Origin of the sequence: Achromobacter sp. ACM04 (genome assembly GCF_014851465.1) — a bacterium.
In the GTDB taxonomy this organism is placed as follows: domain Bacteria; phylum Pseudomonadota; class Gammaproteobacteria; order Burkholderiales; family Burkholderiaceae_B; genus Achromobacter; species Achromobacter aegrifaciens.
The window spans coordinates 167,552-223,975 of the sequence record NZ_JACUZS010000004.1; the positions used below are offsets into that span (position 1 = coordinate 167,552).

54 protein-coding genes (1 of these 54 running past the window's edge) are annotated in these 56,424 nt (G+C 67.1%); 32 read left to right on the forward strand and 22 right to left on the reverse strand.

The genetic code is table 11. The features are described 5' to 3' along the window. Positions 1-830 precede the first annotated feature (830 nt). Both IB259_RS22685 and IB259_RS22690 read right to left on the reverse strand, forming a co-directional pair. Positions 831-1,376, reverse strand: coding sequence for a hypothetical protein (locus IB259_RS22685; protein WP_175213176.1), 546 nt, complete (start codon positions 1,374-1,376; stop codon positions 831-833). Continuing rightward, on the reverse strand, positions 1,376-2,311 hold the full coding sequence (locus tag IB259_RS22690; protein WP_054458988.1) for a LysR substrate-binding domain-containing protein: 936 nt from the start codon (positions 2,309-2,311) through the stop codon (positions 1,376-1,378). Before IB259_RS22690 ends, IB259_RS22685 begins: the two co-directional genes overlap by 1 nt. A gap of 167 nt (positions 2,312-2,478) precedes the next feature. On the opposite strand from IB259_RS22690, the gene gtdA reads away from it, so the two are divergent. The 12 genes from gtdA (at position 2,479) to IB259_RS22750 (ending at position 13,554) form a co-directional block, all read left to right on the forward strand. Further along, positions 2,479-3,531 carry a gentisate 1,2-dioxygenase gene (gene gtdA / locus IB259_RS22695; protein WP_192330161.1) on the forward strand — a complete coding sequence of 351 codons (1,053 nt, stop codon included), beginning with the start codon at positions 2,479-2,481 and terminating at the stop codon, positions 3,529-3,531. A 78-nt stretch (positions 3,532-3,609) separates the two neighbouring features. Continuing rightward, a complete protein-coding gene (locus IB259_RS22700; protein WP_192330163.1) occupies positions 3,610-4,308 on the forward strand; it encodes a fumarylacetoacetate hydrolase family protein in 699 nt (232 codons plus the stop codon). A 17-nt stretch (positions 4,309-4,325) separates the two neighbouring features. After that, a complete protein-coding gene (gene maiA, locus IB259_RS22705; protein WP_054458981.1) occupies positions 4,326-4,964 on the forward strand; it encodes a maleylacetoacetate isomerase in 639 nt (212 codons plus the stop codon). Beyond that, positions 4,961-5,344, forward strand: a complete 384-nt coding sequence (locus tag IB259_RS22710) for a chorismate mutase (protein WP_054458979.1) — start codon at positions 4,961-4,963, stop codon at positions 5,342-5,344. Before maiA ends, IB259_RS22710 begins: the two co-directional genes overlap by 4 nt. Beyond that, complete coding sequence (locus tag IB259_RS22715) at positions 5,337-6,326, forward strand: tripartite tricarboxylate transporter substrate binding protein (RefSeq protein ID WP_192330164.1); 990 nt, start codon at positions 5,337-5,339, stop codon at positions 6,324-6,326. The genes IB259_RS22710 and IB259_RS22715 overlap by 8 nt, the downstream gene beginning before the upstream one ends. A gap of 46 nt (positions 6,327-6,372) precedes the next feature. Continuing rightward, positions 6,373-7,725 carry an FAD-dependent oxidoreductase gene (locus IB259_RS22720; protein WP_054458974.1) on the forward strand — a complete coding sequence of 451 codons (1,353 nt, stop codon included), beginning with the start codon at positions 6,373-6,375 and terminating at the stop codon, positions 7,723-7,725. 18 nt (positions 7,726-7,743) lie between these two features. After that, on the forward strand, positions 7,744-8,955 hold the full coding sequence (locus IB259_RS22725; protein WP_192330165.1) for a 3-hydroxybenzoate 6-monooxygenase: 1,212 nt from the start codon (positions 7,744-7,746) through the stop codon (positions 8,953-8,955). Positions 8,956-8,984: 29 nt separating this feature from the next. Then, positions 8,985-10,160: an ABC transporter substrate-binding protein gene (locus IB259_RS22730; protein ID WP_054458970.1), complete on the forward strand. Its 1,176-nt coding sequence runs from the start codon at positions 8,985-8,987 to the stop codon at positions 10,158-10,160. A 62-nt stretch (positions 10,161-10,222) separates the two neighbouring features. Next, positions 10,223-11,137, forward strand: coding sequence for a branched-chain amino acid ABC transporter permease (locus tag IB259_RS22735; protein ID WP_082401347.1), 915 nt, complete (start codon positions 10,223-10,225; stop codon positions 11,135-11,137). 11 nt (positions 11,138-11,148) lie between these two features. Beyond that, entirely contained in the window at positions 11,149-12,117 is a 969-nt protein-coding gene (locus tag IB259_RS22740; RefSeq protein WP_054458968.1) for a branched-chain amino acid ABC transporter permease, read from the forward strand. Further along, entirely contained in the window at positions 12,110-12,862 is a 753-nt protein-coding gene (locus tag IB259_RS22745; RefSeq protein ID WP_119450289.1) for an ABC transporter ATP-binding protein, read from the forward strand. Before IB259_RS22740 ends, IB259_RS22745 begins: the two co-directional genes overlap by 8 nt. Further along, a complete protein-coding gene (locus tag IB259_RS22750) occupies positions 12,862-13,554 on the forward strand; it encodes an ABC transporter ATP-binding protein (RefSeq protein ID WP_054458964.1) in 693 nt (230 codons plus the stop codon). Before IB259_RS22745 ends, IB259_RS22750 begins: the two co-directional genes overlap by 1 nt. Here IB259_RS22750 and IB259_RS22755 read toward each other — a convergent pair. From IB259_RS22755 to IB259_RS22780, 6 genes are all read right to left on the reverse strand, one after another. Then, entirely contained in the window at positions 13,551-13,913 is a 363-nt protein-coding gene (locus tag IB259_RS22755) for a glyoxalase superfamily protein (protein WP_192330166.1), read from the reverse strand. The genes IB259_RS22750 and IB259_RS22755 overlap by 4 nt on opposite strands. Positions 13,914-14,347: 434 nt before the next feature. After that, on the reverse strand, positions 14,348-15,364 hold the full coding sequence (locus tag IB259_RS22760; RefSeq protein ID WP_054458959.1) for a tripartite tricarboxylate transporter substrate binding protein: 1,017 nt from the start codon (positions 15,362-15,364) through the stop codon (positions 14,348-14,350). Between the two features lie 166 nt (positions 15,365-15,530). Beyond that, the gene (locus tag IB259_RS22765) at positions 15,531-16,271 is read right to left on the reverse strand and encodes an amino acid ABC transporter ATP-binding protein (protein WP_042795434.1); all 741 of its coding nucleotides are present in this window, start codon (positions 16,269-16,271) and stop codon (positions 15,531-15,533) included. Positions 16,272-16,331: 60 nt separating this feature from the next. After that, a complete protein-coding gene (locus IB259_RS22770; protein WP_054458957.1) occupies positions 16,332-17,432 on the reverse strand; it encodes an amino acid ABC transporter permease in 1,101 nt (366 codons plus the stop codon). 1 nt (position 17,433) lies between these two features. Beyond that, positions 17,434-18,624, reverse strand: a complete 1,191-nt coding sequence (locus IB259_RS22775) for an amino acid ABC transporter permease (RefSeq protein WP_054458955.1) — start codon at positions 18,622-18,624, stop codon at positions 17,434-17,436. Positions 18,625-18,754: 130 nt separating this feature from the next. Continuing rightward, complete coding sequence (locus tag IB259_RS22780) at positions 18,755-19,771, reverse strand: amino acid ABC transporter substrate-binding protein (RefSeq protein ID WP_054458953.1); 1,017 nt, start codon at positions 19,769-19,771, stop codon at positions 18,755-18,757. A 291-nt stretch (positions 19,772-20,062) separates the two neighbouring features. Here IB259_RS22780 and IB259_RS22785 point away from each other — a divergent pair, with 291 nt between their 5' ends. From IB259_RS22785 to IB259_RS22810, 6 genes are all read left to right on the forward strand, one after another. Beyond that, the gene (locus IB259_RS22785) at positions 20,063-20,821 is read left to right on the forward strand and encodes a cell division ATP-binding protein FtsE (RefSeq protein WP_054458951.1); all 759 of its coding nucleotides are present in this window, start codon (positions 20,063-20,065) and stop codon (positions 20,819-20,821) included. Further along, entirely contained in the window at positions 20,818-21,726 is a 909-nt protein-coding gene (locus IB259_RS22790; protein ID WP_054458949.1) for an ABC transporter permease, read from the forward strand. Before IB259_RS22785 ends, IB259_RS22790 begins: the two co-directional genes overlap by 4 nt. A 287-nt stretch (positions 21,727-22,013) precedes the next feature. Further along, positions 22,014-22,793, forward strand: coding sequence for a chemoreceptor glutamine deamidase CheD (gene cheD / locus IB259_RS22795; protein ID WP_119450287.1), 780 nt, complete (start codon positions 22,014-22,016; stop codon positions 22,791-22,793). Between the two features lie 26 nt (positions 22,794-22,819). Further along, positions 22,820-23,371 carry an RNA 2',3'-cyclic phosphodiesterase gene (gene thpR / locus IB259_RS22800; protein ID WP_225590533.1) on the forward strand — a complete coding sequence of 184 codons (552 nt, stop codon included), beginning with the start codon at positions 22,820-22,822 and terminating at the stop codon, positions 23,369-23,371. Between the two features lie 47 nt (positions 23,372-23,418). Beyond that, entirely contained in the window at positions 23,419-23,979 is a 561-nt protein-coding gene (locus tag IB259_RS22805; RefSeq protein WP_192330167.1) for a 5'-3'-deoxyribonucleotidase, read from the forward strand. A 71-nt stretch (positions 23,980-24,050) separates the two neighbouring features. Continuing rightward, positions 24,051-25,388 (forward strand): NAD(P)H-dependent oxidoreductase, encoded by a 1,338-nt coding sequence (locus IB259_RS22810; protein WP_054458944.1) that lies wholly within the window; start codon positions 24,051-24,053, stop codon positions 25,386-25,388. Between the two features lie 33 nt (positions 25,389-25,421). Here the strand turns inward: IB259_RS22810 and IB259_RS22815 are convergent, their stop codons facing one another. Continuing rightward, complete coding sequence (locus IB259_RS22815) at positions 25,422-26,168, reverse strand: FadR/GntR family transcriptional regulator (RefSeq protein ID WP_054458942.1); 747 nt, start codon at positions 26,166-26,168, stop codon at positions 25,422-25,424. A 107-nt stretch (positions 26,169-26,275) separates the two neighbouring features. After that, complete coding sequence (locus IB259_RS22820; RefSeq protein WP_013396517.1) at positions 26,276-27,013, reverse strand: SDR family NAD(P)-dependent oxidoreductase; 738 nt, start codon at positions 27,011-27,013, stop codon at positions 26,276-26,278. Positions 27,014-27,253: 240 nt separating this feature from the next. Here IB259_RS22820 and IB259_RS22825 point away from each other — a divergent pair, with 240 nt between their 5' ends. The 11 genes from IB259_RS22825 (at position 27,254) to lpdA (ending at position 39,389) form a co-directional block, all read left to right on the forward strand. Then, positions 27,254-28,072 (forward strand): shikimate dehydrogenase, encoded by an 819-nt coding sequence (locus IB259_RS22825; RefSeq protein WP_119450286.1) that lies wholly within the window; start codon positions 27,254-27,256, stop codon positions 28,070-28,072. Between the two features lie 42 nt (positions 28,073-28,114). Further along, positions 28,115-29,350, forward strand: coding sequence for a branched-chain amino acid ABC transporter substrate-binding protein (locus IB259_RS22830; protein ID WP_054458939.1), 1,236 nt, complete (start codon positions 28,115-28,117; stop codon positions 29,348-29,350). Between the two features lie 167 nt (positions 29,351-29,517). Continuing rightward, complete coding sequence (locus IB259_RS22835; RefSeq protein ID WP_192330168.1) at positions 29,518-30,459, forward strand: branched-chain amino acid ABC transporter permease; 942 nt, start codon at positions 29,518-29,520, stop codon at positions 30,457-30,459. Continuing rightward, a complete protein-coding gene (locus IB259_RS22840) occupies positions 30,456-31,724 on the forward strand; it encodes a branched-chain amino acid ABC transporter permease (protein WP_119450283.1) in 1,269 nt (422 codons plus the stop codon). The genes IB259_RS22835 and IB259_RS22840 overlap by 4 nt, the downstream gene beginning before the upstream one ends. Continuing rightward, positions 31,721-32,473, forward strand: coding sequence for an ABC transporter ATP-binding protein (locus IB259_RS22845; RefSeq protein WP_054458933.1), 753 nt, complete (start codon positions 31,721-31,723; stop codon positions 32,471-32,473). Before IB259_RS22840 ends, IB259_RS22845 begins: the two co-directional genes overlap by 4 nt. After that, the gene (locus tag IB259_RS22850; RefSeq protein WP_054458931.1) at positions 32,470-33,189 is read left to right on the forward strand and encodes an ABC transporter ATP-binding protein; all 720 of its coding nucleotides are present in this window, start codon (positions 32,470-32,472) and stop codon (positions 33,187-33,189) included. Before IB259_RS22845 ends, IB259_RS22850 begins: the two co-directional genes overlap by 4 nt. 34 nt (positions 33,190-33,223) lie before the next feature. Next, on the forward strand, positions 33,224-34,012 hold the full coding sequence (locus IB259_RS22855) for an SDR family NAD(P)-dependent oxidoreductase (protein ID WP_192330169.1): 789 nt from the start codon (positions 33,224-33,226) through the stop codon (positions 34,010-34,012). 38 nt (positions 34,013-34,050) lie between these two features. Continuing rightward, entirely contained in the window at positions 34,051-36,234 is a 2,184-nt protein-coding gene (locus tag IB259_RS22860; RefSeq protein ID WP_192330170.1) for a thiamine pyrophosphate-dependent enzyme, read from the forward strand. Further along, positions 36,231-36,722, forward strand: a complete 492-nt coding sequence (locus tag IB259_RS22865; RefSeq protein ID WP_119450281.1) for a VOC family protein — start codon at positions 36,231-36,233, stop codon at positions 36,720-36,722. The genes IB259_RS22860 and IB259_RS22865 overlap by 4 nt, the downstream gene beginning before the upstream one ends. Before the next feature lie 10 nt (positions 36,723-36,732). Further along, the gene (locus tag IB259_RS22870; protein ID WP_192330172.1) at positions 36,733-37,983 is read left to right on the forward strand and encodes a pyruvate dehydrogenase complex dihydrolipoamide acetyltransferase; all 1,251 of its coding nucleotides are present in this window, start codon (positions 36,733-36,735) and stop codon (positions 37,981-37,983) included. An 8-nt stretch (positions 37,984-37,991) separates the two neighbouring features. Further along, positions 37,992-39,389 carry a dihydrolipoyl dehydrogenase gene (lpdA, locus tag IB259_RS22875; RefSeq protein ID WP_192330174.1) on the forward strand — a complete coding sequence of 466 codons (1,398 nt, stop codon included), beginning with the start codon at positions 37,992-37,994 and terminating at the stop codon, positions 39,387-39,389. A 25-nt stretch (positions 39,390-39,414) separates the two neighbouring features. Here the strand turns inward: lpdA and IB259_RS22880 are convergent, their stop codons facing one another. The 11 genes from IB259_RS22880 to IB259_RS22930 form a co-directional block, all read right to left on the reverse strand. Further along, a complete protein-coding gene (locus IB259_RS22880; RefSeq protein WP_175160912.1) occupies positions 39,415-40,296 on the reverse strand; it encodes a LysR family transcriptional regulator in 882 nt (293 codons plus the stop codon). A gap of 117 nt (positions 40,297-40,413) precedes the next feature. Continuing rightward, positions 40,414-40,821 carry a RidA family protein gene (locus IB259_RS22885; protein ID WP_042796274.1) on the reverse strand — a complete coding sequence of 136 codons (408 nt, stop codon included), beginning with the start codon at positions 40,819-40,821 and terminating at the stop codon, positions 40,414-40,416. Positions 40,822-40,863: 42 nt separating this feature from the next. Continuing rightward, positions 40,864-41,289 (reverse strand): thioesterase family protein, encoded by a 426-nt coding sequence (locus IB259_RS22890; RefSeq protein WP_013391343.1) that lies wholly within the window; start codon positions 41,287-41,289, stop codon positions 40,864-40,866. Positions 41,290-41,309: 20 nt separating this feature from the next. Further along, positions 41,310-42,950, reverse strand: coding sequence for an AMP-binding protein (locus IB259_RS22895; protein WP_192330176.1), 1,641 nt, complete (start codon positions 42,948-42,950; stop codon positions 41,310-41,312). A 62-nt stretch (positions 42,951-43,012) separates the two neighbouring features. Continuing rightward, positions 43,013-44,182 carry an acyl-CoA dehydrogenase family protein gene (locus IB259_RS22900; RefSeq protein ID WP_054458917.1) on the reverse strand — a complete coding sequence of 390 codons (1,170 nt, stop codon included), beginning with the start codon at positions 44,180-44,182 and terminating at the stop codon, positions 43,013-43,015. 2 nt (positions 44,183-44,184) lie between these two features. Then, positions 44,185-45,042, reverse strand: coding sequence for an enoyl-CoA hydratase family protein (locus IB259_RS22905; protein ID WP_042796271.1), 858 nt, complete (start codon positions 45,040-45,042; stop codon positions 44,185-44,187). Positions 45,043-45,083: 41 nt separating this feature from the next. Continuing rightward, positions 45,084-45,875 (reverse strand): SDR family NAD(P)-dependent oxidoreductase, encoded by a 792-nt coding sequence (locus tag IB259_RS22910; RefSeq protein WP_054458915.1) that lies wholly within the window; start codon positions 45,873-45,875, stop codon positions 45,084-45,086. Then, positions 45,872-48,223 (reverse strand): bifunctional salicylyl-CoA 5-hydroxylase/oxidoreductase, encoded by a 2,352-nt coding sequence (locus IB259_RS22915; protein ID WP_054458914.1) that lies wholly within the window; start codon positions 48,221-48,223, stop codon positions 45,872-45,874. The genes IB259_RS22910 and IB259_RS22915 overlap by 4 nt, the downstream gene beginning before the upstream one ends. A gap of 636 nt (positions 48,224-48,859) precedes the next feature. Continuing rightward, positions 48,860-50,728 (reverse strand): dihydroxy-acid dehydratase, encoded by a 1,869-nt coding sequence (ilvD, locus tag IB259_RS22920; RefSeq protein ID WP_054459450.1) that lies wholly within the window; start codon positions 50,726-50,728, stop codon positions 48,860-48,862. Positions 50,729-50,835: 107 nt separating this feature from the next. Further along, the gene (locus IB259_RS22925) at positions 50,836-51,651 is read right to left on the reverse strand and encodes a helix-turn-helix domain-containing protein (protein WP_175160906.1); all 816 of its coding nucleotides are present in this window, start codon (positions 51,649-51,651) and stop codon (positions 50,836-50,838) included. A gap of 64 nt (positions 51,652-51,715) precedes the next feature. Then, positions 51,716-52,606, reverse strand: coding sequence for a LysR family transcriptional regulator (locus tag IB259_RS22930; RefSeq protein WP_125470455.1), 891 nt, complete (start codon positions 52,604-52,606; stop codon positions 51,716-51,718). Positions 52,607-52,719: 113 nt separating this feature from the next. Between IB259_RS22930 and IB259_RS22935 the strand changes: the two genes are divergently transcribed. Together IB259_RS22935 and IB259_RS22940 are read left to right on the forward strand one after the other, a co-directional pair. After that, positions 52,720-53,265 carry a GNAT family N-acetyltransferase gene (locus IB259_RS22935; RefSeq protein ID WP_054459444.1) on the forward strand — a complete coding sequence of 182 codons (546 nt, stop codon included), beginning with the start codon at positions 52,720-52,722 and terminating at the stop codon, positions 53,263-53,265. Beyond that, positions 53,262-54,452 carry an MFS transporter gene (locus IB259_RS22940; protein ID WP_119450274.1) on the forward strand — a complete coding sequence of 397 codons (1,191 nt, stop codon included), beginning with the start codon at positions 53,262-53,264 and terminating at the stop codon, positions 54,450-54,452. Before IB259_RS22935 ends, IB259_RS22940 begins: the two co-directional genes overlap by 4 nt. A gap of 33 nt (positions 54,453-54,485) precedes the next feature. Here the strand turns inward: IB259_RS22940 and queC are convergent, their stop codons facing one another. Continuing rightward, positions 54,486-55,205: a 7-cyano-7-deazaguanine synthase QueC gene (gene queC, locus IB259_RS22945; RefSeq protein ID WP_054459441.1), complete on the reverse strand. Its 720-nt coding sequence runs from the start codon at positions 55,203-55,205 to the stop codon at positions 54,486-54,488. Positions 55,206-55,427: 222 nt separating this feature from the next. On the opposite strand from queC, the gene ppc reads away from it, so the two are divergent. Beyond that, a protein-coding gene (gene ppc, locus IB259_RS22950) for a phosphoenolpyruvate carboxylase (RefSeq protein ID WP_054459439.1) crosses the window boundary here: on the forward strand, positions 55,428-56,424 show its 5' end (the start). It continues 1,853 nt past the right edge of the window; only the first 997 of its 2,850 coding nucleotides appear in the window; its start codon is at positions 55,428-55,430; its stop codon lies off the right edge, out of view.

Below are 56,424 nucleotides of genomic sequence, written 5' to 3' on the forward strand. Positions count from 1 at the left end.
CGTCATCTTCGTCCAGGCCTTCGGCCTTCCCTTCAGATTCCCTCGGGCGCATCGAGGTTGCCCGCCACTCAGGCGCCCGCGCCGATGGGCTACTTGAATCTTGGACTGATGCGCTGCTAGAGCTGTGGTCAGGGACGATTCTTGGGCTGCCCGTCATTCTCGGCCGCGCGGGCGGCCGTGAATGACATACGTGATTTCTTGAATTTCGATTGTGTTCGCTTGCGCGAATGCGGCGAGTGGTTTGCTAATGGTCGCCAGCTCATGGGGAATGGGCGGTGATGGATGGCGCGCGGTGGCGAATTACTTGCGCATGCTGACCGTCACGCGCGCCACCCATCCGGCACTGACGTTGAAAGACGATTGTTGGCAAACCGACGCGCTTCAACTCCCCGCATACCCAAATTCACCAACCACCAGCGCGCAGCGCCAACACGCGACGCAAAACGCCGCGTAAGCCCCAAAAGGCCGCCCGCGCGGCCGGCCTGGGGCGGGCCCCGCAAGACACGCCCCAACCCACTAGCCGTGGCGAGAATGCCAAACACACCGACCGCCCCAGCGCCCGTGAAGATTCATACATCGGAGCCTGTCGCGTCGGCGGCCTGCGGGGCGCGGGGCGTCGATAAGCCCGAGGGAATCTGAAGGGAAGGCCGAAGGCCTGGACGAAGATGACGACGGGGGGGCCGCCGAGGCAAGTCCGGAGCGAATGCTCCGGACCGCAATCGTTGCCCCGCGCCCCGCAGGCCGCCGACGCGACGGGCGCCTTAAGAACCTACAGCCTCTTCAAGAACCCACAGCCTCCTCAAGAACCCACAGCCTCAAAAACCAAACCATCACCCCCGCCGCTCCATATACCTCCGCGCCATCTGATACCCCGCAAACACATAAAACCCATTGCTATTGAGCACCAGCCAAGCCCCCAACCCGCCAAGCAAAGCCACCACCGGCCCCACCGCCCGAACATCTCCCTGCGTCCACGCGATCACGCCCAGGAAGCCGACAGCAATCAAGCCCAAGGCCAGCCGCTTCAGCACCACCAGGCCGAATGCATGCCCGCCCATGAAGGCCACCACGCCAATGGCCAACGCCAGGGCCGTCGCCGCACAGACCAGCACCAGCGCGAACGCCGCCAACGCCGGCCCCGCGCCGCGCAGCAGCAGGCTCAGCAGACCTATCCCCACGCCCAGCCCGCCTGTCATCACCAACACCGCCAACACCAGCGGCGACCACATCCCCGGCGGCGCGCGACGCGCATCCATCTCCGCCACGAAGCGATGCATCGCCGCCGACGCAGCCGGTTGGTCCTGATCCGGCAGCGCCGCCTCCAGCTTGCGGCACTGCGCGATCAACGCGTTCAGGCCCGCCCGCGGCGCCTCCATCATGCCCTCGCCGCGCCCGGCGCATGTTCCGCCACCGTGCTGCGCAAGGCCGCCATTGCCTCCTGCACCGCGATCGGACGGAACGCATCCTCGCGCCAGTACATCGCCACCGACCCGAAGCCCGACAGACGCACCGGAATGATCCGCATCGCCCGCATCTGCGAAAACCGCAGCGCCGCCCGGTGCGAAGCCACCCCGATCATGTCGCTGTTATTGATCAACGTGAGATTGATGGTCACCGAATTCGATTCGACGTGGTCCGGCGGCGGCGCCTGGCCCGCCGCCGCCAGCGCCGCGTCCACCGCATTGCGGATAGGCGTGCCTTTTGGCCACAGGATCCAGCGGTAAGACAGCAGGTCTGGCCAAGAGGGCTGCTCGATCGCGAACAGCGGATGGCGCGGCCGCGCAACCAGGTGGATGGGTTCCAGGTACAGGGCCTCGAAGCGGATCGCCGGGTCGTGATGCTCCGGCGCCGAACGCCCCACCACGATGTCCAGGTCGCCCTGCGCCAACTGCGCCAGCAGCTGGTCGGTCGTACCCTCCACCAGCTTCACGCGGGCCTGCGGCATGCGCTCGAGCAGCTTCATCACCGCCAGCGGCACGGTGTCCGACGCCGACGCGCCCGACGCGCCTATCACCACCCGGCCGCCGCCGCCCTCGCGCAATGCCGCCATGTCCGCGCTGGCGCGATCCAGTTGCGCCTCCACCCGCTGGGCATGCGCGATCAGCACGTCGCCGTGCGGCGTGGGCCGCAGGCCGCGCGCGTGCCGTTCGAACAGCGGCAGCCCGATGTCGTCTTCCAGATCCTTCAGCCACTTGGACAAGCCCGGCTGCGTCGTATTGAGCATCGCCGCCGAATGGCTGATGTTGCGGGTCTGGGCCAGGCTGAGCAGCATTTTCAGATTGCGCAGGCGCAACCGGTGGGTCCAGTCCATGCAGGCCCTCGTCTCGTCTATGTATATTCTTATTGGTATGGATAATAAGATAAATTCATTTCAAAACACATAGCTCCTTACGCATAATCGTCTCCATATCAGGACCAGCCGCGAGCCACGCGGCGGCCACGCGAAGCCGGCGCCAGCCGGACATTCCGGAGACAAGCATGCCCGACGGTCACACCCCCGGCGCGGACCGCGCCGCCTATTACGCACGCATCGCCAGAAAACACATGGCTCCCTTGTGGGAGTCGCTGCACAACCTGGTGCCGCGCGAACCCGCGCCGCGTTGCGTCCCCGCCATCTGGAAGTACGAAGACGTGCGCGACGACGTCATGGCGTCCGGCTCGCTCATCACGGCGGAAGAAGCCGTGCGGCGCGTGCTCATCCTGGAGAATCCCGGCCTGCCCGGCCAGGCCAGCATCACGCAGAGCCTGTATGCGGGCCTGCAGCTGATCCTGCCTGGCGAAATCGCGCCCAGCCACCGCCATACGCAGTCGGCGCTGCGCTTCATCGTCGAAGGCCGCGGCGCCTACACCGCGGTCAACGGCGAACGCACCACCATGCACCCCGGCGACTTCATCATCACACCGTCATGGACCTGGCATGACCATGGCAACGCCGAAGCCGCCGAAGGCGGCGAGCCAGTGGTCTGGCTGGACGGCCTGGACATTCCGCTGCTGCGCTTCCTGGACGCGGGTTTCGCCGAAAACTATCCCTCGGCCACACAACCCGTGACCCGCCCCGAGGGCGACAGCATGGCGCGCTACGGCCACAACATGGCGCCCGTGCGCCACCAGACCTCCAGCGGCACATCGCCCATCTTCAACTACCCCTATGAACGCAGCCGCGAAGCCCTGGACCAGCTCTACCGCCACGGCGAACTGGACCCCTGGGACGGCGTGAAGCTGCGCTACCTGAATCCGGCCACCGGCGGCTACCCCATGCCGACCATGGCGACCTTCATGCAGTTCCTGCCCGCCGGATTCCAGGGCAAGACCTACCGCAGCACCGACTCCACGGTCTACAGCGTGGTCGAAGGCCGCGGCACCGCGCGCATCGGCGACCAGGAATTCCACTTCGGCCCGCGCGACGTCTTCGTCGCGCCGTCCTGGCAGCCCGTGCAGCTGGCCGCGCTGGACGACGCCACCCTGTTCAGCTATTCCGACCGCCCGGTGCAGGACGCGCTGGGCGTGTGGCGCGAAGCGCGCGTCGGCTAAAGGCCGGCGCGCTCCCTCCACTTCCGTATCAGGCCGGGGCCGCGCCAGGCCCCGCCCCGCATTCCTCAAAGGTGACCCATGTCTTTCGTCTTCGACCCCGCCGCTCCCATCGCCGTGCCCGTTGCCGGCAGCCAGGACAGCTTCCCCGTGCGCCGCGTCTATTGCGTCGGCCGCAACTATGCCGCCCATGCCCGCGAAATGGGCTTCGACCCCGACCGCGAACCGCCGTTCTTCTTCTGCAAACCGGCCGACGCCGTGGTGCCGGTGGCTGAAGGCAGCACCCTGTCGCTGCCCTATCCTTCCGAGACCGCCAATCTGCACTATGAGATCGAACTGGTGGCGGCCATTGGCAAGGGCGGCGCCAACATCGCCGTCGACGACGCGCTGCAGCACGTCTGGGGCTATGCCGTGGGCCTGGACATGACCCGCCGCGACCTGCAGATGAAGATGCGCGAAGCCGGTCGGCCCTGGGAACTGGGCAAGGCCTTCGACCTGAGCGCGCCCATCGGCCCCCTGCATCCTGCCGGCGCGGTCAAGAACATCGGCCAGGCCGCCATCTGGCTGCAGGTCAACGGCGCCGACAAGCAAAGAAGCGACATCGGCAAGCTGATCTGGTCCGTCGCCGAAACCGTCGCCTACCTGTCCAAGTACTTCCGCCTGGAAGCCGGCGACCTGATCTACACCGGCACCCCCGAAGGCGTGGGTCCGGTGGTGCGCGGCGACAAGATGGTCGGCGGCGTGGACGGCCTGGGCACGCTCAGCGTGCAGATGGTGTGAACCTTCCAGGAACCCGCATGCAACTGCACAGCTTCTTCAATAGTTCCACCTCCTATCGCGTGCGCATCGCGCTGGCGCTCAAGGGTTTGCCGTACGAGTACCTGCCTGTGAACCTGCGCAAGCAGGAGCAGCGCGCGGCGGATTACGTGGCCAAGAATCCTTCCGCGGGCGTGCCGCTGCTGATCGATGGCGACACCCAGCTGTCGCAGTCGCTGGCCATCGTCGACTACCTGGACGCCACCCATCCCGAGCCGCGCCTGATCCCGGCCGGCACGCTGGAGCGCGCCCGCGTGCTGGAGCTTTCCGACGCCATCTCCTGCGACATCCACCCCGTCAACAACATGCGCATCCTGCGCTATCTGCAGGACGTGCTGGGCGCCAGCGAAGAACAGAAGAACGCCTGGTATCACCACTGGATCCGCGAGGGCATGACGGCTGTGGAAGCGCTGCTGGCGCGCCACGGCCATGGCGCCTACTGCTACGGCGACGCGCCCACCCTGGCGGACTGCTGCCTGGTGCCGCAGATGGCGAACGCCCAGCGCATGGGCTGCGACCTGTCGGCCTATCCGCGCGCCATGCGCGTCTATGAACACTGCAATGCGCAGCCCGCCTTCCAGCAGGCGGCTCCCACCCAGCAACCGGACTACACCAAGTGAGCAACCAGGAACCCGACACCCAGGGCGCGCCGCTGCGCGAATACACCGATCCCGCCTACCGCCCGCTATGCGCCAACCTGGCGGAAGTGCGCGCCAACATCGACAGGCTGGACGATGAGATCGTGCGCCTGATCGCCGAACGCGCCATGTATGTGAAGGACGCCGCGCGCTTCAAGCGCGACGCCTTCCAGGTCAGCGCCCCGGCCCGCCAGGCCCAGGTCTTCGAAAAGGCGCGCCTGCTGGCCGAACGCCACAACCAGGGTTTCGCCAACCTGGACCAGGTGGTGGACGCCACCTATCGCGCCATGGTCGCGGCCTTCATCGCCAACGAACAAACCTACTTCAACACCATGAAGGATCTCGGAGACACCCATGCATAAGCCCTACGCGCGCCGTATCGCCGCCCATGCCCTGATCCTGGGACTGGCCGCGCTTGCGCCGCTGGCCGCCGCGCAGGCGCAGGCCTGGCCGGCCCAGCCGCTCAAGGCCATTGTGCCCTTCGGCCCGGGCTCCAGCCCCGACCAGGTGGCGCGCATCGTTGGCGAAAAGGCGGGCGCCATCCTGGGCCAGAGCATCGTCATCGAGAACAAGCCGGGCGCCAGCGGCAACATCGGCACCTATGCCATCGCCAACGCCAAGCCCGACGGCTATACCTTCGGCGTGTCCATTACCGGCCCGCTGGTCAACAATACTCTGCTGTTCGACAAGCTGCCCTATGCGCCGGCAACCGACCTGGCGCCGCTGACGCTGGCGGTGCACCAGCCCAATGTGCTGGTCGTGCCCCTCTCGGCCGGCATCGACAACATCGGCCAGTTGCTGGAAGCGCTGAAGAAGAATTCGGACAAATACAACTTCCCTTCCACGGGCGCCGGCACGGTGTCGCACCTGGCCGTGGAACTGATGCTGCAGCAGACCGGCGCGCGCGCCACCCACGTGCCCTATCCCTCGTCGCCCGCGGCGCTGACCTCGCTGCTGTCCGGCGACACGCAGTTCGCCGCGCTGCCGCCCATCGCCGTCATGCCCATGGTGAAGGATGGACGCCTGAAGGCCCTGGCCGTCACCTCCTCCAAGCGCTCCGCCCTGCTGCCCGACATCCCGACGCTGGCCGAAGTCGGCGTGCCGGGCATCGAGGGCTCGGCGTGGATCGGCTTCGTGATCTCGTCCAAGGTTCCCGCCGACATCCAGAAGAAGCTGTCCGACGCGCTGATCCAGGCCATCCGTGATCCCGAGGTCACCAAGCGCCTGCAGGCCCAGTTCATGGATCCCGCCGGCACCACACCCGCCGAGTTCCGCGCCTACATGGACGACGAACTCAAGCGCTGGGAGCCGCTCATCAAGAAGCTGGGCATCAAGGGCCAGTAAACCGGCGCCCGGCCACGCCGCGCAACCCAAACAAGGAGAACACGGGATGCTCATCACCGAACCCGCCCGCCAGGTTCCGCTCTACGGCGAATATGAGGTCGTCGTGCTGGGCGGCGGCCCCGCCGGCCTGTTGGCCGCCGCCAGCGCCGCGCGCAACGGCGCCAGCGTGCTGCTGGTGGAACGCTACGGATTCCTGGGAGGGATGGGCACGGCGGCCGGCGTATCCAACTTCTGCGGCCTGCACGCGAACATCCGGGGCGACATCCGCCAGGTGGTCCACGGCATGACGGACGACCTGCTGGACCGCATGCGCGCCATGGACGGGCTCAACGAGCCTCACCTGATCCTGGGCAAGATCCACGCCCAGGCTTATGACATCTCGGCCTTCAAGTGCGCCGCCGACGGGCTGGTCCAGGCCAGCGGCGCACAGGTGCTGTTCCATGCGCTGGCCACCGGCCTGGCGCGCGGCGCCGACGGCAACGTGGATGCGCTCTTCCTGGAAACCAAGTCCGGCCGCTGCGCCGTGCGCGCCAAGGTCTATATCGATTGCTCGGGCGACGCCGATATCGCCCAATGGGGCGGCCTGCCCTTCGAGAAGGGCGACGAGCACGGCGGCATGCTCTATCCCACGCTGATGTTCAAGGTCGGCAATGTCGACGGCGCCCGCGCGCAGGAAGCCTGGAAGACCATCCCCCAGCTGATGGACCAGGCTGCGGCCAGCGGCGAATTCACCTTCCCGCGCCGCGGCGCCATCGTGCGCCCGCAAAAACACGACTACGAGTGGCGGGTCAACGTGACCCAGCTGGCCAACGCCGACGGCAGCGCGGCCGACGGCACCGACGCCGATTCCCTGTCGGCCGGCGAACTCGAAGGCCGCCGCCAGATCGTGCAATACCTCGCCTTCCTGCGCGCCAAGGTGCCGGGCTTCGAGAACGCCTATGTGCTGGACATCGCGCCGCAGCTGGGCATCCGCGAGACCCGCCGCATCGTGGGCGAGGCCGTTCTGAGCAAGGAAGACGTGTTGGGCTGCGCCGACTTTCCGGACAGCATCGGCGTCAATGGCTGGCCGCTGGAAATGCACACGGCCGGCGACGTGCAATGGCTCTGGCCGCCGATCCCCGAGTCCCGCGGCTATAACCAGCTGCCATTCCGCATGATGGTGCCCAAACGCGCCCCGGGCGTGGCGGGCAATGTGCTGGTGGCCGGGCGCTGCGCCTCGATGACGCACGAAGGCCAGTCGGCGGCGCGCGTAAGCGGCAGCTGCTTCGTCATGGGCGAGGCCGCGGGCACGGCGGCTGCCATGGCGCTGCGCGCCGGCATCGCCCCCGGTGACGTGCCCATTTCCGCCTTGCAGGCGCAGCTGGTGAAACAAGGCGTGTTCCTGGGCGGCCAGGACTGAACGGCGCGGAGGCCATACATGAACGCAACGCAAACCGATAAATCCGTGATCGTGGTGGGCGGCGGCATCGGCGGCCTGGCCGCGGCGCTGGCGCTGACCCGGCAAGGCATCGCCGTGCAGCTGCTGGAGCAGGCCGCGCACATCGGCGAAATCGGCGCCGGCATCCAGCTCGGTCCCAACGCCTTCGCGGCGCTGGACGCCCTGGGCGTGGGCCAGACCGCGCGCGCCCGCGCCGTGTTTACCGACGACATCATCATGATGGACGCGGTGGACGCCCGCGAAGTGGTGCGCATCGATACCGGCGAGGCCTTCCGCGAGCGCTTCGGCGGCCCCTATGCCGTGATCCATCGCGCCGACATTCACTTGTCCATCCTGGAGGCCGTGCAGCAGAATCCGCTGATCAGCTTTCGCACCTCCACCCAGATTGCCTCCATGTCGCAGGACGACAAGGGCGTGGAAGTCGTGGACACCCAGGGCAACCGCTATCGCGCCGACGCCGTAGTAGGCGCGGACGGCGTGAAGTCCGTGATCCGCGAACGCATGGTGGGCGACCCGGCGCGCGTGACCGGCCACGTGGTCTACCGCGCCGTGGTCGAACGCGAGAACATGCCCGAGGAGCTGCGCATCAACGCCCCCGTGCTGTGGGCTGGCCCGCACTGCCATCTGGTGCACTACCCCTTGCGCGGCGGCCAGCAATACAACCTGGTGGTGACTTTCCACAGCCGCGAACAGGAAGAATGGGGCGTGCGCGAGGGCAGCAAGGAAGAAGTGCTGTCCTACTTCCAGGGCATCCACCCGCGTCCGCACCAGATGCTGGACCGCCCCACGTCCTGGAAGCGCTGGGCCACCGCCGACCGCGAGCCCGTGGAACGCTGGGGCCAGGGGCGCGTGACCATTCTGGGCGATGCAGCCCATCCCATGACGCAATACATGGCCCAGGGCGCCTGCATGGCGCTGGAGGACGCGGTGACATTGGGCGAAGCCGTGAAGCAATGCGGCCAAGACCTGGAGGCCGCGTTCCGCCTGTACGAATCCGTCCGCATCCCGCGCAGCGCGCGGGTGGTGTGGTCCACGCGCGAAATGGGCAGGCTCTATCACGCGCGGGGCGTCGAACGCACCGTGCGCAACATGCTGTGGACCGGCCGCAGCCAGTCCCAGTTCTACGACGCGTTGCAGTGGCTGTACGGCTGGAAGGTGGAAAACTGCCTCGCGGGGCAATCCTCTCAATAGAAAAAATGCAGGCACCCAAGGAGACAACCATGAGAAAAACCGCAATCCGCGGCAGCGCCGCCCTCGTGCTTGCGCTGACCGCGTTCGCGGCCGGCGCGCAGCAAAAGCCGGTCGACATCGGCTTCATCGGCACCCTGTCCACGCCCGCCGGCTACATCGGCGAAGACGAGCGCGACGCCTTCATGCTGGCGGTCAAGGAAGGCGGCGGCAAACTCGGCGGCGTGCCGGTCAATGTGCGCGTGGAGGACGACGCGCTCAAGCCCGCCAACGCCAAGCAGATCGCCGACAAGATGGTGCAGGGCGGCGTGCGGCTGTTCACGGGCATCAACTTCTCCAACGTCATGGCGGCCGTGGGGCCGACCGTGCTGAACGCGGGCGGCTTCTATGTCAGCCTGAACGCGGGCCCCTCCAACTACGCCGGCAAGGCCTGCAACCCGAACTACTTCTCGGTGGCGTTCCAGAACGACTCCTACGCCGACACCGCGGGCCTTGCCGCCAACGAGCTGGGCGCCAAGCGCGTGGTCATCATGGCGCCCAACTACCAGGCCGGGCGCGATGCGGTGGCCGGCTTCAAGCGCACCTACAAGGGCGAGATCGCCGACGAGATCTACACCAAGCTGGAACAGGCCGACTTCTCGGTGGAACTGGCGCGCATCCGCTCGCTCAATCCCGACGCCATCTTCCAGTTCCACCCCGGCGGCGCGGGCATCAACCTGACCAAGCAATTCGCCAACTCCGGCCTGGCCGACAAGATCCGCATGATCACGCCCATCTACTCGATGGACGACCGCATGCTGGCCGCGACCGGCAATGCCGGCAAGGGCTTCTACCTGAGCTCGTTGTGGAGCGCGGATCTCGACAACCCGCAGAGCAAGCATTTCGTCGAAGCCTTCACCAAGGCCTACAACCGCGCGCCCACCGCCTATGCGGCCCAGGCCTACGACACCGCCAACCTGATCGGCTCCGCACTGAAGGCCGTGGACGGCGACATCACCGGCCGCGCTGACGACTTCCGCAACGCGCTGCGCCGCGCCGACTTCCCCAGCGTGCGCGGCAAGTTCAAGTTCGGCCCCAACCAGCACCCGATCCAGGACTGGTACCTGCTGCACATCGAGGCCGGCCCCGACGGCAAGCTGGTCTACAAGAACCTGAAGGTCATCGCCCGCGACCATACCGACGTGCACGCCGCCGACTGCAAGATGTAAGTCCGCACGACGCCCGGCGGATTGCGCGCAGTCCGCCGGGTCCACTCCACGAGGAGTCCCCAATGCTGATGTTCCTGGAGCAGGTCTTGAATGGCCTGCAGTACAGCGCATTGCTGTTCCTGCTGTCGGCGGGCTTGACGCTGGTGTTCGGCATCATGAACGTCATCAACCTGACGCACGGTTCGTTCTACATGGTCGGCGCGTTCTGCGCGGCCAGCGCCGCGGCGGCCACCGGATCGTTCCTGGCCGCGCTGCTGGCGGCGCTGGCGGGCGCGGCGCTCTATGGCCTGGTGGTGGAGTTGCTGGTGATCCGCCATCTGTACCGCCGCGACCACCTGGACCAGGTGCTGGCCACGCTGGGCCTGACGCTGTTCACCAACGAGATGGTGACGGTGCTGTTCGGCCGCAGCCCGCCCTTCATGGACATCCCGCCCTTCCTGTCGGGCTCGGTGGAGATCCTGCCCGGCCTGAACTATCCCCTCATGCGGCTGGCCTTTATCGGCGCTGGCGTGCTGGTGGCGCTGGGGCTGTGGCTGCTGATCTCGCGCACGCGCGTCGGCATGCTGGTACGCGCGGGCGCCGACGACGGCGAAATGGTCGACGCGCTGGGCGTGAACATCCAGCGCCTGTTCACGCTGATCTTCACGCTAGGCGCCCTGCTCTGCGGCTTTGCCGGCGTGATGGCCGCGCCGCTCCTGGCGGTGGAGATCGGCATGGGCGAGCGCATCCTCATCACCACCTTCGTGGTTATCGTGGTGGGTGGCGTGGGTTCGGTGCGCGGCGCGCTGGTCGGTTCTCTGATGATAGGCATGACCGATGCGCTGGGGCGCGCCTACATCCCGTTCTGGATGTCGCGGCTGCTGCCGCCGGAGCTGTCGGACTCGGCGAGTTCCAGCCTGGTTTCGGCCAGCATCTACATCCTGATGGCCATCGTGCTGCTGTTCAAGCCGCGCGGCCTGGTGCCCGCGCAGCGATAGGAACGATACCCATGACCAGAAAAACCATCGTCAACACGATTGGACTGCTGCTGTTCGTGCTGGTGCCGGCCATCGCGTCGGCCACGGGCGAGAGCTTCCTGATCAACCTGATGACCCGCTTTCTCATCTACGCCATCGCCGCCGTCAGCCTGGACCTGATCCTGGGCTACGGCGCCATGGTCAGCTTCGGCCATGCCGCCTTCTTCGGGCTGGGCGGCTATGTGATCGGCATCGCGGGCTTTCACCTGAGCCAGGGCGACACACTGTTCGGCTGGAGCGGCAGCAACGCGGCGCTGGTGATGTGGCCGCTGGCCATCGCTGCCGCCGCCCTCGCCGGCCTGGTGGTCGGCTTCCTGTCGCTGCGGACCTCGGGCGTGCAGTTCATCATGATCACGCTGGCCTTTGGACAGATGCTGTACTTCATCCTGGTCGGCCTGATGGTCTACGGCGGCGACGATGGCCTGTCCATCGACACGCGCAACACCCTGCCCGGCCTGGACATGAACAACCCCACCGCCTTCTATTACGTCTGCCTGGCGCTCATGACGGCCTGGATCCTGGCCTGCCGCCGCATCGTCAATTCGCCCTTCGGCATGGCGCTGCAAAGCATCAAGCAGAATCCGCGCCGCAGTATCGGACTGGGCCTGGCACCGCTGCGCTACCGGCTCACCGCCTTCGTGCTGTCGGCCGCGGGCACCGGGCTGGCGGGCGCCCTGTGGGCCAACTACGCGCTCTTCGTCAGCCCCGACATGTCGTCCTGGCAGAAGTCCGGCGAACTCATGGCCATGGTGATCCTGGGCGGCATGGGGTCCATCTTTGGCCCCGTACTGGGCGTGGCCGTGTACCTGGGCCTGGAACAGGTCGCCACCGCCTGGACCGAACACTGGATGCTGATCCTGGGGCCTGTGCTGGTGCTGGTGGTGCTGTTCGGCAAGCGCGGCGTCTATGGCTGGCTGGTGGGAGGCAAGCACCATGACTGATCATCCCAAGCTGGAAATCCGCGACCTGCAGAAATCCTTCGGCGCCGTGCGCGCGACCCAAGGCGTCAACCTGCAGGTCCGGCCCGGCGAACTGCATGCGCTCATCGGCCCCAACGGCGCGGGCAAGACCACGCTGCTGTCGCAGATCAGCGGCGAGATCCTGCCGGACTCGGGCGACATCCTGCTGGATGGCCGCGACATCACCCGCATGCCCGCCCACAAGCGGCCCGCGGCCGGGCTGGCGCGTTCGTTCCAGATCAGCCAGCTCTACCCCGCCTTCAGCGCCGAGGACAACGTCGCCATGGCGGTGCAGGCGCACAGCCCCGGCGGCTTCAACCTGTGGAAGAACGCCCGCCGCCTGCCGCAACTGCGCCAACCCGCCAGAGAGGCGCTGGAACGCGTCGGCCTGGGCGGCCGCGCCCACGTACGGGTTTCGGAACTGGCCCACGGCGAAAAGCGCCAGCTGGAACTGGCGATGGCCTTGTCGCTGGATGCCTCGCTGTTGCTGCTGGACGAGCCCATGGCCGGCATGGGCGCCGAGGAATCCCAACGCATGACCGCCCTGCTGCAGGAGCTGAAGGGCCGCTACGCCATCCTGCTGGTCGAACACGACATGGACGCCGTCTTCGCCCTGGCCGACCGGATCACCGTGCTGGTCTACGGCAAGACCATCTTTACAGGCACGCCGGACGAGGTGCGCCACCATCCCGACGTGCGCGCCGCCTATCTGGGCGAGGAGGACTGATGCTGCAACTCAAGCAACTGCAGGCCGGCTACGGCGCGAGCAAAGTGCTGTTCGGCGTGGACCTGGACATCGCCGCGCGCCAGGTCGTATCCCTGATCGGCCGCAACGGCATGGGCAAGACCACCACCGTCAAGACCATCATGGGCATGCTGCCCGCCCAGGGCGGCAGCATCCTGCTCGACGGCCAACCCATCGCGGGCCAGGCCCCGCACCGCATCGCCCAGCTGGGCATCGGCCTGGTACCCGAAGGCCGCCGCGTCTTCGGCTCGCTGTCGGTGGAAGAAAACCTGATCGCCACCGCCCGCAACACCCGCGCCGGCTGGCACGTCGGCCGCGTCTTCGACCTGTTCCCGCGCCTGAAGGAGCGCCGCGCCCAATCCGCCCGCACGCTGTCCGGCGGCGAACAACAAATGCTCGCCGTCGGCCGCGCCCTCCTCATCAACCCGCGCCTGCTCATCCTGGACGAAGCCACCGAAGGCCTGGCGCCGCTGATCCGCCACGAAATCTGGAACTGCCTGCGCCGCCTGAAGGAGGAAGGCCAGACCATCCTGGTGATAGACAAGAACCTGAAGGAAATGGCGACGCTCGTCGACCGCCACCACGTCCTGGAAAAGGGCCGCGTGGTCTGGCAAGGCAGCCCCGCGGAGCTCGCCGCGCAGCCCGAACTCGCGCAGCGCTACCTGGGCGTCTAGTCGGACGATTCGCAAAAACTCAGCCGATTCCCGAACGGATCGATGACCGCCATCACCCGCCCCCACGGCATCTCTTCCACGCCCGGCCGCATATAGCCATAGCCCTTGACGTTCACCTCGGCCTGGAACTCGTCCACGCCCTGCATCCGCACGAACACCGCGGATCCGGGCGTGGCGTCGCCGTGGTGTTCGCTCAGGTGCAGCACCAGGTCGCCGCGATGCACTTGCGCATACAGCGGCATGCCCGGCTCGAAGCGATGCTCCCAGTCCCATTCGAACCCCAGGAAATCCAGATAGAACTCACGCGCCTTCTCGACGGAGAAAATGCGCAGAATGGGAATGGCAGCTTGCAGGTGCATGACGCCCTCTGGTCAGTAAGCAAGGACTATCAGCATAGACCACAAGCCGCACCGCAAAGCGCAACGCACACAGCATCACGACGCAAGCCACCGCGTAAGCCCCAAAAGGCCGCCCGCGCGGCCGGCCTGGGGCGGGCCCCGCAAGACACGCCCCCCCACACAGATGTCGGCAAGAACCAGAAGAACCCCAATCGCCCCAGCCGACGTCAAGTTTCAACCGCCGGAGTCCGTCGCGTCGGCGGCCCGCGGTGTGCGGGGCGTCGATAAGCCCGAGGGAATCTGAAGGAACCGCCGCAGGCGGTGACGAAGATGACGCAGGGGGGGGCCGCCGAGGCAAGTCCGGAGCGAACGCTCCGGACCGCAATCGCAGCCCCGCACACCGCGGGCCGCCGACGCGACGGGCGTCTAAAGAACCACCCGGCGCTAAACAAACATCAATTCAAACTAGCCCCCGAGATCTTCACAATCTCCTGATACTTCGCCTTCTCCCCCTTAACGAACTCAGCAAACGCCTCAGGCGTCATCGGCGCAGCCTCAGACCCCATCGTCAACAAGCGCTGCTTCACATCCGCCTGCTGCATAGCATCGGCATAAGCCTTGTTCAGCTTAGCCACCACCGGCGCCGGCGTGCCGCCCGTCGTGAACACCCCGAACCAGGTCCCCAGGTCAAAGCCCTTGATCCCCGACTCTTCCACCGTAGGCACATCCGCCAGCAGCGAAGAACGCTTGGCAGTCGTCACGGCCAATGCCTTGACCTTGCCGTCCTTGATCAGCGGCGCCGAAGCCGCCAGGTTGTCGAACATGAAATCCGACTGTCCCGACAGCAGCGCCAACTGCGCAGGCGCCGCGCCCTGGTAAGGAATGTGCTCGACATTGATCCCCGCGCGCGCCTTCAGCAGCTCGCCCGACAGATGGCCCGCGCTGCCGTTGCCGCCCGAACCGTAGTTCAGCTTGCCCGGATTCTTCTTGGCATAGTCGATCAGATCGGCCAGCTTCTCGATCTTGTTCTTCTGCGCGAACTCGACGTTCATCACCAGCACATTGGGCACCGAGGCCACGATGGTCACCGGCGCGAAGTCCTTCACCGGGTCATACGGCAGATTGGCGAACAGCCAGGGATTGATGGCGTGGGTCGCGACCGCGCCCATCACCAGCGTGTAGCCGTCGGCCGGCGCCTTGGCCACCAGGTCGGCGCCGATGTTGCCGCCCGCGCCCGAACGGTTCTCCACGATGACCGGTTGGCCCAGCGAGCCGCGCACCTTCTCGGCCAGCATGCGGGCCATGGTGTCCAGCGGGCCGCCAGGCGGGTAAGGCACGACGAAGCGCAACGGCTTGGTCGGGAAATCGGTGGCCTGGGCCAGCGCCGGGGCGCCGAAAGGCAGGGTGGCGGCCAGCGCCACGGCGCCTTGCAACAGGGCGCGGCGCACAGCGCTGCGGGGGGTCTGCGTCATGATGTTGTTCTCCTCGCTTCGGATCAATAGCGGTCAGTAGCATACCGCAGCGAGGAATAAGGCGTAACAAAGAGATACCAGCAGAACCCCCGGCTGTTCACGCCGCTGCCCCGTCACGGCAACCCGCCGCCCCAAGAAAAAACCGCCCGAAGGCGGTTTTGAAGCATCAGTGCAGGATCTGGCTCAAGAAGAGCTTGGTCCGGTCGTTCTGCGGATTGTCGAAGAACTCGTCCGGGCTGTTCTGCTCGATGATCTCGCCGCGGTCCATGAAGATCACGCGGTTGGCGACCTTGCGCGCGAAGCCCATTTCGTGGGTCACGCAGATCATGGTCATACCGCTTTCCTGCGCCAGGTTGACCATCACGTCCAGCACCTCCTTGACCATTTCCGGGTCCAGCGCCGAGGTCGGCTCATCGAACAGCATGATCTTGGGGCTCATGCACAGCGAACGCGCGATCGCCACACGCTGCTGCTGGCCGCCCGAGAGCTGGCCAGGGAATTTCTTGGCCTGGTCCGGAATGCGCACGCGCTCCAGGTACTTCATGGCCGTGGCCTCGGCTTCCGCGCGCGGCTTCTTCAGCACCCACATGGGCCCCAGCGTCAGGTTTTCCAGCACGGTCAGGTGCGGGAACAGGTTGAAGTGCTGGAACACCATGCCGACGTCCTTGCGGATGGTCTCGATGTGCTTGAGATCGTTGGTGAGCTCCGTGCCGTCCACGATGATGTGGCCCTTCTGGTGCTCTTCCAGGCGGTTGATACAGCGGATCATGGTGGATTTGCCCGAGCCCGACGGCCCGCACACCACGATGCGCTCACCCGGCGCGACGTCCAGGTTGATGTTGCGCAGCACGTGGAACTGGCCGTACCACTTGTTCACGTCCTGCAATTTGATGATGGCATCAGACATGCCTGTACTCCCGTAAGTATCGCGGTGCGCGTCCGCCCGGGGCGGACGCGCTGCAAAGTTCTAGCGTGCGTGTCCCGTGGCCAGGCGTTTTTCCAGCGCCTGGCTGTACTTGGACATGGAGAAGCAGAAGACGAAGTAGATGAGCGAAATGAACAGGTACGCCTCCACCCCGAATCCGCGCCATGCCGCGTCGGACAAGGCCGCCTTGGCCGCCAGCGTCAGGTCGAAGATGCCGATGATCACCACCAGCGAGGTGTCCTTGAACAGCGCGATGAAAATGCTGACCAGCGGCGGGATCACGATCTTCAGCGCCTGCGGCAGGATGATCTTGCGCATCTGCTGCCAGTAGTTCAGGCCCAGCGAATCCGCGCCCTCGTACTGGCCCTTGGGAATCGCCTGCAAGCCGCCGCGCACCGTTTCGGCGATGTACGCCGCCGCGAACATGATGATCGCGATCTGCGCGCGCAGCAGCTTGTCGATGGAGAAGCCTTCGGGCAGGAACAGCGGCAGCATCACCGAGGACATGAACAGCAGGCTGATCAGCGGCACGCCGCGGATCAGCTCGATGTACACGACGCACAGCGCCTTGATGGCAGGCATCTTGGAGCGCCGGCCCAGGGCCAGCAGCACGCCGATGGGGAAGGCGAAGGCGATGCCGAACGTGGACAGGATCAGCGTCAGCGGCAGGCCGCCCCAGCGCGCGTTTTCCACGTAGGTCAGGCCGAACACGCCGCCCCACATCAGGAGCGCCACGGCCGTCAGGCCCACGGTCCAGATGACGGCGAGCTTCCAGTTCCAGAAGCGCCGGATGCCGCTGCAGACGATCACGGCCACCAGGATGATGGTTGCGATCAGCGGACGCCATTGCTCGTCGTAGGGATAGGTGCCGAACAGGATCAGCCGGTGCTTCTCGATGATGAACGCCCAGCAGGCGCCCCCGGAAGCGCGGCACTCCTGCGCGTTGGCCGCGGAGAAGTTCGCCTTGATGAAGGCCCATTCCACCAGCGCCGGCACTGCCATCAGCAGGAACCACGCCAGCAGCACCGTGATGAGGATATTCAGCGGCGAGGAGAACAGGCGCGACTTGATCCAGGCCCAGGCGCCCACCTGGGTGCTGGGCGGCGGCAGGCCTTCGGCGGGGATATGCGAAGTGCTGCTCATATCAACGCTCCACCAGCGCGATGCGCTTGTTGTACCAGTTCATGAATATCGAGATCGACAGGCTGACCGTGAGGTACGCGGCCATGATGATGAGGATGCCCTCGATGGCCTGGCCGGTCTGGTTCAGCGTGGTGTTCACCACCGACACGATGTCGGGGTAGCCGATGGCCACCGCGAGCGAACTGTTCTTGGTCAGGTTCAGGTACTGGCTGGTCATCGGCGGGATGATCACGCGCAGCGCCTGCGGCAGCACCACCAGGCGCAGCACCTGCTTGCGGCGCAGGCCCAGCGAGCCGGCAGCTTCCCACTGCCCGTTGTTGACCGCCTGGATGCCTGAACGCACGACCTCGGCAATGAAGGCCGAGGTGTAGATCACCAGGCCCGCCATCAGGGCGGCGAATTCCGGCGACAAGGTCAGGCCGCCCGAGAAGTTGAAGCCCTTGAGCTCCGGCATGTCCAGGGTCAGCGAAGCGCCGCTGACCAGCCAGCCGATGATGGGAAAGCCGATGAGCAGGCCGATGGCGGCGCGGCCCAGCGGGAACACGCGGCCGGTGGCCTCCTGGCGCTTCTTGCCCCAATGGCCCAGCAGGATGATCGCCACGATGGCCAGGCCCAGTCCGGCCAGCATCCAGTCCAGCGAATTGCCTTCCAGCCCCGGCACCTTCAAGCCACGGTTGGAGATGAAGACGCCGGGCAGCGGATTGTGCGCCTGGCGCGGACCGGGCATGTTTTCCGTGATCAGCGCGTACCAGAAGAACAGCTGCAGCAGCAGCGGCACGTTGCGCATTATCTCGACATAGACCGAGGTGATCTTGGCGACCAGCCAGTTCTTGGACAGGCGGCCGATGCCGATGAGCGTACCGAGGATGGTCGCCAGCACGATGCCGATAACGGCTACGCGCAGCGTGTTGAGCAGGCCCACCAGGATGGCGCGGCCGTAGGTGTCCGCAGGGGTATAGGCGATGGGCGTTTCGCCGATCGCGAAGCCGGCCTCACGGTCCAGGAAGCCGAAGCCCGTGGCGATGTTGCGCACGGACAGGTTGTGCAGGGTGTTTGAAACCAGGAACCACACGGCCCAGGCCACCGCGGCCAGCGCCAGGACTTGATAGACCACGGAGCGCACCCCGGGATCGTTCCAGTTCAGACGCCGGGGAGGTGCCGATGCAGGCGCGCTTTTATTGGGAGTATTCATGAGTAAATCTACAGAAGTCGGACACCGGGCGGCGAAGCCGGTAGGGCCGCGCCACCCACTCCTGCCACCCGCCCGAGGGCGGGAGAGGAAAAACGGAGCGCCGGGCTCCGTTTTTCCAGGCAGCCGTGTGTTAGCGCACCGGCCAGCCGTACATCAAGCCACCATTCTTGTAGGAAGCGTTCAAGCCGCGCTCCAGCTTCATCGCGCTGCTCTTGCCCAGCGTGCTTTCGAAGCTTTCGCCGTAGTTGCCCACGTTCTTGATGATGTTGTAGGCCCACTTGTCATCCACGCCCAGGTTCTTGCCCATGCCCGGGGTCACGCCCAGGATGCGCTGGATGTTGGGGTTGGGGCTCTTGGCCATTTCCGCGACGTTGGCCTTGGTGATGCCGTATTCCTCGGCTTCGAGCATGGCGTTGAGCGACCAGCGCACGATGTTGAACCATTGCTCGTCGCCCTGGCGGACCATGGGGCCCAGCGGCTCCTTGGAGAAGTCTTCCGGCAGGATCACGTACTTGTCCGGGTTCTCGAGCGTGGTGCGGGTGGAAGCCAGTTGCGACTTGTCGGTGGTGAAGGCGTCGCAGCGGCCGGCCGAGAAGGCGCGGATGATTTCGTCGTACTTGTCGATCACGACCGGCTTGAATTCGATCTTCTGGCCGCGGAACCAGTCAGCCAGGTTCAGTTCGGTGGTGGTGCCGGGCTGCACGCAGATGGTGGCGCCGTTGAGTTCCTTGGCGCTCTTGACGTTCAGGTCCTTGGAGACCATGACGCCCTGGCTGTCGTAGTAGTTCACGCCCACGCCGATCAGGCCCAGCGTGGTGTCGCGCGTCAGCGTGACGGTGGTGTTGCGGGTGAGGACGTCGACTTCGCCGGACTGCAGCGCGGTGAAGCGTTGCTGCGTGTTCAGCGGGGTGAACTTGACCTTGGTGGCGTCGCCGAACATGGTCGAGGCGATGGCGCGGCACAGGTCCACGTCGATGCCCTTGTATTCGCCCTTGCTGTCAGCGATGGAGAACCCCGGGATGCCCGTCGAAACCCCGCACTGGACAAACCCTTTTTTCTTGACGTTATCGAAGGTTGCGCCCGCATTGGCAGCCGCGGATGCAGCGAACAAAGCGGCGCCGATCGCAGCGAGTTTCAGTACTTTCATCGTGTTCTCCGTGTGGGATAAAGCGAAGTCGCAACGCAGGCCGGGTTGGGCCGACGTATGGGGCGGATGGTAGCGTCCGCGCCGCTCGCGGCGCATCCGGGAATTCCCTTGAAATATAGGGACACTGGGTGAAATGAAACGCTGTTTCCTGTCGAAAATGGGGGCACTGTTTGAGCCAGGACAAACGCGCCCGGACGCCTTGCGCGCAAATATTTGTCCGCGCATCGTCCAGGCGGTTTAGGCCACCTTAGTGTCCCCGAGTTACTATTGCGGCTTCATCTGACAGCCGCCATGATCGAATTCCAGCACGTATTCAAATCATATGGTCGCGGCCGCAATATCCTGGCCGACATCAACTTCCGCGTGAGCGCGGGAGAGTTCGTTTTCGTATCCGGGCCGTCCGGCGCGGGCAAGTCCACCTTGCTCAAGCTGATCGGCGGACTGGAGCCCGCCAGCCGGGGGTCGATCCAGGTCAACGGCCAGCGGCTGGACAAGCTGCCCGCCCGCGCCCGGCCGTACCTGCGCCGCGCCGTGGGCGTGATCCTGCAGGACACGCACCTGCTGTTCGATCGCAGCGCGTTCGAAAATGTCATGCTGCCGCTGGCGGTCACGGGCCACGCCTGGGACTCGGCCGCGGCGCGCGCCCGCGCCGCCCTGGACAAGGTGGGGCTGTCCGGCAAGGAAGACCTGAATCCGATCGAACTGTCCGGCGGCGAACAGCAGCGCCTGGCGATCGCGCGGGCCATCGTGAACCGGCCCGCCATCCTGATCGCCGACGAACCCACCGCCAACCTCGACCACGACAACGCGCAGCGCATCATGAATGTGTTCCGCGACTTCAACCGCGTCGGCGTGACCACGCTGATCGCCTCGCACGACCAGGACCTCATGGCGCGCTACGCCACCCGCACCTTGCGCATCGACCCGGGCAAGTTCGCCGACTCCCAGGGTTCCGCAACGCCGCAGCCTGAGGCCGGCGCGGGACAATCCGGCATTGGACAACAGCCGGGCGCCGCGTCCGGCCGCGCCTATCCGGGAGAGTCCGCATGAACGCCTGGCTGCGGCAACACCGCTACGCGCTGCTGGTCACCCTGCGCCGGCTGATCAAGCAACCGTTCTCCTCCCTGGCCAACCTGCTGGTCATGGCCCTGGCGCTGGCCCTGCCCCTGTTGGGCAGTGCCATCCTCGTCTCGGTCCAGCCGGTGGCGCGCCAGATGTCGGTCACCCCCGAAGTCACCGTCTTCATGCGCGTGGACGCCCCCTCGGGCGCCGCCGCGGACGTGGCCAAACGGATCCAGGACGAATTCAAGGACGACGTTCGCGCCGTGCGCGTGGTGGGCCGCGAGGACGCCTTGGCGGATCTGCGCGCCAACCCGGCCTGGCAGCAGGCGCTGGCCGTGCTGCCGGGCAACCCGCTGCCGGACGCAGTGGTGGTGACGCTGGCCGATGGCGACAACCTCGCCGGCCGGGCAGACAAGCTGGCCGCCTCCTGGAAACAATGGAACCACGTCGACCTGGTGCAGCTGGACAGCGCCTGGGTGCAGCGCCTGGAGGCGATCCTGCGCTTTGCCCGCATCGGCCTGGCCTTCCTGGCCGCCTGCGTGGCGGTGGTGGTGCTGGCGACGGTCTTCAATACCGTGCGCATGCAGGCGCTGTCGCAACGCGAGGAAATCGGCGTGGCGCGGCTGGTGGGCGCCACCGAATCCTTCGTGCGCCGCCCCTTCCTCTACCTGGGCGCGCTATCGGGCGCGGTGGCCTCGCTTCTGGCCATCGGCGTGGCGGCGGTCGCGCTGTCGCCACTGAACGACGCCCTGGTGGGGCTGGCCCGCAGCTACGGGGCCGAATTCGCCCTGCACCTTCCGGGCCCGTCCGTGCTGATCGGCGCGGTGGTGGCTTCGGCCGCCCTGGGCGCCCTGTCGGCCCGCTGGTCGGTCACCCGCAGCACGCGCTTCTGACGCGCAGCGCCTAAAGCTCCGTATAAAGCCCCTTCTTCCCCGTGATCCGGGGAACGACTTCCGCCCGCCTGTGTAGGATGCTTGCATGCCTGCCTGCGGGCGTCTTCGGCTTTGGGCCGGGCTGCAAAAACAGGACACATTACTGCGCCCGTTACATAGCAATTCACCCGCTGGAAGCTTGAGTATGCAAGAATAAAGCGACATTTTCTTACATACTTTGATACATTTCTGTTCTCGAGCTGCCACCTTCGTGTCCCAATCGTTGTACTTGCCCTTAATCGAGTCCCATGGCCGCCCGTCTTGAAGCCCGTGCGACGCGCCACTATTTCGACAGCGCGTTCCAGTGTCAGGCGGTGAAAGTACTGCCCAACGAGTACTACGTCACCAACGAAGACCTGATGATCTCGACCGTCCTGGGGTCTTGCGTCGCCGCCTGTATCCACGACCCGATCACGGGCGTGGGCGGCATGAACCATTTCATGTTGCCTGAGGGCGACATGCAGTCGCCCGCCTCGGCCACCATGCGCTATGGCGCCTTCGCCATGGAAGTGCTGATCAACGAACTGCTGAAGGCCGGCGCGGCGCGCGACCGGCTTGAAGCCAAGGTATTCGGCGGCGGCGCCGTGCTGTCCGCCATGCAGCAGATGAACATCGGCGAACGCAACGGCCAGTTCGTGCTGAACTATCTCAGAACCGAAGGCATCCCCGTCAAGGCGCAAGACCTGGGCGACGTGCACGCGCGCCGCATCAACTACTTCCCGCGCGACGGCCGGGTGATGGTCCGCAAGATGGCGCCGCATCATCAGCGCGCCGAGGAAATCATCGCCAAGCGCGAACAGGCGGCCGCCCAGAGCGTGCAGGCCAAGACCGAAACCCCGCAGCGCGTCGAACGCTTCACCCGTCCCGGCGTGGAGCGTTTCGACCGCCCGGCCCGTCCCGGCGTGGAACGCTTCGACCGTCCAGCCCGCCCAGGCGTGGAACGCTTCGACCGTCCAGCCCGCCCAGGCGTGGAACGTTTCGACACCGCCCTGACCCGCCGGCGCCGCACCGAAACCACAAGCGACTGAAGGGCCGCGCACGCGCATTGCGCCGCATGCGCCCCTACAATCAGCGCATGTCCACCGTCCGCCTGTTCTACGCCTTGTGGCCCGCCCCCTCGCTGGCCGCCCAGCTCGCGACCTGGGCAGAGCAGGCTCGACCCAGCTGCGGCGGGCGCGCCATGCGCACGGAAACCCTGCACCTGACCCTGGCCTTCCTTGGGCCGGTGGACGCGGCGCTCGCCGATGAGCTGGCCGCGGCGACACCTGAACGCCGCCTCGCCCCCGAGGACATCATGCTGGACCGCTACGGCGTCTTCGGTCGCCAGCGCATCCTGTGGGCCGGTCCCGGCGACACGCCCGAAGGCCTGCAGGCCGCCCACGATGATCTGTGGCTATGGCTGTCGGGTTTTGGCCTGGCCGCGCCGCCGCAGCCCTTCCGCCCGCACGTCACCCTGCTGCGCAACATCGAGCACTCCAGTCCGCCAGCCGAAGCGCCCGCCCCCCTGCCCTGGCGCTACGACCGCATGGTGTTGGTCGCCTCCGAATCGCAATCGGGCGGCAGCCGCTACCGCATCGTGGCGCAGTCCCGGCCGCAAGACTCCTGACGTTCCGCTCTGGCACAATCAGCCGGTTGCCATCACCCGGGACCGCCATGATCATCCTGCTGGACCAAGACGGCGTGCTCGCCGATTTCGAACACGCCTTCATCGACGCCTGGCGCGCGCGCCATCCGGACATCCCGCCGGTGGCGTTCGAGGACCGCAAGTCTTTCTACATCCGCCAGGATTACGCCCCCGAGCTGCGCGGCATGGCCGAGGCCATCTACACGGCGCCCGGCTTCATCCGCGACCTGCCGCCGGTGCCCGGCGCGCTGGACGCCATACAGGAACTGCTGGCGCTGGGCATGGACGTGCGCATCTGCTCCTCGCCCCTGTCGCAGTTCGAGAACTGCGTGGCGGAGAAGTACCTGTGGGTGGAAAAACACCTGGGCCGCGAAGCGACCAACCGGCTGATCCTGACCAAGGACAAGACCCTGGTGCACGGCCACCTGCTGATCGACGACAAGCCCCTGATCGAAGGCGCGATCAAGCCGCGCTGGAAGCACATCCTGTTCGACGCCCCCTACAACCGCGAGGTGTCGGACCGCCCCCGCATCAGCTGGCAGAACTGGCGCAACGTGCTGGCCGGAGAGCTGTATACGGCAGACGAGTGAGTCCTGTTCAGTAGCCGCGATTTGGGACTATTCTGTGTTGCAGTACCCCCCACCCCGGAGGAGCCCGCGCCATGAATCTGTACCGCCTGCTGAAGCAGCGAGAAGCCGATCACAAGCCCTTGCGTGTTGCCTTGCTGGGCGCCGGAAAGTTCGGCGCGATGTTCATGAGCCAAGCCCCGCGCACGCCGGGAATGAGGCTGGTCGCCGTGGCCGATCTGGCGCCCGACCGGGCCCGCGCGGCGCTAACCCGGGTGGGCTGGCCCGCCAGCGCGCTCAACGCCAGCAGCACCAATGATGCGCTGAAGAACGGCAAGGTCTACTTCAGCGACGATCCCCACGCCGTGATCGCCAGTCCCGATGTCGATATCGTCATCGACGCCACCGGCCAGGCCGCCGCCGGCATCAGCCACGTGCTGGCCTGCTGCGAATACGGCAAGCACATCATCATGGTCAACGTCGAGGCCGACGCGCTGGCCGGCCCCCTGCTGGCGCGGCGCGCGCGCGAGGCCGGCATCGTCTATTCGCTGGCCTACGGCGACCAGCCGGCCCTGATCTGCGAAATGGTGGACTGGGCCCGCGCCAGCGGCTTCGAGGTCATGGCCGCGGGCAAGGGCACCAAGTATCTGCCGGAATTCCATACCTCCACGCCGGACACCGTCTGGCCCTATTACGGCTTCACCGCCGAGATGGTAGCGGCGGGCGACTTCAACGCGCAGATGTTCAACAGTTTCCTGGACGGCACCAAGAGCGCGATCGAAATGGCCGCGGTGTCCAACGCCACGGGCTTGCTGCCCTCGCCATCCGGCCTGCACTTCCCGCCCTGCGGCGTGGACGATCTGGCGCGCGTGCTGCGGCCGCGCGAAAGCGGCGGCATCCTGCACCATCGCGGCCAGGTCGAGGTGATTTCCTCGCTGGAGCGCGACGGCCGCCCGGTGTTCCGCGACCTGCGCTGGGGCGTGTACGTGACCCTGGCCGCCGACAGCGACTACGTGCGCCGCTGCTTCAAGGAATACGGCCTGGTCACGGACCCCAGCGGCAACTACACCGCCATGTACAAGCCCTATCACCTGATCGGCCTGGAGCTGGGCATCAGCGTGGCCAGCGTGGGCTTGCGCCGCGAACCCACCGGCGCGCCCGCGGGCTGGCATGGCGACGTCGTCGCCACCGCCAAGCGCGACCTGCCGGCCGGCCAGATCCTGGACGGCGAAGGCGGCTACACGGTGTACGGCCGGCTGATGCCGGCGCGCGATTCGGTGGACGAGGGCTATCTGCCGCTGGGCCTGTCGCACCAGGTCAAGTTGAAGAACCCGGTGCGCCAATCGCAGGCGATCCGCTGGGCCGACGTGGAGTACGACGAAAGGTCTACGGCCGTGCAGTTCCGCCGCGAAATGGAACAGACCTTCGCCTAGGACTCACCCGCGCGGCAGGCAGTCCCCGGCGCCCTAGACCGGCGCCGGCCGCTCCGCCTGGAACAGCCGCAAGCGGTCCGCGGCGTTGCGCAGGTGCTGGTCGGCGGCGCGTCCGGCGGCGTCCGGATCGCCTGCGTCGATGGCCGCGAAGATCGCCTGATGCTCGCTCTGCACCGCGGCCATGCGTTCGGTGTACATGCGCGCCGTATTGTTGCGCGCGCTGCGGATGACCCGGCGCACATTGGCTTCCAGGTAATCGTTCAGGGCTACCAGGTGCGGATTATGGGTCGCCTGCACGATGGCATGGTGGAACTGGTAGTCCTCTTCGTCGCCCAGCTTGTCGTTGAGCAGCGCGTATTCCATGCCCACCAGCGCCTGGCGCATCTTCTTCAGATCCGCGTCGGTGCGGCGCTGCGCAGCGTAGCGCGCGGCGGTGACTTCGATGGACAGCATCAGCTCCAGGATATGTTCCAGTTCCTGGTTGTCGCCCGGCGTGGGCGCGGCGATGCGGAACGCGTTCTTCTGGAAGTTCGGATCGACGAACACTCCGCTGCCTTGCTGCGACGTGATCAGGCCTTCGGACTTCAGGCGCGCCAGCGCTTCGCGCACGACGGCGCGGCTGACCGAATAGGTTTCCGTCAGCTGCTTTTCCGTGGGCAGGCGATCGCCGGGTGCGAGCGTCCCCTGGCGGATCTGCTCCGCCAACGCGTCGCCCAGCGCCGCCGAAAGCGAACTCTTGGGCGCGGCGCGCGGCGGATCCTGTTCTTGGTTGGGCTGCATGGTCGAATGGTGGAAACTTGTGGGCGGCGCGCAGACGCGCCGCCTCTTGTTTATGGGAATGCCTGGCGGACCGGACGCGGCATGGGCAGGCGCGCCATCCTGGGACTTTACGCGATATAGATGCCGCCGTTGACCTGCATGACCTCGCCGGTGACGAAACCGGCCAGCGGCGAGCACAGGAACGCGATGGAGCCGGCGATTTCCTCCGCCGTGCCGTAGCGGCGCAGCGGCGTGCTTTCCAGCAGCTGCGCGCCCTTCTGTCCGATCAGGTCCTGCGTCATGGAAGTGGCGATGATGCCCGGCGCGACCGCGTTCACGCGGATCTGCGGCGCCAGCTCCAGCGCCAGGCTGCGCGTGAAGCTCTGCACCGCGCCCTTGGAAGCCGAATAGGCCGCGTGCGCATAGCTGCCGCGCTGGGCCGCCAGCGAGGTCAGCAACACAATGGAGCCGTCGTGGCGCAAATGGCGCTGGGCGGCGCGGCATACATAGAAGGTGCCGTCCAGGTTCACGCGCATCAGCGTGCGCCAAGCCTCGTCGCTGGTGTCCTTGACCAGTTGCTCCGGATAGATGCCGGCGCAATGCACCAGGTGGTCCAGCCCGCCGAAATGCTTGGCCGCCGCCTCGAACACGCGTTCGCAGTCGGCCGACGCCGACACGTCCAGCGCCCGCGTGTAGACGCGCTGTCCGCTGGGGTCCAGCTCGGCCGCGACCTCTTCCAGGCGCGCATTATCGATGTCGGTCAGCACCAGCCGCGCGCCATGCGCCGCCATCAGCCGCGCCGTCGCCAGGCCGATGCCATTGCCCGCGCCGGTGATGGCGGCAACCTTTCCTTCGAACGAAATCATTCTGTCTCCTGTAGCACGCTCGTACGCGGGCTGAGCGCCTTTCCGGCGGTCCCTGGAATTCCGATTGGACTCCCGAAACCGCCGCTTGACACGGGAAAAACGCTTGCCCTATGATTTATCGGACAACTTAATAAAGTTGCCTGACAACTTATTCCGAAAGCGTAAAGCAACTGGCGCTTTCAGGCAAGAGAGTCGGGAACGACACGGCGGCAAGCCGCTACCCAGGCAGGGGACAAACAGGTGGAAATCACCGGCAGCACTACCGTTTTCGCGATCGCGGCGGACCCGATCGCGCACGTCAAGACGCCCCAGCGGCTCAACGCCCTGTTGCGCGAGCGCGGCGTGGACGCGGTCATGGTCCCGTTCCATGTGGCCCCCGACGCCCTGCCCGGCCTGTTCGCCGGCATCCGCGGGCTGGCCAATCTGGGCGGCATCGTGGTGACGGTGCCCCACAAGGAAAATGCCGCCGCCCTGTGCGACGCGCTGACGCCCTCGGCCCAGCTAAGCGGCGCGGTCAACGCGGTGCGCCTGCGCGACGGCGTGCTCACCGGCGGCAACTTCGACGGACTGGGTTTCGTCGCCGGCTTGCGCAGCCAGGGCCATGATCCGGCCGGCCGCCACGTCTACCTGGCCGGCCTGGGCGGCGCGGGCAAGGCCATCGCCTGTGCCGTGGCCGACGCCGGCCCAGCCAGCCTGCGCCTGTACAACCGCAGCGCCGACAAGGCGCTCTCCTTCGCCGCTCATCTGAGCCGCCAATATCCCGGCCTGGCCATCAGCGTGGCCAGCGCCGCGCCCCAGGCTTGCGACATCGCCATCAACGCGACCTCGCTGGGCCTGAACGACACCGATCCCCTGCCCTTCCAGCTGGACGCGCTTGCCGCAGGCACCGTCGTAGCCGACGCCGTCATGAGCCGCGTCGACACGCCCCTGCTGCGCGCCGCCGCCGCGCGCGGCTGCCGCACGCATCCGGGCCTGTACATGCTGGAAGGGCAGATTGCCGAAATTGCCCGCTTCCTGGGCATAGAAGAGCCGCGCAAGCCCGCCCGCGCGCTTGCCTGATCAACAGATTCACCACACTCCCGTCCCACGGAGGAGACACGCATGAAATTGGCTTTCACCACTGGCCTGCTGTGCCTGGCCGGCATCGCCGCATCGGCCCAGGCCGCGCCCGTCAAGATCGGCCTGATCGAGACGCTGTCCGGCCCGCAGGCCTCGACCGGCCTGATGTTCCGCGCCGCGGTCAAGTATGAGCTGGACCGCATCAACGCCGCCGGCGGCTGGAACGGCCAGCCGCTGGAACTGGTCGAGTTCGACAACCAGGGCGGCCCGGTGGGCGCGTCCGACCGCTTCCGCGCGGCCGCGGCCGAAGGCGTGCAGATCCTGGTGCAAGGGTCCTCGTCGGCCATTTCCGGCCAGCTGACCGAAGACGTGCGCAAGCACAACCTGCGCAACCCGGGCAAGGAAGTCGTGTTCCTGAACGTGGGCGGCGAGGCGCTGGAACTGACCGGCCAGAAGTGCCACTTCTACCACTTCCGCTTCACCACCAACGCCGACCTGCGCGTGAAGGCGCTGGCCTCGGTCATGTCGGCCGACGGCACGCTGGGCAAGCGCGTGTACGCCATCAACCAGAACTACTCCTGGGGCCAGGACATGGAAGGCGCCACCGAGCGCTTTGCCAAGCAGTATGGCTATGAAGTGGTCGGCAAGACGCTGCACGAAGTCAACAAGATCCAGGACTTCGCACCCTACGTGGCGCGCATCCGCTCGGCCACGCCCGACACCGTGATCACGGGCAACTGGTCCAACGACCTGCTGCTCTTGATGAAGGCCACGCAGGCCGCCGGCCTGAAGGTCCGTTTCGCCACCGTGTTCCTGGACCAGGTGGGCAACCTGGCCAATGCCGGCGAAGTCGCGCTGGGCCACTACATCGCCCATCCGTACAACATCGAGGCCGCGGGCGAGGAAGGCGCCAAGTTCGCCGAGGACTACAAGGCCAAGACGGGCCACTACCCCAGCTATACCGAGCCGCAGACCGTGATCGGCATCCGCTTCCTGGGCGAAGCGCTCAAGCAGGTGAAGCCGCAAGACGGCAAGCTGTCCGTGCCGCAACTGGCCGGCGCGCTGGAGAAGGTCACCTACACCTCGTCGCTGGGCACCTACACGATGCGCGCGGAAGACCACCAGGTGCAGTTGCCGATGGTGGTGTCCAAGGTCGGCAAGAACGCCAAGTACAAGGCCGACGGCACCGACATGGGCTTCGAGCCGGTCAAGGTGCTGGCCGCGGCCGATGTATCGGCGCCGCCGCAAGCCACTTGCAAGATGCAGCGGCCGAACTGATGGGTTGCAAGCGCGTCCGTCGCCAGCTTGCGCATGGCGCCACGGACGCGCTTGCCCATCCATTCGTCGCAGATCAATAAGCGCACCCCCGGCGCGGGCCGGAAAAACCCTGGTGCGCATCGCTCGCAAGACGTCCGTCGTCTTAGCGCAAGAATCCTGGAGCGGACATGGAATACTTTACCGTCTCGCTGTTGAACGGCGTGATTTACGGCCTGCTGCTATTCATGGTGTCGGCAGGCCTGACACTGATTTTTGGAATGATGGGCGTGCTCAACTTCGCGCACGCCTCGTTCTACATGATAGGCGCGTATGCCGCCTACACCCTGACGCCCGTCACCGGCTTCTGGACCGCGCTGGTCCTGGCCACCCTCATCGCCGGTCTGCTCGGCATGGGCGTTGAGCGCTATTTCCTGCGCCGCGTCCACAAGTTCGGCCATGCGCAGGAACTGCTGGTGACCTTCGGCCTGGCCTTCATCGTGGCGGAGCTGATCAAGCTGTTCTACGGCGACTTTCCGGTCGACTACCGCGTGCCGCAGTTCCTCAACTTCGCGGCCTTCCGCGTGTTCGACGCGGACTACCCCTTCTACCGCCTGCTGATGGGCGGCGTGTCGCTGGCGATGTTCGCCGTGATCTATGTGCTGCTGTCGCGCACCCGCGTCGGCATCGTGGTGCGCTCGGCCATCTACCGCCCGCGCATGGCCGAAGCGCTGGGCCATAACGTGCCGCTGGTGTTCATGAGCGTGTTCGGCGTGGGCGCGGCCATGGCCGGCCTGGCCGGCGCGGTCGCGGGCGCTTTCTACACCACCAATCCGAACATGGCGCTGGAACTGGGCGTGCTGGTGTTCGTGGTGGTCGTGGTGGGCGGCCTGGGCTCGCTCGAAGGCGCGATGATCGCCTCGCTGCTGATCGGTCTGATCAGCTCGTTCTCGGTCGGCATCGACGCCAGCCTGGCGACCCTGTTCGGCCTGTTCGGCGCCGGGGAATGGGCCGAAAGCGTGGGCGGCCTGATGACCGTGAAGATTTCCAGCCTGGCGGCCACCCTGCCCTTCCTGCTGATGCTGGTGGTGCTGCTGGTCAAGCCTTCGGGCCTGAAGGGAGAACAGGCATGAGCCAGACCCGCCGTACTTCCGTCCTCCTGCTCCTCGTCCTGTGCGTGGCCGCGCTCTGCGCGCTGCCCTGGCTGCTGCCCCCGGGCCAGCTGGTGGCGGCCGTGCAGATGCTGATCGCCGCGCTGTTCGCCTGCGCCTTCAACCTGCTGGCCGGCCAGGGCGGCATGCTGTCCTTCGGCCACGCCGCCTACTTCGGCGTGGGCACCTTCGCCACCATCCATGCCATGAACGCGCTGGGCGGCGCGGGCCTCTTGCCCACGCCGCTGATGCCGCTGGCAGGCGGCGTGGCCGGCCTGCTGTTCGGCCTGGTCGCGGGCTGGTTCGCCACCATGCGCGCCGGCGTCTATTTCGCCATGATCACGCTGGCGCTGGCCGAGCTGCTGCATGCGCTGGCGCCGCACCTCAAGGGCGTGTTCGGCGGCGAGGCGGGCGTGTCCGCCATGCGCATGCCGGCCTGGGGCTTCACCTTCGGTTCCGACATCGAGGTCTATTTCCTGGTGCTGGCCTGGGTGCTGGTGTCGCTGGCCGCGCTTTACGGCCTGACCCGCACGCCGCTGGGCCGGCTGACGCTGGGCCTGCGCGAAAACGCCAACCGCCTGCGCTACCTGGGCTATCGGCCGCACACGCTCAAGACCCTGGTGTTCGCGCTGTCCGCCATGTTCGCCGGCATTGCCGGCGGCCTGCAGGCGCTGAACATCGAAGCCGGCAACTACGTGCTGTTCGACGTCAAGCTGTCCACCGACGCGGTGCTGTTCGCCTACATCGGCGGCGTCAACGCCTTCCTCGGTCCGGTGCTGGGCGCGTCCATCCTGACCTTCCTGTCGCAGACGCTGGCCGACATCACGCGCTCCTGGCTGCTGTACCAAGGCATCCTGTTCGTGCTGGTGATGCTGTTCGTGCCGGACGGCCTGGTCGGCCTGGTGCAGGGCGCCGCCCGTTCGCTGCGCGAGCGCGGCCTGGGCAACTGGCTGCCGCGCGCCGCGGTCTCGGTGGCAGGCGGCCTGCTGCTGACCTGCGCCACGGTCTTCACGGTGGAGCTGCTGCAACGCATGTTCGCCCGCGACTACCGGTCGCTGCTGGCCATGAATCCCGAGGCCGGCTGGCCCGACATTCCGCTGTTCGGCCACGACTGGGCGCCGCTGGCGCTGTCGACCTGGCTGATTCCGTTGGTGTTGTTCCTGGCAGGCCTCGCTGCCTGCCGCTGGGCGCTGGCCCTGTGGCGCGACGACGAACAAGCCGCTCCCGCGCTGGAGGCTGCACAATGAGCCACGAAATCCTGACCCTGACCGACGTGCGCAAGTCCTTTGGCGACGCGCAGATCATCCGCGGCGTGAACCTGAAGGTCGAGGCCGGCGAACGCCATGCCGTCATCGGCCCGAACGGCGCCGGCAAGTCCACGTTGTTCCACCTGATGTCGGGCTCGTTCGCGCCGACCTCGGGCGACATCAGCCTGCGTGCGCGCTCCATCGGCGGCCTGCCGCCGGAGCGCATCAACCGCCTGGGGCTGGCGCGCTCGTTCCAGATCACCAATGTGTTCCCGCGTCTGTCCGTGCGCGAAAACCTGCGACTGGCGGTGCTGCGCATGCACGGCCTGGTCTACAACTTCTGGCGTCCCATCGCCCGCAACCGCGCCGTCAACGAAGACGTCGACCGCCTGCTGGAGAAAGTGCGCCTGGCCGCCAAGCAGGACACCGCCGCCGGCGACCTGAACTACTCGGAACAGCGTTCGCTGGAAATCGGCATGACGCTGGCCTCGCGCCCCAAGGTCATCCTGCTGGACGAGCCCATGGCGGGCATGTCCCAGCACGAGGTGGACTACACGGTCGAACTGATCAAGGACGTGACCCGCGACTGCACGCTGCTGATCGTGGAGCACGACATGCAGGTGGTGTTCTCGCTGGCCGACCGCATCAGCGTGCTGGTCTACGGCGAGATCCTCGCCACCGGCACGCCGGCCGACATCCGCGGCGACGCCCGCGTGCGCGAAGCCTACCTGGGAGAGGAAACGGTATGACGACGCAATCCCCCTTGCTGAGCCTGCAAGGCGTGCATGCCCACTACGGCAAGAGCCACATCCTGCACGGCATCGACCTGACCGTGGGCCGCGGCGAGGTCGTGAGCCTGCTGGGCCGCAACGGCGCCGGCCGCTCCACCACCATGAAAAGCATCATGGGCCTGGTGGACGTGACCGGCGGCAGCATCGCCATCGAAGGCCGCGACATCACCAACAAACGTCCCTTCGAGATCGCCCGCGCCGGCCTGGGCTTCGTACCGGAAGAGCGCGAGGTATTCGCCAACCTGACCGTGGACGAAAACCTGCGCATGGGCGAACAGCCCAAGCGCGACGACGCGCCCTACTGGTCGACCGAGCAAATGTTCGACTACTTCCCCCGCCTGAAGGAACGCCGCGGCACCAAGGCCGGCAACCTGTCGGGCGGCGAACAGCAGATGCTGACCATGTGCCGTTCACTGTTGGGCAACCCCAAGGTCATGCTGATCGACGAACCCACCGAAGGGCTGGCGCCGAAGATCGTGGAAGTGATCGCCGACGTGATCCGCGACATCCACAAGCGCGGCGTGTCCGTGGTGCTGGTGGAGCAGAAGCTGACCATCGCGCTGAAGGTCTCCACCCGCGTCAGCGTGATGGGCCATGGCCGCATCGTTTTCGAAGGACCGCCCGCGCAGCTGCATGAGCGCCAGGACGTGGTCCAGGAATGGCTGGCGGTCTGAGCGCCGGCATATACATCGCTAAGAGGCAAACATCTTGGATCAAACTCCGGAAGTCATCCATCCCGACCTGCGCGGCCAGAGCGTCGTCATCACCGGCGGCGCCAAGGGCATCGGCCTGGCCACGGCGCAGGCCTTCGTGCGCCAGGGCGCGCGCGTGGCGCTGCTGGACATGGACGCCTCGGCGCTGGACGAAGCCGTCGCCGGCCTGACTGCCCTGGGCGGCGAGGCGCTGGCCGTGCAAGCGTCGGTCACGGACGCCGACGCGGTCGAGCAGGCTTTCGCACAGGTCGAAAAGGCCTGGAGCCGCATCGACGTGCTGGTCAACAACGCCGGCGTCTCCGCCAACAAGCCCACGCTGGAAGTCACCGTGGACGAGTGGCGCCGCGCCGTGGACATCAATCTGACCGGCGTGTTCCTGTGCGCCCAGGCCGCCGGCCGCCGCATGGTGCCCGCTGGCGCCGGCAGCATCATCAACCTGGCCTCCATGTACGGCGTGGTGGCGGCGCCCGACCGCGCCGCCTATTGCGCCACCAAGGGCGCGGTGGTGCTGCTGACCGAGACCCTGGCCGTGGAATGGGGCCCCATGGGCGTGCGCGTGAACGCGCTGGCGCCGGGCTACGTGGAAACGGACCTGGTGCGCGACCTGGCCGCGCGCGGCCGGCTCGACCCCGAACGCCTCAAGCAGCGCACGCCGCTGCGCCGCTTGGCGCAACCCGCCGAAATGGCGGACCTGGCGGTGTTCCTGGCCTCGCGCCAGGCCGCCTATGTCAACGGACACACCCTGGTGGCCGACGGCGGCTGGAGCCGCTACAGCTACCTCTAATCGCAAGAACGCATACACACATCTCTGGAGATTCACTCATGGCCACCCACCAACCGCTTGAGTCCCAAGCGCCCTGGCGGCAACTGACGGTAGACGCCAAGGACTGGCAACAGGCGGACCCGGCCCTGCTGGGCACCATGCTGACCCAGCTGCACTGGATCCGCGCCTTTGAAGAAGCCGTGCTCGACCTGGCCGCCGAGGGCCTGGTGCACGGCCCCGCGCACTCGTCCGTGGGCCAGGAAGGCGGCGCGGTCGGTTCCGTGCTGGCGCTGGGCACCGGCGACCAGATCAACGGTTCGCACCGCGGCCACCACCAGTTCCTGGCCAAGGCGCTGCAGCACGTCGCCCCGCTGGGCCTGGACCCGCTCGATCCGCTCACGCCCGCCATCGATGAAGTCCTGCAGAAGACGCTGGCCGAGATCATGGGCCTGGCCCAGGGTTACTGCCGCGGCCGTGGCGGCAGCATGCACCTGCGCTGGCTCGAAGCCGGCGCGCTGGGCACCAACGCCATCGTCGGCGGCGGCGTGCCGCTGGCCGCCGGCGCGGGCTGGGCGCACAAGCATGCCGGCACCGACCGCGTCGCCGTGACCTACTTCGGCGACGGCGCGGTCAACATTGGCTCGGTGCTGGAAACCATGAACCTGACCGCGGCCTGGAAGACGCCGCTGTGCTTCTTCATCGAGAACAACCGCTACGCGGTGTCCACCACGGTCGAAGAGTCCACCGCCGAACCGCGCCTGTCGGCGCGCGGCCTGGCCTTCAACATCCCGTCGTGGAAGGTGGACGGCATGGACCCGCTGGCGGTCCACTTGGCCATGTCCGAAGCCGTGGCGCACATGCGCGCGGGCAACGGCCCCACCATCGTCGAAGTGGACGTGTACCGTTTCTTCCACCAGAACGGCCCGTTCCCTGGCAGCGCCTTCGGCTACCGCAGCAAGGACGAGGAAGCGCAATGGCGCCGCCGCGATCCGCTGGACAAGATCGCCACGGAAATGATCGCCCGCAAGCTGATCACGCAAGCCGAAGTGGACGCCCTGCGTCAGCGCTGCAAGGACGTCATGAAGGACGTTTCCGGCCGCCTGACCGAAGCCGCCGACGGCGGCAAGCGCCGCGTGCGCGCCGACCTCTGGCCCAGCCCCGATTTCCGCGACGTGGGCCTGCGCAGCGACGGCTCGGAACTGGCCGGCCTGCGCTACCAGGAAGCCGCCGACTACGCAGGCCAGTCCGCCGAGCGCAAGTTCGTGGACGCGGTGGCCGACGTGCTGGACCGCCGCATGGAAACCGACGCCGGCGTGGTGGTGCTGGGCGAAGACGTGCACCGCCTGAAGGGCGGCACCAACGGGGCCACGCGCGGCCTGAAGGACAAGTATCCCGACCGCGTGCTGGGCACCCCGATCTCCGAGAACGCCTTCGCCGGCCTGGGCGGCGGCCTGGCCATGGACGGCCGCTACCGCCCTATCGTGGAATTCATGTACCCCGACTTCATGTGGGTCGCGGCCGACCAGATCTTCAACCAGATCGGCAAGGCCCGCCACATGTTCGGCGGCGACATCGACGTGCCCTTCGTGCTGCGCACCAAGGTCGCCATGGGCACGGGCTACGGCTCGCAGCACTCGATGGATCCGGCCGGCATCTTCGCCACCGCGCCCGGGTGGCGCGTGGTCGCGCCGTCCACGCCTTACGAGTACGTCGGCCTGATGAACACCGCGCTGGCCTCCAAGGACCCTGTGCTGGTGATCGAGCACGTGGACCTGTACGCCTCCTCGGGCGAGGTGCCCGCGGACGACCTGGACTATGCGATCCCGTTTGGCAAGGCTCGCGTGCGCCGCGAGGGCAGCAAGGTCACCATCCTGACCTATCTGTCCATGGTCAGCCGCGCGCTCAAGGCGGCGGAAGCCGCCGGCGTGGACGCCGAGGTCATCGACCTGCGCACGCTGGACCGCGCCAGCCTGGACTGGGACACCATCGGCGCCAGCATCATGAAGACCAACAACGTGCTGATCGTGGAGCAAGGCGCGCGCGGCACCTCCTACGGCGCCATGTTGGCCGACGAGATCCAGCGCCGCTACTTCGACTGGCTGGACCAGCCAGTCAAGCGCGTGACCGGCGGCGAAGCCTCGCCCAGCATCTCCAAGGTGCTGGAGCGCGCCGCCTTCGCGGACACCGAGGAAGTCATGGCCGGCCTGGCCGACGTGCTGGCCGACCTGGGAGAACAGGCATGAGCGCATCCCTGCACATGACCGTGCCGATGGAAGTCGGCATCTGCTGCGCCGACCTGGACGCGCTGCTGGCCTTCTATACCGGGGTCCTGGGCCTGAAGCTCGTCAACCGCGTGAGCGTGCCGGCAGACAAGGCCCAGGCCACCGGCCTCACGCGCCATGGCTACGACGTGGCGCGCCTGCAGACCAGCTATGGCGAACGCATCAAGCTGCTGCAACCCGCCGCCGCGCCGGAGGCCGCCGCGCGCGGCGCGGCCATCCTGGACCGCCAGGGCGCAACCTACCTGACCTTCATCGTGCGCGACCTGTCCGGCGTGGTGCGCGAACTGGAAGCCCGGGGCGTGGTTTTCGACAGCAAGCCCGCGCCGATGGAAGTGCGCCCCGGCACCTGGCTGGCGTTCTTCCGCGACCCGGAAGGCAATGTGCTGGAACTGGTCGAATACGACGATCCCGCCACCTACCGGCCAGACCTGGCCGGCGCCGCTGAATAGGACGAACATCGTGGCACACCTTATCAAGCTCCCCTCCGTTGCGGCCGACACCTCGGGCGGCACGCTGCACCAGTGGCTCAAGAAAGAAGGCGACACCGTCGCCGTGGGCGACGCACTGGCCGAAATCGAAACCGAGAAGGCCATTGTCGAGATCAATGCCGAGCAGGCCGGCGTGCTGGGCCGTATCGTGGTCCAGGCCGGCGCCGCCTCCGTGCCGGTGAACACCGTGATCGGCGTGCTGCTGGCGCAGGGCGAGGACGCTTCGGCCATCGACCGCGCGCTGGCAGAGGCCGGCGCCGCCGCGCAGCCCGCGGCCGCGCCAACCGCCGAACCCACGCCTGCGGCCGCCGTCCCTGCCACTGCGGCCGCGTCGCAGGCAGCCGCTGCCGCCAGCAACGCCCCGATCCCCGGCGGCCGCTTGTTCGCCAGTCCGCTGGCGCGCCGCCTGGCCGCGCAATGGCATGTGGATCTGCTGGGCGTGACCGGCACCGGCCCGCACGGCCGCATCGTGCGCCGCGACGTGGAAGCGGCGCGAGACCGCGCCCCGGCCGCGGCAGCCGTGCCGCTGGCCGGCCGCCCGGCCGCACGCCGCGTGCCGCATACCGGCATGCGCCGCGCCATCGCCCGCCGTCTCACCGAAAGCAAGCAGAACGTGCCGCACTTCTACCTGACGGTGGACTGCCGGATGGACGCGCTGTTGGCGCTGCGCGCCCAGGCCAACCAGGGCGGCGCGGTGAAGCTGTCGGTCAATGACTTCATCGTGCGCGCCGCTGCGCTGGCCCTGCGCGAAGTGCCGGAGGTCAATGCCAGCTGGCACGAGGACGCCGTCGAATACCATGCCGGCGCCGATATCTCGGTGGCAGTGGCCACCGACGGCGGCCTGGTCACGCCCATCGTGCGCGATGCCGACGTGAAATCCTTGTCTGCCATTGCCGGCGAAATCGTCGAGCTGGCCGGCCGCGCCAAGATCAACCGGCTCAAGCCCGAGGAATTCACCGGCGGCTCGCTGACCGTCAGCAACCTGGGCATGTACGGCATCAGCCAGTTCGCCGCCATCATCAATCCGCCGCAGGCCGCCATCCTGGCGGTGGGCGCGGCCGAGAAGCGTCCGGTGGTGGACAGCGACGGCCAGTTGGCCGCCGCCACCGTCATGACCGTGACCCTGTCCGCGGACCACCGCGTGGTGGACGGCGCGGTGGGCGCGCGCTGGTTGGCCGCCTTCCGCACGCTGATCGAAAACCCCGTGCGCATCCTGCTGTGAGCCCCGCCATGACCAAGACTACGTTTGATCTCGTCGTGGTGGGCGGCGGCCCCGGCGGCTATGTCGCCGCCATCCGCGCCGCCCAGCTGGGCATGTCGGTCGCGCTGGTGGAGCGCGCCGAACTCGGCGGCATCTGCCTGAACTGGGGCTGCATCCCCACCAAGGCGCTGCTGCACAGCGCCACCGTGCTGCGCGCCTGCCGCGAGGCGGCGCACTATGGCGTGGCGGGCGCGGGCGAAGCGCGTCCGGACGTGGCCGCCATGGTGGCGCGTTCACGCAAGGTGGCGGGCCGCCTGGGCCAGGGCGTGGCGCACCTGATGAAGAAGAACGGCGTGACCGTGTTCGCCGCCAGCGCCAAGCTGGCGGGCGGCGGCCGGCTGGCGTTGGACAATGGCAGCACGCTGTCGGCCAAGCACATCATCCTGGCCACGGGCGCGCGCGCCCGGGAGTTGCCGGCGCTGCCCCTGGGCGAACGCGTCTGGGCCTACCGCCAGGCGCTGGTCCCGGCCGAGATTCCGAAGTCGCTGCTGGTGGTGGGCGCAGGCGCCATCGGCGCGGAGTTCGCCAGCTTCTACCGCGCCGTGGGCGCGGAGGTCACGCTGATCGACATGACCGCGGAAATCCTGCCGCAGGAAGACGCCGAGATCTCGGCGCTGGCCCGCAAGGCTTTCGAGAAGCAGGGCATCCGCGTGCTGACGCAATGCGCCGTGACCTCATCGTCGCTGACCGCGACCGGCGTGAAGGTGACGCTGGACCGGCAAGGCCAGCGCAGCGAGCTGGAAGTGGACCGTGTCATCGTCGCCGCCGGCATCGTCGGCAACGTCGAGAACCTGGGCCTGGAGCAGACCCGCGTCAAGGTGGAGAGGACCCACATCGTCACCGACGGCCTGTGCCGCACGGCCGAACCCGGCGTCTATGCCATCGGCGACGTGGCCGGCGCGCCGTGGCTCGCCCACAAGGCCAGCCATGAAGCCGTGCTGTGCGTGGAGGCCATCGCCGGCAAGCCCGCGCATCCCATCGATCCGCTGCGCATCCCGGCCTGCACCTACTCGTATCCGCAGGTCGCCAGCATCGGCATGAGCGAAGCCCGCGCCCGCGAACACGCCGCCAAGACCGGCGGCGACATCCGCGTGGGCAAGTTCACCTTCGCCGGCAACGGCAAGGCGATCGCCATGGGCGAGGACCAGGGGCTGGTAAAGACGGTGTTCGACGCCAAGAGCGGCGAGCTGCTGGGCGCGCACATCATCCACCCGGAAGCGTCCGAGCTGATTACCGGCTACGGCGTGGCGGCCTCGCTGGAAGCCACGGAGGAAGACCTGATGCACACCGTGTTCGCGCACCCGACCTTGTCGGAAACGCTGCACGAATCGGTGCTGTCGGCCTTTGGCCGCGCCTTGCACGCCTAGGCGTCATGCCAAACGCGGCGCGGGTTCAGATCCGCGCCGCGAAGAAATCCAGGAAACAGGCGATGCGCCGCGAGAGCTGCGTGTTGCGGTGATACACCGCGTGCATGGGCTGTAGATAGTCCGTGTGCACGTCTTCCATCAGCTTCACCAGCCGGCCGGCCTTGACGTCCTCGCGCACCACGAAATCGGACAGGCAGGCGATGCCCACGCCGCGCACCGCCAGTTGCCGCTGCGTCTCGCCGCTGGACGTCGCCAGCGTCGGCACCGCCAGATAGCTGGACCCGCCAGCGTGGCGCAAGGGCCAGACGTTCAGGCTTTCAGGCTGGGTGAAACCCAGCACTTCATGCGTCGCCAGGTCCTCCACCGTCTGCGGCGCGCCGCGCCGGGCCACGTAATCCGGGCTGGCCATCACCCAGCGGGGCGACGGCCGCAGCGTGCGCGCATGCAGGGTGGAATCCGTCAGCGGTCCCATGCGCAGCGCCACGTCGGTGCGATGCTCCATGAGATCCACGATGCGGTCGTTGCTGGTGAGTTCGAGCGCGATCGCCGGGTATTCCCGCCGGAACTCCGCCACCAGCGGCACCACGCAATGCAGCATGACGGGCACCGACGCGTCCACCCGCAAGCGGCCGGCCGGGCGCTGATGCACCATGCGCATGCAGTCCTCGGCTTCGTCCAGCGACGCGACGATGTGCCGGGCCTTGGGCAGGAAGTGCTTGCCCTCCTCGGTCAGCTCCATGCGCCGGGTGGTGCGGTTGATCAGGATGACACCGAGGTCTTCCTCGAGCCGCGACAGGCCGCGGCTGACGCCCGACGCCGTGTGGCCCAGCAGCTCGGCGGCGGCGCTGAGGGAGCCGGCATCCACCACACCCAGGAACAGGCGTACCGCGTCAGAGTTCAGGGACATGAGGCTGGCTCCTTGGTTTATGGGTCGATTGTATAGAGCCCACAGCACGCAGAGCCTGCAAAAAAACGCCGAAGGCCGGACGACAGCCGGCCCTCGGCGCTCAGGAGCAACCGGCGGTTACTGCGCCGGCACCACGGCAGTAACCTCAATCTCCACCTTGGCGCGGTCCTCGACCAGGTCCGCGACCTCCACGGCCGTCATCGCCGGGAAATGCCGGCCGATGTACTCGCGGTAGTGCTTGCCGATGGCCGGATACGCCGCCACGTACTCGTTCTTGTCCGTCACGTACCACGTCATCCGGACGATATGCTCAGGCTTGGCGCCGCCTTCGGCCAGAATCGCAACAATGTTCGCCAGCGTCTGGCGCACCTGCTCCGCCAGATCGTCGGTCTCGAACTGCTGCTGGCCATTCCACCCCACCTGTCCGCCCACAAATACGAGCTTGCTGCCCACCTGCATCTCGGTGAGCACGCCATTCGAATAGCCCCGGGGCGCCATCCAATCCGGCGGTTGCAGAATCTTCATAACGTCATCCTATATTTAAGAAAAGCAAACGATCCCCGCCGCTTACGCCGCGGGAACCAGATAAGCCTGCATGCGTTCCCGCAGATCCGCAGGCAGCGGCATGGACTTCATCGTCCGCAAATCCACCGTCACGATCGTCAGCGTCGCCGACAAGCGCAACTGGCCATCCGGCCCCTCGAAACGCACCAGCGCCTTGAACGACGCGCCGCCGATGCGCTGTACTTCCAGCACCTGGCGCAAACGCTCGTGCCAGCGGCTGGGCGCGCTGAAATCGCACTGCACCGACGCCATCGGCGTGCCGATGTGCCGCTCCACGTGCAGCGCATGAAACGGCAACCCCATGCCCTTGTCGAACCACTCCTCGACAAAGTCGTTGATCATCTCGAAATAGCGAGGGTAGAAAACAATGCCCGCCGGATCGCAATGACGGAAGCGGACTTCGACCTGGCTGATGAAAGGGGCTGCCATGGAATTTCCTTGTTGCCGGTTCAGGCCATCTTGCGCAGCGCAAAGCGCTGCAGCTTGCCGGTTTCGGTGCGCGGCAGCGCATCGACAAACTCGATGGCACGGGGATACTTGTAGGGCGCGATATTGGCCTTCACGAACTGCTGCAGCGCCGCGACCAGCTCGCTGCCGGCCTCATAGCCCGGCTTGAGCACCACGAAAGCCTTGACCACCTGGCCGCGCTCGTCGTCCGCCGCGCCCACCACGCCGCACTCCGCCACGGCTTCGTGGCGCAGCAACGCGTCCTCGACCTCGGGGCCGGCAATGTTGTAGCCGGCCGAAACAATCATGTCGTCATTGCGCGCCTGATAGAAGAAGTAGCCGTCGTCATCCTGCAGGAACGTATCGCCCGGCAGGTTCCAGCCGTTCTGCACGAAGCGCCGCTGGCGTTCGTCCGCCAGATAGCGGCAGCCGGTCGGCCCCTTGATCGCCAGGCGGCCCACCGTGCCGTTGGGCACGGGATTCATGTCGTCATCGACGATCTGCGCCACATAGCCCGGCACCACCCGACCGATGGCGCCGGCCTTGACCGACTCCGGCGGGCTCGACACGAACACGTGGATCATTTCCGTGCCGCCGATGCCGTCGATCATCTCGATGCCGCTGGCCTTTTTCCAGAGTTGGCGCGTCGCGTCCGGCAGCGCCTCGCCCGCCGACACGCTCTTCTTCAGCGACGACAGGTCGAACTTGCCCACCAGCGCCGCCATCTGGCGGTAGAACGTGGGCGCCGTAAACACGATGGTGGCGCGGAAATCCTGGATCAGCTGCAGCAGGCTTTCCGGCGACAGTTTCTCGGCCAGCACCGTGCTCGCGCCCACGCGCAGCGGGAAGCACAACAGGCCGCCCAGGCCGAAGGTGAAGGCCAGCGGCGGCGTGCCGCAGAAGATGTCGTCCGGACCCGGCTTGATGACGTGCTTGGGGAACAGGTCGCACATCGCCAGCACATCGCGGTGGAAGTGCATGCAGCCCTTGGGCGCGCCCGTGGTGCCGCTGGTGAAGGCGATCAGGCACACGTCGTCCGCCGCCGTATCGCAGGCCTTGAAATCGTCCGGCTTGGCCGCCGCCAACGCATCCAGCGCATCGGGCGCCTTGTCGTTGAAGTACATGACCTTCGTCAGGCCGGGGCAATGATGCTCATGGCTGGGCTGGGTGCAGAACTCCGCCTCGTCCTTCAGGCGGGCATCGCACAACACGGCCTGGATCTGCGCCTTGTCGATGATCTGCTTGAGTTCCTTGGCGCGCAACAGCGGCATCGTCGGCACCGTCACCAGACCGGCCTTGATCGCTGCCAGCCACGAGGCGGCCATCATGGGATTGTTCGGCCCGCGCAGCAGCAGGCGGTTGCCCGGCACCAGCCCCATGTCTTCGGCCAGCACCCGGGCGATGCGATTGGTCAGCGCGGCCAGCTCGCGGTAATTCATCGTGGCCTGCTTGCCGTCCTGGCTCCAGCGCAGCGCGACGCGCTCGCCATGGCCGCGCTCGACCATGGCGTCCACCAGTTCGACCGCGCAATTGAAGCGTTTCGGATAGGCCACGTCGGGGCCGTCGAGCAGGAACTCTGGCCATTGTTCGCCCGGGGGCAGATTGTCCCGGGCGAAAGTGTCGATGTGGGCGGATGCTTCCATGGAATTCCCCTTGCTATTGCGGTGTAGTTGCTGTGCCGGGACGACGGAGCTCGATGGCTGCCTTACGCCTTCAGCAGTTCACGGGCAATGATCAACTTCTGCACTTCTGTCGCGCCTTCGTAGATCCGCAGCGCTCTTATTTCCCTGTAAAGCTTCTCCACCGGCATCCCCGACACCACGCCCGCGCCGCCGAACATCTGCAGTGCGCGGTCGATCACGGTCTGCGCCGATTCCGTGGCCGTCATCTTGGCCATGGCCGCTTCGCGCGTGGTGCGCTGCTTCAGCACGTCGCGCATCCAGGCCGCGCGGTAGGTCAGGAGCGCAGACGCGTCGATGGCGGTCGCCATGTCGCCCAGCGCGGCCTGCGTCAGTTGCAGGTCCGACAGCGTCTGGCCGAACATGCGGCGCGACTTGGAACGCGCCAGCCCTTCGTCCAGCGCGCGGCGCGCAAAACCCAGCGCGGCAGCCGCCACCGAGGCGCGGAAGATGTCCAGCGTCATCATGGCCAGCTTGAAGCCCTGGCCAGCGTCGCCCAGCCGGTGCGATGCTGGAATGCGGCAGTTGTCGAACGTGATGGTCGCCAGCGGGTGCGGCGCGATCAGGTCGATGCGTTCGCTGACCTCGAAGCCCGGCGTGTCGGCATCCACCACGAAGGCGCTGATGCCGCGCGCGCCGGGGGCTTCGCCGGTGCGCGCGAACACGCAATAGAAATCCGCGATGCCGCCGTTGGAAATCCAGGTCTTGGCGCCATTCAGCACGTAGTGGTCGCCTTCCAGCCTGGCTTCGCAGGCCAGCGCGGCCACGTCGGAGCCGGCGTCGGGTTCCGACAGCGCGAACGCCGCGATGGCCTCGCCGCGAGCCACGCGCGGCAGATAGCGTTGGCGCAGTTCGTCCGAGCCCATCAGCGAAATCGCGCCGCTGCCCAGCCCCTGCATGGCGAAGGCGAAATCGGCCAGCCCTTCGTGGCGCGCCAGGGTTTCGCGCAGAATGCACACGGCGCGGGAATCCACTTCCGGCAGCGCGCCGCCCCAGGCGCCGCCAGGGCCGCCCGCGACCGCGTAGCGCAGCCAGCCGGCCTCGCCCATAGCGCGCACCAGCTTCTTGCAGGCGCCGTCGGCGTCATGGTGATCCACGTCCCCCAGGGACGCCTCGCACCAGGCGTCGACCTCGTGCGCCAGCTTGCGGTGCGCATCGTCGAAAAAAGGCCAATCCAGCCAGCTTGCGTCGCGCATGCTCAGTCCCCTTGGAACACCGGTTTTTGCTTGGCCACGAAGGCCTCGTAGGCGCGGCGGAAGTCGCGCGTCTGCATGCAGATGGCCTGGGCCTCGGCTTCGGCCTCGATGGCCTCGTCCACGCCCATGTTCCATTCCTGGTGCAGCAGCTTCTTGGTCACGCCGTGGGCGAAGGTCGGGCCCGCGGCCAGCTGCGCGGCCAGCGTCTGCGCGGCATCGGCCAGCGCGCCGGGTTCATGCAGGGCATTGAAAAAGCCCCAGCTGGCGCCTTCTTCCGCCGTCATGGCGCGGCCCGTGTAGAGCAGTTCGGACGCGCGGCCCTGGCCGATCATGCGCGGCAACAAGGTGCAGGCGCCCATGTCGGCGCCGGCCAGGCCGACGCGCGTGAACAGGAAGGCGGTGCGCGCGGCGGGCGTGCCCAGGCGCATGTCAGAGGCCAGCGCCACCATCGCGCCCGCGCCGGCGCAGATGCCGTCGACCGCCGCCACGATGGGCTGCGGGCAAGCGCGCATGGCCTTGACCAGATCGCCCGTCATGCGGGTGAAGTCCAGCAGCTCGGGCATGCTCATCTTGGTCAGCGGACCGATGATCTCGTGCACGTCGCCGCCCGAGCAAAAGTTGCCGCCCGCGCCCGTCACCACCACGACCTTGATGTCAGTGGCGTACACCAGCGCGCGGAACAGATCGCGCAGCTCGGCGTAGGAGTCGAACGTCAGCGGGTTCTTGCGCTCGGGGCGATTCAGCGTCACCGTGCCGATCTTGCCGTCGGCCGACACCTGCCACAGGAACGTCTTGGCCTGGTAGCCGGCAAACGGACGCTTGTGGTGTTTCATGGTGTGCTCTTCGGGCTGGGTGCTCATGGTGTCTCCGTTCGTGAATTGGGGTGGATGGGGCGCCGGCTTCAGCCGGTCATCACTTCGCCGCCGTCGACGGCGATGGCCTGGCCATTGACCGAGGCCGAGGCCGGCAGGGCCAGCCAGGCGACCGTCTCGGCCACTTCCTCGGGCTGCACCAGGCGGCCCTGGGGGTTGCGCTCGGCCAGCTTGGCGCGCGCGGCGTCCGGCGTCATGCCGGTCTTCTCGACGATGTTCGACACCGCGCCGCGCACGATGTCGGTTTCGGTGTAGCCGGGGCACACGGCGTTGACCGTGACGCCCTTTTGCGCGGTTTCCAGCGCCAGCGAGCGGGTCAGGCCGATCACGCCGTGCTTGGCCGCGCAATAGGCACTGACATAGCCGTAGCCGATCAGGCCGGCCGTGCTGGCCACGTTGATTACCCGGCCCCATTTTTCCTGCAGCATGCCGGGCAACGCGGCCTGGATGCAGTGGAAGGTCCCCGTCAGGTTGACGTCCAGCATGGACTGCCACAGCGCCGCGTCGGTACGGTCAAATCGCTGGCTGACGGCCTGGCCGGCGTTGTTCACCAGCACCAGCACGGGGCCGAACTCGGCCTCGGCCTGGGCGAAGGCCGCCCGCACCGAGGCTTCGTTGGCGATGTCGGCGCTGACGGCCTGCACCTGACCCAGGCTGGCCAGGCTGTCTGCCGCGGCGTCCAGGGCCGCACCATCGCGGCCCAGCAGCGTGACGCGCGCGCCGCGCTGCAAGAGCGCCCGGGCGCAGGCCAGCCCGATGCCGCGGGCGCCGCCCGTCACCAGGGCGTGGCGTCCGGCCAGCGGGAGCGGAGTTGCGTTCATTTGATATCCAGTTGCGCCATGGCGGCGGCGCGTTCGAAGTTGGTTTCCAGTTGGCGCTTGCCGGCGAAGTACTGGCTCGGCCACGAAACATCACGGTAGCCCACTCGCGCCGCTTCGCGTAGCGTCCAGGAGGCGTCAGCCAAATGGGGACGCGCCAGCGCGCAAAGGTCGGCGCGACCCGAGGCGATGATGCCGTTGGCGTGGTCGGCCTCGAAGATGGCGCCCACCGCGATCGTCGGAATGCCCGCCTCGTTGCGCACGCGGTCCGCGAACGGGGTCTGGAACATGCGGCCGTAGACCGGCTTTTCTTCCTTGCTGACCTGGCCGGACGAGCAGTCGATCATGTCGGCGCCGGCTGCCTTGAAGTGGCGCGCGATCTCCACCGCGTCATCGGCCGTGATGCCGCCTTCCACCCAGTCGCTGGCGGAGATCCGCACCGACATGGGCTTGTTCTCGGGCCATACCGCGCGCACGGCATGGAACACCTCCAGCGGGAAGCGCAGGCGGTTCTCCAGGCTGCCGCCGTATTCGTCGCTGCGGTGGTTCGTGAGCGGCGAGATGAAGCTGGACAGCAGGTAGCCGTGCGCGCAGTGCAGCTCCAGCCAATCGAAGCCAGCCTGCTCGGCGCGGCGGGCGGCGGCCACGAAGTTGTCGCGCACATCGTCCATGTCGGCGCGCGTCATGGCGCGCGGCGTCTGCGACACGCCTTCGATGTAAGGCAGGGCCGACGCCGACAAGAGCGGCCAGTTGCCTTCGGCCAGCGGATGATCGATCTTCTGCCAGCCCAGCTGCGTGGAACCCTTGCGGCCGGCGTGGCCCAGCTGCAGGCCGATGCGGGCATCGCTATTGCCATGCACGAAGCCGACGATACGGGCGAACGCGTCGCGCTGCTCGTCGTTCCAGAGGCCCGGGCAGCCCGGGGTGATGCGGCCGTCCGGCGACACGCAGGTCATCTCGACCATGACGAGGCCCGCGCCGCCCATGGCGCGCGCGCCCAGGTGCACCAGGTGGAAATCGCCCGGCACGCCATCGGTGCACGAATACATGGCCATCGGCGACACCAGGATGCGGTTCTTCAGCCGCACGCCGCGCGCCTGATAGGGCGTCAGCATCGGGATCGCAGGCCGCTGGCCCGGCGCGGCGGCAGCGCCGGCGCGTTCCGCGATCCAGCGCTCGAAGCCTTCCAGCCAGGCGGGGTCGCGCAGGCGCAGGTTTTCATGCGAAATCCGCTGCGAGCGGGTCAGGAGCGAATAGGCGAACTGCTCAGGCTCCAGGTCGGCATAGCGCTCGACGTTCTCGAACCATTCGGTGGAGTTGCGAGCGGCGTTCTGGATCTTCAGCACTTCGACGCTGCGCACTTCCTCGTAGTGCTTCAGGCCGGCTTCCACGCTGCCTTCCGCGCCGCTCAGGCAGCGCGCCAGCTCGATCGCGTCTTCCAGGGCCAGCTTGGTGCCGGAGCCGATCGAGAAGTGGGCGGTGTGGGCGGCGTCGCCCATCAGCACCACCGGCACGCGGCGCTCGCCGCGGGCGGTGTCGAGCTTGTTCCAGTGCACCCAGGTATTGCAGATGACGCGCGGGAAGCGGATCCAGATGGCCGAGCCGCGCAGGTGCGTGGCGTTGCTGATCAGCGGATTGCCATCCAGCCAGGGCGCGAACAGCTTTTCGCAGTAGGCGATGCCCTCTTCCTGGCTCATTTGCTCGATGCCGGCGGCCTGCCAGGTTTCCTCGGGCGTCTCCACAATGAACGTGGACATGCCATCTTCGTAGCGGTAGGCGTGCGCCTGGAACCAGCCGTGCTCGGTCTGGACGAAGGCGAAGGTGAAGGCATCGAACACCTTCTTGGTGCCCAGCCACACGAAGCGGCAGCGGCGCTGGTCGATGTCCGGATGGAAAGTGTCGGCGTAGCGGGTACGGACCTGGCTGTTGATGCCGTCCGAGGCGATGACCAGGTCGGCGTCGTATTCGCGGGCGATGGCCTGGTCGTCCTGGATGAACTGTTCGAACACCAGCTTCACGCCCACGTCCTCGCAGCGCGCCTGCAGGATGTTCAGCAGCTTCTTGCGGCCGATGCCGATGAAGCCGTGGCCGCCGCTGCGGATGCTGCGGCCCTTGAAGTTGATGTCGATGTCGTCCCAGTGGTTGAAGGCGTCGCCGATGGTCTGGGCGGAAACGGGGTCGGCTTCACGCAGGTTCTGCATGGTGGCGTCGGAGAACACCACCCCCCAGCCGAAGGTGTCGTAAGGGCGGTTGCGCTCGATCACGGTGACTTCGTTGGCGGGGTCTTGCAGCTTCATGAGCAGACCGAAATACAGGCCGGCGGGGCCCCCGCCGATGCAGACTATTTTCATTGCCGTAGCGCTCCGTGGTAAGCGACATCCGCTCTGAATTCCTGGAGCTGGCGGCCGCAGATATTTAAACCTGGATAGTTTAGGCTTGAAATATATACCTGAAGGTCCCGAGGCGCAAATGGGGAAAGTATCTAGATACTTTGGACCTAAATAGGGACGCGCTTGCCGCCCCACCACCACCCCGCCCCACCGCATTCGCGCCAGCGAACACAATAGCAATGAAAGCAATCACGTATGTCATTGTCGGCCGCCTGCGCGGCCGACAATGACGGGCAACACAAGCCCCGCCCCCGACCACGGACGCAGCAGCGCCACAAACCAAGACTCAAGCAGCCCGTCGGCGCCGGCGCGTGGGAGGCGAGCAACCTCGATGCGCCCGAGGGAATCTGAAGGGAAGGCCGAAGGCCTGGACGAAGATGACGAAGGGGCAGTCCGGAGCGAAGGCTCCGGACCGCAATCGTGGGCGCTCGCCTCCCACGCGCCGGCGCCGACGGGCGGCCTACGAAGCACTACGGCACCGGCACCGGCACCCGCACCCGCACGCACGCACGACGTCAACACCAACCAGCACTCATCAGACGCCAAAAAAAAAGCGGCGCTAAAAAGCGCCGCCCTCTTACCCGCCAGCAGGCAAAATCAACGCTTGCCCTTCTGCTTCAGCTGCGACAAATCCCGCACAGCCCCGCGATCCGCCGAAGTCGCCAACGCCGCATACGCTTGCAGCGCCTGCGACACGACACGTTCGCGACCGACCGGCTCCCAGCCATCGGCACGAGCATCCATCGCCGCCCGGCGGCGCGCCAGTTCCTCGTCGGACACCGCCAGATGCATCTTGCGGTTCGGGATATCGATCTCGATCACGTCGCCCTCTTCCACCAGGCCGATCGTGCCGCCTTCCGCCGCTTCCGGCGAAGCATGGCCGATCACCAGACCCGACGAACCGCCAGAGAAACGGCCATCGGTAAACAGCGCGCAGGTCTTGCCCAAGCCCTTGGACTTCAAGTACGACGTCGGGTACAGCATTTCCTGCATGCCCGGACCGCCCTTCGGGCCTTCGTAGCGGATCACCACCACGTCGCCCGGGACGATCTTGTCGCCCAGAATGCCTTCCACTGCATCGTCCTGGCTTTCGAAAACGCGCGCACGGCCGGTAAAGACCCATTGCGACTCGTCCACGCCCGCCGTCTTCACGATGCAGCCCTTTTCAGCCAGGTTGCCGTAAAGCACGGCCAGGCCGCCGTCCTTCGAATAGGCGCTTTCCTTGCTGCGGATGCAGCCCGTCTTGCGGTCCGTATCCAGCGTCAGGAAGGTAGCGTCCTGGCTGAACGCCACCGTGGTCGGAATGCCGCCCGGAGCCGCCCTATAGAACTTCTGCGCCTCTTCGCCAGCGCCGCCGGCCACGTCCCATTGCTTGATCGCATTGCCCAGCGTGCCGCTGTGCACGTTGCCGCAGGACAGATCGAGCAGGTCCGCGCGCGCCAGTTCACCCAGGATGCCCAGGATGCCGCCAGCGCGGTGCACGTCTTCGATGTGGTATTTGTCGGTGGCGGGCGCCGCCTTGCACAGGCACGGCACCTTGCGCGAAATGCGGTCGATGTCGGCCATGGTGAAGTCCACGCCAGCTTCCTGCGCCGCGGCCAGCAAGTGCAACACGGTGTTGGTCGAGCCGCCCATGGCCACGTCCAGCGCCATCGCGTTCTGGAACGCGCTCTTGGTGGCGATGCTGCGCGGCAGGACCGACGCGTCCTCTTCCTGGTAGTAACGACGGCACAGGTCCACCACCAGGCGGCCGGCCTGTTCGAACAGACCCTTGCGCCAGGCGTGCGTGGCAACGATCGTGCCGTTGCCCGGCAGCGCCAGGCCGATGGCTTCGGTCAGACAGTTCATCGAGTTGGCGGTGAACATGCCGGAACAGGAGCCGCAGGTCGGGCAGGCGCTGCGTTCGACTTCCGCCACTTCCGCATCCGACACCTTGGGGTCGGCGGCCTTGATCATGGCGTCGATCAGGTCGATCTTGGCGATGACCTTGCCGTCGGTGGGCGACTTGACCTTGCCCGCTTCCATCGGACCGCCCGACACGAACACGACCGGGATGTTCAGGCGCATCGCGGCCATCAGCATCCCCGGGGTGATCTTGTCGCAGTTCGAGATGCAGACCATGGCGTCGGCGCAGTGCGCGTTGACCATGTATTCGACCGAGTCGGCGATCAGTTCGCGCGAGGGCAGCGAATACAGCATGCCGCCGTGGCCCATGGCGATGCCGTCGTCCACGGCAATGGTGTTGAATTCCTTGGCGACGCCGCCTGCGGCCTCGATTTCCTTGGCGACCAGCGCGCCCAGGTCGCGCAGGTGCACGTGGCCCGGCACGAACTGCGTGAACGAGTTCACTACCGCGATGATCGGCTTGCCGAAGTCGCCGTCCTTCATGCCGGTGGCGCGCCACAGGGCGCGGGCGCCGGCCATGTTGCGGCCGTGGGTCGAGGTGCGGGAGCGGTAGTGCGGCATGGTTTGTCTCTGGCTGTAGCTGTTAGCGTAGGCGGCAAAACGTTAAATAATACGCTGGTTCGGGCCGCCCTCGCCCGTCGGCCGCCCCCGGGACGCAGCCGCGGCCATCAGGCGGACGCCATGCCGCGGGCCGCGAAGGCGCTGGGCGGCTCGCCCACGGCCTTGCGGAACATGGCCGCGAAAGCGCTGGGGCTTTCGTACCCCAGGTCCAGCGCCACCTCCAGCACACGTTCGCCGCGCGCCAGCCGCTCCATTGCCGCCAGGAGCCGCGCCTGCTGGCGCCACCGGCCAAAGGTCATGCCGGTGTGCCGCAGGAACAGCCGGTGCACCGTCTTCGGGTCCACTCCCAGCGCGCGCCCCCAGTCGGCCGCGCCGTCCTGGCGTTCCGGGTGGCGCACGATGGCGCGGCAAATGCGCGCCAGGCGGGGTTCGGAAGGCTGCGGCAGGTGCAGCGGCAGCACCGGCTCCTGGCGCAATTCGTCCAGCAGCAACATCATCAGCCGGCCGTCGCGCGTGTCGGGCGCCCAGTCCAGCGGCACCTCGGCCGCCGCGACCATCAGCTCGCGCAACAAAGGGGAAATCGACAACACACAGCAGCTGGACGGCAAGTGCGCGGCCGCGCCCGGCTCCACAAACACGGTGCGCATGCGCGGCTCGCCACTCATGCGCAGGCCGTGCGACACCCAGGCCGGCACCCAGACGCCGCGCGTGGGCGGCACCACCCAGATCCCGGCGTCGGTATCCACCACCATGACCCCGGAGATGGCGTACAGCAACTGGGCGCGGCGGTGCCGGTGGCGGCGCACGCGGTGGCCGTCTTCGTAATCCACCGCCAATCCGGCCACCGGACGCCGCGAGGACTCATAAGGAAACAGGTCCAGCTCTGCGGGCTTATAGGGCTTGCGGGCAGCAGGCTTGTCCATTTTGCGATGATTGTGATTCAAGTGGCGTGGAATGGTCTGCGCCAGTGTACCCACGTCCTTGGGTTCACCCTCGCAACGCCAGCAGCGAGTCCTGCAGATGCCGCAACCCCCGGCTGAGCGGCTTGTCCCTTCGCAGCACGATGGCCAGGCTGCGCGACAGGCGCGGCGCCAGCGAGCGCACCTCCAGCGCCTGGCGCTGGCCCGCGCCCGACACCGCCAGCCTGGGCAGGATCGCGCAACCCAGGCCCGCGGCGACGATCTCCTTCATGGCCTCGGTGCTGCCCAGCTCCATCACGGGCTTGGCGGCCAGCCCGGCTTCCTCGAACCAGTCGTCCACCAGGCGGCGGGTGCGCGCGCCCGGTTCGAACAGCACCAGCGGCAGCTGCGCCAGCGCCTGCGGCGTGGCGGCCGCGGGTATGGCGGCCGGATCGCGGGCGGGAAAGATCGCCACGAACTCGTCATCCAGCACCGGCGTGACCTGGAACATGCGTCCCGGCGCGGGCAAGGTGACCAGGCCGATATCGAGCGTGTTGTTCTCCAGCCCGCGCAGCATGTCCGCCGTATTGCCGGTGCTGGCCACGATATCCAATGCCGGAAAGCGCCGCCGCAGGTCCGCCAGGATCGGCGGCAGCAGATAGGTGCAGGCGGTGGCGCCCGTGCCCAGCCGGATACGGCCGGACACCTGCGACGCATGCGCGGTCATGGCAAGTTCGGCCTGCGCCAGCGCCGCGTCGATGACGCGCACGTGCGACAGCAGCTCCAGCCCGGCCGCTGTCGGGCCGGCGCGGCGGCCGATGCGTTCCACCAGCTTCAGGCCGAAGCGCCGCTCCAACTGGCGGATCTGCAGGCTGACGGCGGGCTGCGTCACGCCGCCCCGCTCCGCAGCGGCGGAAAAACTGCCCAGTTCGATCACCTGCGCAAAGGTGCGCAGGTGATCCAGGTTAAGGCCACGCATCGTTGAATCCAAAGTTTTACTTATACAAATCATAATGGACCAAAGCTTTATTAATAAATAAGCTTGCGCGACACTGGCGGCTTCTGTTTTCCTTTCCTGCTCACGGCCCGCCCATGTCGTCCCCCCGCCCCACCGTCCTCATCCGCGACAGCGCGGAAGCCGATCTTCCCGCCATCAAGACCATCTACGCCCACCATGTACAGCACGGCACCGCCTCGTTCGAGCTGGAGCCTCCGTCCATCCAGGAAATGCGCCAGCGCCGCGGCGCCGTACTGGAAAAGGAAATGCCCTATCTGGTGGCCGAGATCAACGGTGAGGTCGTGGGCTACGCCTACGTCACGCCTTACCGCCCGCGCCCGGCCTACCGCCACACGGTCGAAGATTCGGTGTACGTAAAGGCGGGCCGCTCCGGCCTGGGCATCGGCGGCAAGCTGCTGGCCGAGCTGATCGAGCGCTGCACCGCCGCCGGCTGGCGCCAGATGCTGGCCGTCGTGGGCGACAGCCGCAACGCCGCATCGCTGGCGCTGCACGCCAGCCAGGGCTTCCATCCCGCCGGCACCCTGCGTTCGGTGGGCCACAAGCATGGCGAATGGCGCGACACGGTGCTGATGCAGCGCGCGCTGGGCGAAGGCGACGCCACGCCGCCGCAACGGCCGTGATTGCGCCGCGCGCCATCGTCTGCCTGGGGCTGACGCAACTGGTCGGCTGGGGCGTGACGTACTACTTGATCGGCGCCCTGGGACCCGCAATGGCCGCCGACCTGGGCTGGAACGCCGCCACCGTCTACGGCGGTTTTTCGGCGGCCATCGTGGTGATGGCCCTGGTGTCTCCGCTGGCCGGCATGGCCGTGGACCGCTGGGGCGGCCATCGCGTCATGCCGCTGGGCGCGCTACTGGGCGCGCTGGGCTGCGCGGGCCTGTCGATCGCGCACGCCATACCTTGGTACTTCCTGTCCTGGGCCGTGCTGGGCGTTGGCATGCGGCTGAGCCTGTACGACGCGGCTTTCGCCTCGCTGGCGCGCGCGGCCGGCCCCTTGGCGCGCCGGCCCATGTCGCAGATCACGTTGTTCGGCGGACTCGCGTCCACGGTGATGTGGCCGGTAGGCCATGCGCTGTCGGGCTGGCTGGGCTGGCGCGGCGCGGCGCTGGCCTATGCCGGTTTGGCGCTGGCCACGGTGCCGCTTTACCTGGCGCTGCCGCGTGCACGCTATGCAGCGGCCCCCGGCGGCAAGGACAAGGCGCCCGCCGGCCTCACCCGCAACGCCGCCGAGCGCCGCCTGGCGGGCGGACTGTACGCGTTGGTCGCCATGCTGACCAACTTTCTGGCGGCGGGCAACGCGGCCCATCTGATTTCATTGCTGTCGGGCCTGGGCTTGGCCGCGGCCGCCGCGGTCAGCGTCGCGGCACTGTGGGGCGTCGGCCAGTTCGCGGCCCGTCTGGCCGACGTGGCGTTGGGCTCGCGCCTGCATCCGCTGACATTGACGCTGGCGGTCGGCGCGCTGCTGCCCCTGTGCTTCCTGCTGGCGCTGCTGTCCGGCGGCAACCTCTATGCCACCGCCGCCTACGCGCTGCTTTATGGCGCCTGCAATGGCCTCTTGACCATCACCCGCGGCACCCTGCCGCTGGCGCTCTTCGATTTCCGCAGCTATGGCACGCTGGTGGGTTCATTGCTGATCCCCAGCTTCCTGGTCACCGCCGCCTCTCCGGTCGCCTATGCCTACATCGTGGACAGCTACGGCGCACGCGGCGCGATGGCGCTGTCGGTGGGCTTGGCCGCGGCTATCGGTGCGGCAGCGTTCGCGCTGCGGTGGAAGTTCATCGCCAGGACGCGCGCGGCGTTTGCCTGAAGCGCCCGCCGCGCGATGGCGGCGGCCGGCGTCTCAACCCTCGGCGGCGGAGGCCACCACCCATTTTTCCCAACCGATCTTGCGCAGCTTGCAGGCGGGACACTCGCCGCAGCCGTAGCCCCAGTCGTGGCGCGCGCCGCGCTCGCCCAGATAGCAGGTGTGGCTTTCCTCGACGATGGTTTCCACCAGCGCGTCGCCGCCCAGCCGATGCGCCAGCGCCCAGGTCTCGGACTTGTCGATCCACATCAGCGGCGTCTCGATCGTGACCCGCGAGCCCAAGCCCAGGCCCAGCGCCACCTGCTGCGCCTTGATGGTGTCGTCGCGGCAATCCGGATAGCCGGAAAAATCGGTTTCGCACATGCCGCCCACCAGCACGTCCAGCTGACGGCGGTAGCCCAGCGCGGCGGCCAGCGTCAGGAACAGCAGGTTGCGCCCAGGCACGAAAGTGTTGGGCAGGCCGTTGGCCTGCATTTCGATGGCGCGGTCGCTGGTCATGGCGGTATCGCCCACCTGGCCCAGCACCTTCAGGTCCAGCAGATGATCCTCGCCCAGGCGCGGCGCCCAGTCGGGGAAATTGCTGCGGATCTCGCGCAGCACGTTCAGCCGCGCAGTCAGTTCAATGTGGTGGCGCTGCCCGTAGTCGAACGCCACGGTTTCCACATGGGCGTAGCGGTCCAGCGCCCAGGCCAGGCAAGTAGTGGAATCCTGGCCGCCCGAAAACAGCACGAGCGCGCGACGTTGATGATTTTGCATAAATGGGGGCTTCTGGAAAGACGAAGGGACTGAAGGCTTGTACGCACAGGTGACGGCCTGCCTTTAGTGTAAACATGCTGCTGGCGGACTTTAAACCGACGCCGGCGGCTGGCGTAAAAAGTCTGCGTAAAATCTTCCAGATTCTCTTTCCCGGTTTACCTGCAACGCCTCTTCTTTCCTACCCCTTCCCCTCTCTCAGCAGCCTCGACGGATCCCCGCCAGATGAATGCCATGCGCCCGCAGTCCGATTCAGCAGAACCCTTGCGTCACGATATCCGGCTATTAGGCCGATTACTGGGCACCGTCATCGAGGAATGTGAGGGCAAACGCGTCTTCGACACCATCGAAACCCTGCGCCGCACGGCCGTAAAGTTCCGCCGCGAAGGCAACGACGCCGACGGCAAATTGCTGGAGCAGCGCGTCAAGCGCCTGCAAGGCAGCGACCCCAACTCGGTGGCGCGCGCCTTCAGCTACTTCCTGCACCTTTCCAATATCGCCGAAGACCGCGACCAGAATCGCCGCCAGCGCGCCCGCGCCATCGCCAGCGGCGCGCCCGAGCGCGGCAGCCTGCGGGACGCGGTGCAGACCCTGGGCCGCCAGGGCGTGGGCGTAGCCCGCATCCGCCGGCTGCTGGCCGAAGCCTGCGTCATGCCGGTGCTGACCGCGCACCCCACCGAAGTGCAGCGCAAGAGCACGCTGGACGTGCACCGCGAGATCGCCGGCGCGCTGACGCAGCGCGAAGGCACGCTCACGCCGGAAGAGCTGGCCGACCTGGACGCCTCCCTCCTCGGCCGCGTCGCCACACTGTGGCAGACCCGCATGCTGCGCTACACGCGCCTCACGGTGGCCGACGAAATCGAGAACGCGCTGTCGTACTACCGCAGCACCTTCCTGCAAGTCATTCCGCGCGTGTACGGCGACCTGTCCAAGCTGCTGAGCCGCGAGTCCGCCAAGCCCTTCGCCGCTCCGCCCGCGCCGCTGGAGCCCTTCCTGCGCATGGGCAGCTGGATCGGCGGCGACCGCGACGGCAACCCCAACGTGGATGCCAGCACCCTGGAACGCGCGCTGCTGCGCCAGGCCACCGTGCTGTTCGAACACTATCTGCAAGAGGTCCATGCGCTGGGCGCGGAGCTGTCCGTCACCACCTTGCTGATTGGCGTGGATGCCGAACTGCTGGCCCTGGCCGACGCCAGCGGCGACGATTCGCCCCACCGCCGCG

Coding starts and splice junctions, on each gene's coding strand:
- IB259_RS22685 (WP_175213176.1), bottom strand. CDS start 1,376: ATGGAGGCGCCGCGGGCGGGCCTGAACGCGTTGATCGCGCAGTGCCGC.
- IB259_RS22690 (WP_054458988.1), bottom strand. CDS start 2,311: ATGGACTGGACCCACCGGTTGCGCCTGCGCAATCTGAAAATGCTGCTC.
- gtdA (WP_192330161.1), top strand. CDS start 2,479: ATGCCCGACGGTCACACCCCCGGCGCGGACCGCGCCGCCTATTACGCA.
- IB259_RS22700 (WP_192330163.1), top strand. CDS start 3,610: ATGTCTTTCGTCTTCGACCCCGCCGCTCCCATCGCCGTGCCCGTTGCC.
- maiA (WP_054458981.1), top strand. CDS start 4,326: ATGCAACTGCACAGCTTCTTCAATAGTTCCACCTCCTATCGCGTGCGC.
- IB259_RS22715 (WP_192330164.1), top strand. CDS start 5,337: ATGCATAAGCCCTACGCGCGCCGTATCGCCGCCCATGCCCTGATCCTG.
- IB259_RS22720 (WP_054458974.1), top strand. CDS start 6,373: ATGCTCATCACCGAACCCGCCCGCCAGGTTCCGCTCTACGGCGAATAT.
- IB259_RS22725 (WP_192330165.1), top strand. CDS start 7,744: ATGAACGCAACGCAAACCGATAAATCCGTGATCGTGGTGGGCGGCGGC.
- IB259_RS22730 (WP_054458970.1), top strand. CDS start 8,985: ATGAGAAAAACCGCAATCCGCGGCAGCGCCGCCCTCGTGCTTGCGCTG.
- IB259_RS22735 (WP_082401347.1), top strand. CDS start 10,223: ATGCTGATGTTCCTGGAGCAGGTCTTGAATGGCCTGCAGTACAGCGCA.
- IB259_RS22740 (WP_054458968.1), top strand. CDS start 11,149: ATGACCAGAAAAACCATCGTCAACACGATTGGACTGCTGCTGTTCGTG.
- IB259_RS22745 (WP_119450289.1), top strand. CDS start 12,110: ATGACTGATCATCCCAAGCTGGAAATCCGCGACCTGCAGAAATCCTTC.
- IB259_RS22750 (WP_054458964.1), top strand. CDS start 12,862: ATGCTGCAACTCAAGCAACTGCAGGCCGGCTACGGCGCGAGCAAAGTG.
- IB259_RS22755 (WP_192330166.1), bottom strand. CDS start 13,913: ATGCACCTGCAAGCTGCCATTCCCATTCTGCGCATTTTCTCCGTCGAG.
- IB259_RS22760 (WP_054458959.1), bottom strand. CDS start 15,364: ATGACGCAGACCCCCCGCAGCGCTGTGCGCCGCGCCCTGTTGCAAGGC.
- IB259_RS22765 (WP_042795434.1), bottom strand. CDS start 16,271: ATGTCTGATGCCATCATCAAATTGCAGGACGTGAACAAGTGGTACGGC.
- IB259_RS22770 (WP_054458957.1), bottom strand. CDS start 17,432: ATGAGCAGCACTTCGCATATCCCCGCCGAAGGCCTGCCGCCGCCCAGC.
- IB259_RS22775 (WP_054458955.1), bottom strand. CDS start 18,624: ATGAATACTCCCAATAAAAGCGCGCCTGCATCGGCACCTCCCCGGCGT.
- IB259_RS22780 (WP_054458953.1), bottom strand. CDS start 19,771: ATGAAAGTACTGAAACTCGCTGCGATCGGCGCCGCTTTGTTCGCTGCA.
- IB259_RS22785 (WP_054458951.1), top strand. CDS start 20,063: ATGATCGAATTCCAGCACGTATTCAAATCATATGGTCGCGGCCGCAAT.
- IB259_RS22790 (WP_054458949.1), top strand. CDS start 20,818: ATGAACGCCTGGCTGCGGCAACACCGCTACGCGCTGCTGGTCACCCTG.
- cheD (WP_119450287.1), top strand. CDS start 22,014: ATGGCCGCCCGTCTTGAAGCCCGTGCGACGCGCCACTATTTCGACAGC.
- thpR (WP_225590533.1), top strand. CDS start 22,820: ATGCGCCCCTACAATCAGCGCATGTCCACCGTCCGCCTGTTCTACGCC.
- IB259_RS22805 (WP_192330167.1), top strand. CDS start 23,419: ATGATCATCCTGCTGGACCAAGACGGCGTGCTCGCCGATTTCGAACAC.
- IB259_RS22810 (WP_054458944.1), top strand. CDS start 24,051: ATGAATCTGTACCGCCTGCTGAAGCAGCGAGAAGCCGATCACAAGCCC.
- IB259_RS22815 (WP_054458942.1), bottom strand. CDS start 26,168: ATGCAGCCCAACCAAGAACAGGATCCGCCGCGCGCCGCGCCCAAGAGT.
- IB259_RS22820 (WP_013396517.1), bottom strand. CDS start 27,013: ATGATTTCGTTCGAAGGAAAGGTTGCCGCCATCACCGGCGCGGGCAAT.
- IB259_RS22830 (WP_054458939.1), top strand. CDS start 28,115: ATGAAATTGGCTTTCACCACTGGCCTGCTGTGCCTGGCCGGCATCGCC.
- IB259_RS22835 (WP_192330168.1), top strand. CDS start 29,518: ATGGAATACTTTACCGTCTCGCTGTTGAACGGCGTGATTTACGGCCTG.
- IB259_RS22840 (WP_119450283.1), top strand. CDS start 30,456: ATGAGCCAGACCCGCCGTACTTCCGTCCTCCTGCTCCTCGTCCTGTGC.
- IB259_RS22845 (WP_054458933.1), top strand. CDS start 31,721: ATGAGCCACGAAATCCTGACCCTGACCGACGTGCGCAAGTCCTTTGGC.
- IB259_RS22850 (WP_054458931.1), top strand. CDS start 32,470: ATGACGACGCAATCCCCCTTGCTGAGCCTGCAAGGCGTGCATGCCCAC.
- IB259_RS22860 (WP_192330170.1), top strand. CDS start 34,051: ATGGCCACCCACCAACCGCTTGAGTCCCAAGCGCCCTGGCGGCAACTG.
- IB259_RS22865 (WP_119450281.1), top strand. CDS start 36,231: ATGAGCGCATCCCTGCACATGACCGTGCCGATGGAAGTCGGCATCTGC.
- lpdA (WP_192330174.1), top strand. CDS start 37,992: ATGACCAAGACTACGTTTGATCTCGTCGTGGTGGGCGGCGGCCCCGGC.
- IB259_RS22880 (WP_175160912.1), bottom strand. CDS start 40,296: ATGTCCCTGAACTCTGACGCGGTACGCCTGTTCCTGGGTGTGGTGGAT.
- IB259_RS22885 (WP_042796274.1), bottom strand. CDS start 40,821: ATGAAGATTCTGCAACCGCCGGATTGGATGGCGCCCCGGGGCTATTCG.
- IB259_RS22890 (WP_013391343.1), bottom strand. CDS start 41,289: ATGGCAGCCCCTTTCATCAGCCAGGTCGAAGTCCGCTTCCGTCATTGC.
- IB259_RS22895 (WP_192330176.1), bottom strand. CDS start 42,950: ATGGAAGCATCCGCCCACATCGACACTTTCGCCCGGGACAATCTGCCC.
- IB259_RS22900 (WP_054458917.1), bottom strand. CDS start 44,182: ATGCGCGACGCAAGCTGGCTGGATTGGCCTTTTTTCGACGATGCGCAC.
- IB259_RS22905 (WP_042796271.1), bottom strand. CDS start 45,042: ATGAGCACCCAGCCCGAAGAGCACACCATGAAACACCACAAGCGTCCG.
- IB259_RS22910 (WP_054458915.1), bottom strand. CDS start 45,875: ATGAACGCAACTCCGCTCCCGCTGGCCGGACGCCACGCCCTGGTGACG.
- IB259_RS22915 (WP_054458914.1), bottom strand. CDS start 48,223: ATGAAAATAGTCTGCATCGGCGGGGGCCCCGCCGGCCTGTATTTCGGT.
- ilvD (WP_054459450.1), bottom strand. CDS start 50,728: ATGCCGCACTACCGCTCCCGCACCTCGACCCACGGCCGCAACATGGCC.
- IB259_RS22925 (WP_175160906.1), bottom strand. CDS start 51,651: ATGGACAAGCCTGCTGCCCGCAAGCCCTATAAGCCCGCAGAGCTGGAC.
- IB259_RS22930 (WP_125470455.1), bottom strand. CDS start 52,606: ATGCGTGGCCTTAACCTGGATCACCTGCGCACCTTTGCGCAGGTGATC.
- IB259_RS22935 (WP_054459444.1), top strand. CDS start 52,720: ATGTCGTCCCCCCGCCCCACCGTCCTCATCCGCGACAGCGCGGAAGCC.
- queC (WP_054459441.1), bottom strand. CDS start 55,205: ATGCAAAATCATCAACGTCGCGCGCTCGTGCTGTTTTCGGGCGGCCAG.